Source organism: Mesorhizobium sp. M0047 (assembly GCF_040323315.1).
Lineage (GTDB): Bacteria > Pseudomonadota > Alphaproteobacteria > Rhizobiales > Rhizobiaceae > Mesorhizobium.
Genome location: NZ_JAMYUW010000045.1, coordinates 1 through 55540 on the forward strand (window position 1 = coordinate 1; position 55540 = coordinate 55540).

General features: G+C 62.8%; 60 protein-coding genes (1 of these 60 cut by a window edge). 29 read left to right on the plus strand and 31 right to left on the minus strand.

All coding sequences use genetic code 11. From position 1 onward, the window contains the following. The 9 genes from NKJ89_RS29665 to lhgD all read left to right on the plus strand — a co-directional run. Positions 1-260, plus strand: a 260-nt coding sequence (locus NKJ89_RS29665) for an ISAs1 family transposase (RefSeq protein WP_352607722.1), incomplete at its 5' end; no start/stop codon positions are given. A 117-nt stretch (positions 261-377) separates the two neighbouring features. Next, complete coding sequence (locus NKJ89_RS29670) at positions 378-1502, plus strand: Ldh family oxidoreductase (RefSeq protein WP_352607724.1); 1125 nt, start codon at positions 378-380, stop codon at positions 1500-1502. Then, a complete protein-coding gene (locus NKJ89_RS29675) occupies positions 1499-1789 on the plus strand; it encodes a GntR family transcriptional regulator (protein ID WP_352607725.1) in 291 nt (96 codons plus the stop codon). Before NKJ89_RS29670 ends, NKJ89_RS29675 begins: the two co-directional genes overlap by 4 nt. Continuing rightward, complete coding sequence (locus tag NKJ89_RS29680; protein ID WP_352607727.1) at positions 1765-2175, plus strand: GntR family transcriptional regulator; 411 nt, start codon at positions 1765-1767, stop codon at positions 2173-2175. The genes NKJ89_RS29675 and NKJ89_RS29680 overlap by 25 nt, the downstream gene beginning before the upstream one ends. Positions 2176-2200: 25 nt before the next feature. After that, positions 2201-3373 carry a mandelate racemase/muconate lactonizing enzyme family protein gene (locus NKJ89_RS29685; RefSeq protein WP_352607730.1) on the plus strand — a complete coding sequence of 391 codons (1173 nt, stop codon included), beginning with the start codon at positions 2201-2203 and terminating at the stop codon, positions 3371-3373. Positions 3374-3454: 81 nt separating this feature from the next. Beyond that, entirely contained in the window at positions 3455-4432 is a 978-nt protein-coding gene (locus tag NKJ89_RS29690; protein ID WP_352607731.1) for a tripartite tricarboxylate transporter substrate binding protein, read from the plus strand. 58 nt (positions 4433-4490) lie between these two features. Continuing rightward, positions 4491-4958, plus strand: coding sequence for a tripartite tricarboxylate transporter TctB family protein (locus NKJ89_RS29695; protein ID WP_352607734.1), 468 nt, complete (start codon positions 4491-4493; stop codon positions 4956-4958). Positions 4959-4983: 25 nt separating this feature from the next. Beyond that, positions 4984-6492, plus strand: a complete 1509-nt coding sequence (locus NKJ89_RS29700; protein ID WP_352607736.1) for a tripartite tricarboxylate transporter permease — start codon at positions 4984-4986, stop codon at positions 6490-6492. A gap of 14 nt (positions 6493-6506) precedes the next feature. Next, positions 6507-7706 (plus strand): L-2-hydroxyglutarate dehydrogenase, encoded by a 1200-nt coding sequence (gene lhgD / locus NKJ89_RS29705; RefSeq protein WP_352607739.1) that lies wholly within the window; start codon positions 6507-6509, stop codon positions 7704-7706. A 62-nt stretch (positions 7707-7768) separates the two neighbouring features. Here the strand turns inward: lhgD and NKJ89_RS29710 are convergent, their stop codons facing one another. From NKJ89_RS29710 to NKJ89_RS29720, 3 genes are read right to left on the minus strand one after another with little or no spacing between them, the layout of a single operon-like run. After that, complete coding sequence (locus tag NKJ89_RS29710) at positions 7769-8695, minus strand: dihydrodipicolinate synthase family protein (RefSeq protein ID WP_352607742.1); 927 nt, start codon at positions 8693-8695, stop codon at positions 7769-7771. Further along, positions 8692-9396: a ribonuclease activity regulator RraA gene (locus tag NKJ89_RS29715; RefSeq protein WP_352607745.1), complete on the minus strand. Its 705-nt coding sequence runs from the start codon at positions 9394-9396 to the stop codon at positions 8692-8694. Before NKJ89_RS29715 ends, NKJ89_RS29710 begins: the two co-directional genes overlap by 4 nt. 10 nt (positions 9397-9406) lie before the next feature. Beyond that, complete coding sequence (locus NKJ89_RS29720) at positions 9407-10192, minus strand: SDR family oxidoreductase (RefSeq protein ID WP_352607747.1); 786 nt, start codon at positions 10190-10192, stop codon at positions 9407-9409. 91 nt (positions 10193-10283) lie between these two features. Between NKJ89_RS29720 and NKJ89_RS29725 the strand changes: the two genes are divergently transcribed. The 3 genes from NKJ89_RS29725 (at position 10284) to NKJ89_RS29735 (ending at position 13469) form a co-directional block, all read left to right on the plus strand. Beyond that, positions 10284-11177, plus strand: coding sequence for a LysR family transcriptional regulator (locus tag NKJ89_RS29725; RefSeq protein WP_352607750.1), 894 nt, complete (start codon positions 10284-10286; stop codon positions 11175-11177). 69 nt (positions 11178-11246) lie between these two features. Next, positions 11247-12182 (plus strand): LysR family transcriptional regulator, encoded by a 936-nt coding sequence (locus tag NKJ89_RS29730; protein ID WP_352607752.1) that lies wholly within the window; start codon positions 11247-11249, stop codon positions 12180-12182. A 129-nt stretch (positions 12183-12311) separates the two neighbouring features. Beyond that, a complete protein-coding gene (locus NKJ89_RS29735; protein ID WP_352607755.1) occupies positions 12312-13469 on the plus strand; it encodes a mandelate racemase/muconate lactonizing enzyme family protein in 1158 nt (385 codons plus the stop codon). Positions 13470-13703: 234 nt separating this feature from the next. On the opposite strand, the gene NKJ89_RS29740 is transcribed toward NKJ89_RS29735, so the two are convergent. The 10 genes from NKJ89_RS29740 to NKJ89_RS29785 form a co-directional block, all read right to left on the minus strand. Next, entirely contained in the window at positions 13704-13991 is a 288-nt protein-coding gene (locus tag NKJ89_RS29740; RefSeq protein ID WP_352607757.1) for a HigA family addiction module antitoxin, read from the minus strand. Beyond that, positions 13988-14278: a type II toxin-antitoxin system RelE/ParE family toxin gene (locus NKJ89_RS29745; RefSeq protein WP_352607759.1), complete on the minus strand. Its 291-nt coding sequence runs from the start codon at positions 14276-14278 to the stop codon at positions 13988-13990. The genes NKJ89_RS29740 and NKJ89_RS29745 overlap by 4 nt, the downstream gene beginning before the upstream one ends. 1313 nt (positions 14279-15591) lie before the next feature. Next, complete coding sequence (gene soxA, locus NKJ89_RS29750) at positions 15592-16371, minus strand: sulfur oxidation c-type cytochrome SoxA (RefSeq protein ID WP_352607761.1); 780 nt, start codon at positions 16369-16371, stop codon at positions 15592-15594. Then, complete coding sequence (gene soxZ / locus NKJ89_RS29755) at positions 16371-16691, minus strand: thiosulfate oxidation carrier complex protein SoxZ (protein WP_352607763.1); 321 nt, start codon at positions 16689-16691, stop codon at positions 16371-16373. The genes soxA and soxZ overlap by 1 nt, the downstream gene beginning before the upstream one ends. Further along, positions 16691-17173 (minus strand): SoxY-related AACIE arm protein, encoded by a 483-nt coding sequence (locus NKJ89_RS29760; RefSeq protein ID WP_352607765.1) that lies wholly within the window; start codon positions 17171-17173, stop codon positions 16691-16693. The genes soxZ and NKJ89_RS29760 overlap by 1 nt, the downstream gene beginning before the upstream one ends. 2 nt (positions 17174-17175) lie before the next feature. Then, complete coding sequence (gene soxX / locus NKJ89_RS29765; protein WP_352607767.1) at positions 17176-17631, minus strand: sulfur oxidation c-type cytochrome SoxX; 456 nt, start codon at positions 17629-17631, stop codon at positions 17176-17178. Next, positions 17628-18890: an FCSD flavin-binding domain-containing protein gene (locus tag NKJ89_RS29770; RefSeq protein WP_352607769.1), complete on the minus strand. Its 1263-nt coding sequence runs from the start codon at positions 18888-18890 to the stop codon at positions 17628-17630. The genes soxX and NKJ89_RS29770 overlap by 4 nt, the downstream gene beginning before the upstream one ends. Further along, positions 18877-19221, minus strand: coding sequence for a c-type cytochrome (locus NKJ89_RS29775; RefSeq protein WP_352607771.1), 345 nt, complete (start codon positions 19219-19221; stop codon positions 18877-18879). Before NKJ89_RS29775 ends, NKJ89_RS29770 begins: the two co-directional genes overlap by 14 nt. Then, positions 19208-21382, minus strand: coding sequence for a xanthine dehydrogenase family protein molybdopterin-binding subunit (locus NKJ89_RS29780; protein ID WP_352607774.1), 2175 nt, complete (start codon positions 21380-21382; stop codon positions 19208-19210). Before NKJ89_RS29780 ends, NKJ89_RS29775 begins: the two co-directional genes overlap by 14 nt. 11 nt (positions 21383-21393) lie before the next feature. Beyond that, entirely contained in the window at positions 21394-21864 is a 471-nt protein-coding gene (locus NKJ89_RS29785; RefSeq protein WP_352607776.1) for a (2Fe-2S)-binding protein, read from the minus strand. 321 nt (positions 21865-22185) lie between these two features. On the opposite strand from NKJ89_RS29785, the gene NKJ89_RS29790 reads away from it, so the two are divergent. The 3 genes from NKJ89_RS29790 (at position 22186) to NKJ89_RS29800 (ending at position 25030) form a co-directional block, all read left to right on the plus strand. Beyond that, positions 22186-22905: a response regulator gene (locus tag NKJ89_RS29790; protein WP_352607778.1), complete on the plus strand. Its 720-nt coding sequence runs from the start codon at positions 22186-22188 to the stop codon at positions 22903-22905. Next, positions 22902-24383 carry an ATP-binding protein gene (locus NKJ89_RS29795; protein ID WP_352607780.1) on the plus strand — a complete coding sequence of 494 codons (1482 nt, stop codon included), beginning with the start codon at positions 22902-22904 and terminating at the stop codon, positions 24381-24383. Before NKJ89_RS29790 ends, NKJ89_RS29795 begins: the two co-directional genes overlap by 4 nt. Before the next feature lie 272 nt (positions 24384-24655). Continuing rightward, positions 24656-25030, plus strand: a complete 375-nt coding sequence (locus NKJ89_RS29800) for a c-type cytochrome (protein WP_352607782.1) — start codon at positions 24656-24658, stop codon at positions 25028-25030. Positions 25031-25453: 423 nt separating this feature from the next. On the opposite strand, the gene NKJ89_RS29805 is transcribed toward NKJ89_RS29800, so the two are convergent. Together NKJ89_RS29805 and NKJ89_RS29810 are read right to left on the minus strand one after the other, a co-directional pair. After that, positions 25454-26044, minus strand: a complete 591-nt coding sequence (locus tag NKJ89_RS29805) for a hypothetical protein (protein WP_352607784.1) — start codon at positions 26042-26044, stop codon at positions 25454-25456. Between the two features lie 56 nt (positions 26045-26100). Further along, complete coding sequence (locus NKJ89_RS29810; protein WP_352607786.1) at positions 26101-26304, minus strand: hypothetical protein; 204 nt, start codon at positions 26302-26304, stop codon at positions 26101-26103. Between the two features lie 21 nt (positions 26305-26325). Between NKJ89_RS29810 and NKJ89_RS29815 the strand changes: the two genes are divergently transcribed. Beyond that, complete coding sequence (locus NKJ89_RS29815) at positions 26326-26541, plus strand: hypothetical protein (protein WP_352607788.1); 216 nt, start codon at positions 26326-26328, stop codon at positions 26539-26541. A gap of 149 nt (positions 26542-26690) precedes the next feature. On the opposite strand, the gene NKJ89_RS29820 is transcribed toward NKJ89_RS29815, so the two are convergent. From NKJ89_RS29820 to NKJ89_RS29830, 3 genes are all read right to left on the minus strand, one after another. After that, entirely contained in the window at positions 26691-26894 is a 204-nt protein-coding gene (locus NKJ89_RS29820; protein WP_352607790.1) for a hypothetical protein, read from the minus strand. 398 nt (positions 26895-27292) lie between these two features. Further along, complete coding sequence (locus NKJ89_RS29825) at positions 27293-29881, minus strand: EAL domain-containing protein (RefSeq protein ID WP_352607792.1); 2589 nt, start codon at positions 29879-29881, stop codon at positions 27293-27295. Between the two features lie 225 nt (positions 29882-30106). Next, complete coding sequence (locus tag NKJ89_RS29830) at positions 30107-30241, minus strand: hypothetical protein (protein ID WP_352607794.1); 135 nt, start codon at positions 30239-30241, stop codon at positions 30107-30109. 224 nt (positions 30242-30465) lie between these two features. On the opposite strand from NKJ89_RS29830, the gene NKJ89_RS29835 reads away from it, so the two are divergent. From NKJ89_RS29835 to NKJ89_RS29870, 8 genes are all read left to right on the plus strand, one after another. Then, entirely contained in the window at positions 30466-31209 is a 744-nt protein-coding gene (locus tag NKJ89_RS29835; RefSeq protein WP_352607796.1) for a FadR/GntR family transcriptional regulator, read from the plus strand. After that, entirely contained in the window at positions 31206-32933 is a 1728-nt protein-coding gene (locus NKJ89_RS29840; protein WP_352607798.1) for an IlvD/Edd family dehydratase, read from the plus strand. The genes NKJ89_RS29835 and NKJ89_RS29840 overlap by 4 nt, the downstream gene beginning before the upstream one ends. Before the next feature lie 11 nt (positions 32934-32944). Continuing rightward, positions 32945-33721 carry an SDR family NAD(P)-dependent oxidoreductase gene (locus NKJ89_RS29845; RefSeq protein WP_352607800.1) on the plus strand — a complete coding sequence of 259 codons (777 nt, stop codon included), beginning with the start codon at positions 32945-32947 and terminating at the stop codon, positions 33719-33721. Positions 33722-33753: 32 nt separating this feature from the next. Further along, positions 33754-34749: an AraD1 family protein gene (gene araD1, locus NKJ89_RS29850; protein ID WP_352607802.1), complete on the plus strand. Its 996-nt coding sequence runs from the start codon at positions 33754-33756 to the stop codon at positions 34747-34749. 52 nt (positions 34750-34801) lie between these two features. Next, positions 34802-35827: an ABC transporter substrate-binding protein gene (locus NKJ89_RS29855; protein ID WP_352607804.1), complete on the plus strand. Its 1026-nt coding sequence runs from the start codon at positions 34802-34804 to the stop codon at positions 35825-35827. A gap of 75 nt (positions 35828-35902) precedes the next feature. After that, entirely contained in the window at positions 35903-37006 is a 1104-nt protein-coding gene (locus NKJ89_RS29860) for an ABC transporter ATP-binding protein (RefSeq protein WP_352607806.1), read from the plus strand. Then, positions 37003-37875 (plus strand): ABC transporter permease, encoded by an 873-nt coding sequence (locus NKJ89_RS29865; protein WP_352607808.1) that lies wholly within the window; start codon positions 37003-37005, stop codon positions 37873-37875. The genes NKJ89_RS29860 and NKJ89_RS29865 overlap by 4 nt, the downstream gene beginning before the upstream one ends. Next, a complete protein-coding gene (locus NKJ89_RS29870) occupies positions 37872-38672 on the plus strand; it encodes an ABC transporter permease (RefSeq protein WP_352607811.1) in 801 nt (266 codons plus the stop codon). Before NKJ89_RS29865 ends, NKJ89_RS29870 begins: the two co-directional genes overlap by 4 nt. Before the next feature lie 21 nt (positions 38673-38693). On the opposite strand, the gene NKJ89_RS29875 is transcribed toward NKJ89_RS29870, so the two are convergent. The 7 genes from NKJ89_RS29875 to NKJ89_RS29905 form a co-directional block, all read right to left on the minus strand. Continuing rightward, on the minus strand, positions 38694-40091 hold the full coding sequence (locus NKJ89_RS29875; RefSeq protein ID WP_352607814.1) for an FAD-binding oxidoreductase: 1398 nt from the start codon (positions 40089-40091) through the stop codon (positions 38694-38696). Between the two features lie 144 nt (positions 40092-40235). After that, positions 40236-41495 (minus strand): ABC transporter substrate-binding protein, encoded by a 1260-nt coding sequence (locus NKJ89_RS29880; RefSeq protein WP_352607816.1) that lies wholly within the window; start codon positions 41493-41495, stop codon positions 40236-40238. 48 nt (positions 41496-41543) lie between these two features. Further along, complete coding sequence (locus tag NKJ89_RS29885; protein ID WP_352607818.1) at positions 41544-41972, minus strand: DUF4440 domain-containing protein; 429 nt, start codon at positions 41970-41972, stop codon at positions 41544-41546. Then, on the minus strand, positions 41969-43024 hold the full coding sequence (locus tag NKJ89_RS29890; protein ID WP_023762416.1) for an aldo/keto reductase: 1056 nt from the start codon (positions 43022-43024) through the stop codon (positions 41969-41971). The genes NKJ89_RS29885 and NKJ89_RS29890 overlap by 4 nt, the downstream gene beginning before the upstream one ends. Beyond that, the gene (locus NKJ89_RS29895) at positions 43021-43374 is read right to left on the minus strand and encodes a TIGR04076 family protein (RefSeq protein ID WP_352607821.1); all 354 of its coding nucleotides are present in this window, start codon (positions 43372-43374) and stop codon (positions 43021-43023) included. The genes NKJ89_RS29890 and NKJ89_RS29895 overlap by 4 nt, the downstream gene beginning before the upstream one ends. A 1-nt stretch (position 43375) precedes the next feature. Further along, positions 43376-43858 (minus strand): DUF3830 family protein, encoded by a 483-nt coding sequence (locus NKJ89_RS29900; RefSeq protein WP_352607823.1) that lies wholly within the window; start codon positions 43856-43858, stop codon positions 43376-43378. Next, positions 43855-44589, minus strand: coding sequence for a GntR family transcriptional regulator (locus tag NKJ89_RS29905; protein ID WP_352607825.1), 735 nt, complete (start codon positions 44587-44589; stop codon positions 43855-43857). Before NKJ89_RS29905 ends, NKJ89_RS29900 begins: the two co-directional genes overlap by 4 nt. 126 nt (positions 44590-44715) lie before the next feature. Here NKJ89_RS29905 and NKJ89_RS29910 point away from each other — a divergent pair, with 126 nt between their 5' ends. From NKJ89_RS29910 to NKJ89_RS29930, 5 genes are read left to right on the plus strand one after another with little or no spacing between them, the layout of a single operon-like run. Next, on the plus strand, positions 44716-45513 hold the full coding sequence (locus tag NKJ89_RS29910) for an ABC transporter ATP-binding protein (protein ID WP_352607827.1): 798 nt from the start codon (positions 44716-44718) through the stop codon (positions 45511-45513). Then, the gene (locus NKJ89_RS29915) at positions 45510-46259 is read left to right on the plus strand and encodes a branched-chain amino acid ABC transporter ATP-binding protein (RefSeq protein ID WP_352607830.1); all 750 of its coding nucleotides are present in this window, start codon (positions 45510-45512) and stop codon (positions 46257-46259) included. The genes NKJ89_RS29910 and NKJ89_RS29915 overlap by 4 nt, the downstream gene beginning before the upstream one ends. Further along, complete coding sequence (locus NKJ89_RS29920) at positions 46256-47164, plus strand: branched-chain amino acid ABC transporter permease (protein WP_352607833.1); 909 nt, start codon at positions 46256-46258, stop codon at positions 47162-47164. The genes NKJ89_RS29915 and NKJ89_RS29920 overlap by 4 nt, the downstream gene beginning before the upstream one ends. Further along, a complete protein-coding gene (locus NKJ89_RS29925) occupies positions 47161-48144 on the plus strand; it encodes a branched-chain amino acid ABC transporter permease (protein ID WP_352607848.1) in 984 nt (327 codons plus the stop codon). The genes NKJ89_RS29920 and NKJ89_RS29925 overlap by 4 nt, the downstream gene beginning before the upstream one ends. Then, the gene (locus tag NKJ89_RS29930) at positions 48141-49460 is read left to right on the plus strand and encodes an NAD(P)/FAD-dependent oxidoreductase (protein ID WP_352607836.1); all 1320 of its coding nucleotides are present in this window, start codon (positions 48141-48143) and stop codon (positions 49458-49460) included. Before NKJ89_RS29925 ends, NKJ89_RS29930 begins: the two co-directional genes overlap by 4 nt. 509 nt (positions 49461-49969) lie before the next feature. Here NKJ89_RS29930 and NKJ89_RS29935 read toward each other — a convergent pair. The 6 genes from NKJ89_RS29935 to NKJ89_RS29960 all read right to left on the minus strand — a co-directional run. Next, positions 49970-50602 (minus strand): ATP-dependent DNA ligase, encoded by a 633-nt coding sequence (locus tag NKJ89_RS29935; RefSeq protein WP_502904178.1) that lies wholly within the window; start codon positions 50600-50602, stop codon positions 49970-49972. A gap of 231 nt (positions 50603-50833) precedes the next feature. Continuing rightward, positions 50834-51172 carry a slr1659 superfamily regulator gene (locus NKJ89_RS29940; RefSeq protein ID WP_352487069.1) on the minus strand — a complete coding sequence of 113 codons (339 nt, stop codon included), beginning with the start codon at positions 51170-51172 and terminating at the stop codon, positions 50834-50836. A 17-nt stretch (positions 51173-51189) separates the two neighbouring features. Beyond that, on the minus strand, positions 51190-51750 hold the full coding sequence (locus NKJ89_RS29945) for a slr1658 superfamily regulator (protein ID WP_352487070.1): 561 nt from the start codon (positions 51748-51750) through the stop codon (positions 51190-51192). Between the two features lie 2 nt (positions 51751-51752). Continuing rightward, on the minus strand, positions 51753-54119 hold the full coding sequence (locus NKJ89_RS29950; protein WP_352607842.1) for a SpoIIE family protein phosphatase: 2367 nt from the start codon (positions 54117-54119) through the stop codon (positions 51753-51755). After that, on the minus strand, positions 54116-55294 hold the full coding sequence (locus NKJ89_RS29955; protein WP_352487072.1) for a methyltransferase domain-containing protein: 1179 nt from the start codon (positions 55292-55294) through the stop codon (positions 54116-54118). Before NKJ89_RS29955 ends, NKJ89_RS29950 begins: the two co-directional genes overlap by 4 nt. After that, positions 55291-55540: the final stretch of a ubiquinone biosynthesis methyltransferase UbiE gene (locus NKJ89_RS29960; RefSeq protein WP_352487089.1), read on the minus strand. Its footprint extends 275 nt past the window's final position; the window shows 250 of its 525 coding nt (coding positions 276-525); its start codon lies off the right edge, out of view — the gene reads right to left on this strand; the stop codon is at positions 55291-55293. The genes NKJ89_RS29955 and NKJ89_RS29960 overlap by 4 nt, the downstream gene beginning before the upstream one ends.

The following is a 55540-nucleotide window of genomic DNA, read 5'->3' on the forward strand; positions in this document are numbered from 1 at the left end:
TTCCCGAGCTTCTCGACATGCTCGCCCTCGAAGGCGCGATCGTCACCATCGACGCGATGGGAACGCAAAGGCAGATCGCCGCCAAGATCGTCTCCAAGAAGGCCGATTATGTCCTGGCGCTCAAAGGCAATCAGGGAACTCTCGAGGAGGATGTCGCGCTGTTCTTCAACGATCCCGTGCTCGCGGCCGATTGTTCGTGTCATGAAGAAGAGCCGCAAGCCGGCCACGGCCGGATCGAGGAGCGTCTCCCTTATTCCTGAAGAAAAACTATCGTTAGAAGCAATCGAAGCTGCCGTTGTTTTTCGACTGGGCACATTCCTATTCTTGCTCGTCGGATGGATGTCGGTCATGTCGAGCGGCCCGCCCGGGAGATCACGATGAGACATGATTTCGAGACACATCGCCGTCAGGCCGCAAACATTTTCCGCGCCTGGGGCATGCCCGCCGAGAAGGCCGAGAAGTCGGCAGGCGTGCTTGCATGGGCCGATCTCCATGGCCTCGAAAGCCACGGTATCGCGCTGTTGGTCGAATATAACGAACGACGTCTGACACGGCCGATCAATTTGCAGTCGAAGCCCACCATCGTCCAGGAAACGACGGTCAGTGCCCTGCTCGACGGCGATGGCGGCCTCGGCCATGACCCCGCTATATACGCTATGGAAACCGCGATCGCCAAGGCGACCGCAGCCGGCGTCGGCGTGGTGTCGGTTCGCAATTCCGGCCATTTCGGCGCGCTGGGTTATTTCACCACCATGGCTACCGATCATGAGTTGATCGGCATGGCTGCCACCAGCGTGTTCGGCATCCGTGTCCCCCCGACCGGTGGTGCGGCGGCGCGCTTCGGCACCGACCCGTGGTCCTTCGCGGCCCCCGCGGAACCCGGCCGACCGTTCGTGCTGGACATGGCCACAACGACCGTGGCGTCCGGCAAGGTTCGAAATAAGATCGTCGAAGGTCAACTCATGCCTCCGGGCTGGGGCATGGACAGCAAGGGCGTGCCCACGCTGGACCCGGCGGCGGTCATGGGAGGAGGCTTCCTGTCGCCGCTGGGCGGGTCGGCGGACAGTGCCGGCTACAAGGGTTACGGGCTGGCTGCGATGGTCAATATCCTCGCCTCATGCCTGTCCGGCTCTACGCTGATCACCGATCCCAACCATTCGAAACAGCCCTGGGGCCTCGATGTCGGCCACTTCTTCATGGCCATCAACCCCGCCTTGTTCCGTCCGATAGCGGACTTCCGCGCCGACGTTTCCCGCTTCTGCAACGATCTGCGCGCAACGCCCCCGGTGGACCCGCTGAAGCCTGTCCAGGTGGCGGGCGACCCTGAGCGCAGGGTCCGCGCCGAGCGCGAGAAGACCGGCATTCCCATCGGGCCTGGCCTCCATCGACGCCTATATCAAATTGCACAGGAATCCGGCGCGGACTGGGTGCTTTCTCCCCTCGATTTTACTGTCGACAGTTTTCAGTTTACTGACGGCAGGGAAACGAGGGGCAAGGCATGACTTTTGCAGCAAGGCCGATCGAGCGAACCGCAAGTCTTGCCGTTCGCGTCTACGCCGAAATCGAACGGATGATCCTCACGGGGGACATACAGCCCGGCAGCAGGATCAAGGAGGCGGTGCTTGCCGAGCAGATGGCGGTAAGCCGTGCGCCGGTGCGTGAGGCGACGCGTGCGCTGGTCGAGGCGGGGCTTCTTGTGTCGGTCCCGGCGCGTGGTGTTTTCGTACGTGAAATGTCCCAGCGCGAGATCGCGAAAACTACGACGTGCGCTCGTTGCTCACCGGATTGATGTGCGCGCAGGCCGCGGAACGGCGTACCGCCTCCGACGTGGCAAAGCTCAAGCGCCTGATCGCCGACATGGACATAGCGATCGCCGCCGGCAGGATCGCGCACTACTACGAGATCAACCTCGAGTTTCATCAACTGATCGGCCGCATAGCCGACCACTCCTGCGCGCATCGCGTCTACAACGACCTGATCCGGGAGACCCATTCCTTGCGGCGCTCTTTGTCATCGCCCGGCCAGACAAATCTGGAGCATCGCTCAATCGTCGAGGCGATCGAATGCGGTGACGCCGAACTCGCGCGGCGCCGCGGGAGCGAGCACGTCCTTAACGGCAAGGCGCGTTGGAAAGCGTCCATCGAAACGACGGCGCCCGCCGCGGCCGCCATATGACCCATTTATCCCAAGGAGACCTCACTTGAAAATTGCAAACATCACAGCCAGCCTGCATCGCCACGAGATCGATTTGCCTGGCATTGGCGAATCCATCGAATCTCGCATGTTCGTCTTTGTCGAGGTCGAGACCGACACGGGTCTCAAGGGGCTCGGCTGCACCGGCCAGTTCCTGCCCTGGTCGACCATGCCGTGCATCGAGGATCATATCTATCCGTTGATCAGGGGCATGGATGTCTTCCACACCGAGGCGATCCACTCCAAAGTATGGAAGCAACTCAACAACCGCGCCTATACGGGTGTCATTTCCAACGCTCTCTCGGCGATCGACATCGCGCTGTGGGACCTCCAGGGCAAGATTGTCGGCAAGTCGGTCTCGGAGCTGCTGGGCGGCTATTCCCGCGAGGCCTACACCTATGCGACGTTTGGCTACCCGTTCTTCGACGAGCAGCAGATCGCCGACTACGCCAAGAAGTTTCTGGCCGACGGGCACACCATGCTGAAGATGGTCGTCGGCGGCGAGCCGACGCGTACCTGGAAGGACGATGTGCGTCGCGTCTATGCCGCACGCGAGGCAATCGGCCCCGACGTCGACCTCATGATCGACGCCAACTGCTACTTCAACCCGCATGACGCCTTCATGCTGGCGAAGGCGGTGGAAGACGCGAACCTGAAATGGTTCGAGGAACCGATCCAGCAGAACGACGCGCGTGCGCTTGCCGACCTGCGCAGCCGGGTCAAGATTCCAATCGCCGCCGGCCAGATGGAAGGCAACCGCTGGCGCTTCCGCGAACTCGTCGTCCATCACGCGGTAGACGTGCTGCAGCCGAACGTTCTCTACAATGGCGGCTACACCGAGGCGCTCAAAGTGGCGCACCTCGCCCAGGCCTTCAATCTGCCGATGGCCAATGGCGGCGGTTGGCCGATCTTCAACATGCACATTCTGGCTGGCGTGATGAATGGCGGCCCAGTCGAATTCCACTATGGCATGTGGATGACCGGAAAGCATTTCTTCAACGGCACGCCCGACCCCGTGAACGGCAAGATGACAATCCCGGACGCGCCGGGCCTTGGCTTCACGCCGAATTACGAAGCGCTCAAGGATGGCCGGGTCAAGGATCCCAAAGGCAGCCAGTTCACCGGTCGTGATGCACACGGCTACCTGCTGCGTGAAACCATCGAAAAGAAGCGCGCCTGACAATCGCTGCCCCGGGACCGCCAAGAAAATGGTTCGATCGGTTCCGGCGCTGTTCCAAGTTCTAACTGGGAGGAAACGACTATGACCTACGCACTCTCGAACTTCGTCAACCACGGCCGCGCCGTCGGCCTCGGTTTGTTCACAGCCGCGGCCATCGCGGTCAGCCCGGCGGCAGCAGAATATCCGGACAAGGACATCAAAATGATCATCCCGTTCGGCGCCGGCGGCGGCAGCGACACGCTCGCCCGCACCATCGCCGGCGTGATCGAGGAGATGAAGCTGATCCCTGTGAAGATCCTGCCTGAGAACCGTACAGGCGGCTCGGGCGCGGTCGGCTACAGCGCAGTCGCCAAAGAAAAGGGAGATCCCTATCATCTGGCGACCGTCAGCGTCAGCTTTTTCACCACGCCACTCCTGGGTGGCTCGCCGGTGAGCTACAAGGACTTCACTCCGCTCGCTGCGATCGCGCAGTCACCGTACATCATGGTTGTCCCCACCTCTAGCGAATACCAGAAGCTTGACGACCTGAAGAAGACGCCGCGCTTCACCACCGGTACGACTGGGGTCGTCTCCGACGCGGCACTGCTGGCCAAGATGACGTCCAACGCGCTCGGCATCCAGATTGACTCCGTGCCGTTCGACGGTGAGGGCGAGGTGATGGCGGCGCTGCTCGGCGGGCATGTAAACGTCGGCTTTCTCAATCCATCCGAGGCGATGGCGCAGATGAAGGCCGGCAAGCTGCGGCCACTGGCGATCACATCGGCAGAGCGTTCGCCAGCCTTCCCTGACATCCCAACCTTCAAGGAACTCGGCTACGGCGACATTTTGCATACCCAGCTTCGCGGACTGGTCATGCCTGCGGGCGTTCCACCGGAAGTCGTCACCTACTGGGAGGGCGTGCTGCAAAAGGTTGCGACCAGCGAGCAGTGGAAGAAGCAGTATATCGACCGCTTCCACGACATCCCGGACTATGTCGACGCGGAAGGCTTCAAGGAAGTGCTCGAGCGCACCAACGCGCGCTACGAGACGATGATGAAGGAACTCGGCATCATCAAATAGTGACATTGCTGGGAGCCACCCGCCGTGGTGGCTCCTATCCGTCGGGAGGAGGAAAGCGATGAGCGTTCAACGGCTCGACCTACTGGTCGCCGCACTGCTGATAATCTTCGGTCTTTGGCTTATCTACACGGGCATCGGTTATGGCGTGATGCAGGGCACCACGCCCGGGGCCGGTCTCTTCCCCATCATCATCGGTTCGTCGATCGCTCTGCTCAGCACAATAAATCTCTACCGGGCGCTTGGCGGGATCGAGAAACTTGGTCCGGGCATATCGGGCCGCGAGGCGGCAAAGGCTGGGGTCGTGATCGCGGCGCTGCTCATCGCCGTCTGGCTGACCCCGTATCTCGGCATGATGATCGCCACCATGCTGGCCATGGCGGCGATCGGCCTGGCTCTGCGGACCGAACCGGGGCCAGTTTTCTTCATCAAGCTTGCGGCGGTGTCGGTGATCACGCCGATCATCCTTCTGCTGCTGTTCCAAAACCTCCTGGGCGTGCCGACCCCCAGGGGACCGCTCGGCTTCTAATCGGCCACCCAAGAGAGGTATCGCGATGGAAACGCTTGCGCTGCTGTGGGACGGGATTCTCGCCGCCACCGATCCGGCAATCTTCGCCTGCACCATACTGGGCGCCGTGATCGGCTTGCTGATCGGTGCGCTCCCTGGCCTCGGACCGACCGCCGGTGTTGCGATCATGCTGCCCGTGGCGGCAGGCTTCGGCGGCGTCGCGGCAATCGCGTGCCTCGGTGGTGTCTACTATGGCTCGATGTTCGGCGGCGCTATCACGTCGATCCTGCTCGGCATTCCCGGCGACGCGCCTTCCGTGATGACGGTCATCGATGGCTATCCAATGGCCCAGAAAGGAGAGGCCGGGCGCGCGCTGGGGACGAGCGTCTTCGCCTCCTTCGTCGGCGGTTTTCTCGGCATCGCCGGGCTGGTGGCTCTTTCGGTGCCGGTATCGCGCTATGCACTTGCCTTTGGTCCGACCGAGATGACGGCGATGATGTTTTTTGCGCTTTCGCTGCTCAGCGTATTGGGCGGCCGCAACGCCTTCAAGGGTTTCATCGCGTTGGCGCTGGGCTTGTGGCTGGGCATGGTGGGACTCGACCCCATTTCCGGCTTGCCGCGCTATACCGGCGGATCGATGAACCTGTTCGACGGGCTCGACTTCTCCATCGTCGCCGTCGGCCTGTTCGGACTTACCGCGATCTTCACCTCCCTGGAGGCGAATGTAGATAAGCCGGTGGCCAAATACACTTTCGCCTCACTGCTGCCGAGGATGAGCGACGCTGTTCAGACACGCTGGCAGCTGCTGCAGGGATCGGTGCTCGGTTTCTTCGTGGGCGTCCTTCCCGGCGTCGGCGCCTCGGCGGCGACCATGCTCTCGTACGCACTCGCCAAGCGCCTCTCGCCGACCCCCGAAAGGTATGGCACCGGCATCGTCGAGGGCGTGGCAGCGCCTGAGGCCGCCAACAATTCAGCGTCCTACGGCTCGATGATCCCGCTGTTCACGCTGGGCATCCCGGGCTCGGCGACCACGGCGGTTATGATGGGCGGATTGATCATGATCGGCCTGCAGCCGGGCCCGCTGCTGTTCACCGAGAATCCGCAGTTTGTCTGGTCGGTGTTTGGTTCTTTCGCCATCGGCAACCTGGCACTTGTATTCCTGACGCTGTTGCTGACTCCGCTCCTGGCGGCGGCGCTTTTCGTTCCGACCGCCTATCTCTATCCGATCGTCATTGCGATCGTCGTCTACGGTGTCTTTGCCATCGACAATTCGACGTTCAACGTAATGCTGACCATCCTGGCAGGCGGTGCCGGAATCATCCTTGCCAGGCTCGACTATCCAGCCGTGCCGCTGATCCTCGGCCTGGTGCTGGGGCCACTGCTGGAGCGAAACATCCGCCGCACGCTGATCCAATCGCAGGGCGATTTGCTCGTCTTCATCGAGCGGCCCATTGCGCTGGGGCTGTTCATCGCCACAGTTCTCGTGCTCTTGATCCCACTCTTCCTCCAGCTGGCCGGGCGCAAGAAGATCGCCGCGGACGAGGCTGAGGTCTGACAGGACTGCAGCATATGACATTTCAATATTGCATAGTTGGCGGCGGCATCGTCGGGCTCGCCACCGCCTCCGATATGCTGGCCCGCGATCCGGCGGCTCGCATCCTGGTCATCGAAAAGGAGGCCGGTTTCGGCGAGCACCAGACCGGCCACAATAGTGGTGTCATTCACGCCGGCATCTACTACGCCCCCGGCTCCCTGAAGGCGAAGCTCTGCCGCGAGGGGGCGAAGGCCACGAAAGCCTTCGCGCGCGACAATAACATTCCGTTCGAGGTGTGCGGGAAGCTGCTTGTCGGCACCAGCCCGGTCGAGATGGAGCGCATGGAAGCGCTGAAGCTTCGCGCTTTGGAGAATGGCATTGGCTTCGAGGAGGTAAGCGCGGCGCGTCTGCATGAGATCGAGCCAAACATCGCTGGCCTGGGCGCGTTGCTCGTGCCATCGACCGGCATTATCAACTACAAGCTGATCTGCGACGCTCTGGCCGAGGGCCTCAGAGCGAAAGGTGCCAAACTGATGACCGGCACCCGCGTCAAAGGTATCTCGGAAGACGACACCGGCGTGGTGGTGACCACCGATCATGGCGAAACGATCCGCGCCGAGCAGCTTGTTGCCTGCGCCGGCCTGCAGTCGGATCGCCTGGCGAGGCTCGCAGGGCTTAATCCCACCCACCAGATCGTGCCGTTCCGTGGCGAATATTACACATTGCCCGACGCGAAATCGACGATCGTCAAGCACTTGATCTACCCGATCCCCGATCCGGATCTGCCTTTCCTCGGCATCCACCTGACGCGCATGATCGACGGACGGGTGACAGTTGGGCCCAACGCCGTGCTGGGCTTCCATCGCGAAGGCTATCCAAAGGGCAGCATCGACCTGGGCGATGTCACCCAGATGCTCACCTTCGGCGGCTTCTGGAAAATGGCCCGCAAGAATCTCACGTCAGGCATCGACGAGTTCCGCAACTCGATTTTCCGCCGCGGCTACCTGGAGCAGTGCCGCAAATACTGCCCCTCGCTCGAGCTCCCGGACCTCGGACAACCAGGCGCCGGCATCCGTGCGCAGGCGGTTCTGGCCGATGGCACGCTGGTGCACGATTTCCTATTCCTCGACAGCCCGCGCCAGCTGCATGTCTGCAACGCGCCGTCGCCTGCGGCGACGTCCGCTATGCCGATCGCGAAGATGATCGTCGATCGGATCGAGGATCGATCGCAATGATCCGGGCCCCGATACAATCTATCGCCCTACATATATCCGCGGCGGGCGGGCGGCACGCATCGTCACAGCCTTGCTCGCGGGTCCTTTCGAGCCAACCGCTCCAGTAGGTAGTCGACTTCGGATCGACCGGTCGGCGTCAGCGACGAGCGCGGGCTGCGCTGCACGTCCGAGGTCATGGCGCCGCGCCGCATCAGCACGTATTTGCGCACCGCCAGCCCAACCCCCTGTTGCTGCTCGAACCGGATCAACGGCAGGTGGGCGTCGAAAAGATCGTGCGCTGCGTCGCGCTCGCCTTCCCGGTGCAGCCGATCGAGTTCGACCAACATGTCCGGAAAGGCATAGCCCGTCATCGCGCCATCCGAACCGCGTTCCGGCTCGAAGTCCAGGAACAGCCCGCCATTGGCGGTCAGGATCGAGAATTTCCGCAGATCGCCCGCAGCTTGCAGCTTGCGGATCATCGAGATTTTCTCAAGCCCCGGCCAGTCCTCTGCCTTCAGCATGACGCAGGAGGGATGTTCCTTCATAATGCGCGAGATCATCGGCACCGACAGGATCACCGACAGCGTCAGCGGAAAATCCTGCAGGGCCCAAGGCACGTCCGGACCGATTGCTTCTACGCAGTGATGGAAATAGGCGGCGATCTGTTCGTCGCTGCGCAGGTGCGAGGCCGGAGCCAGCATCACGCCGGCTGCGCCGGCATCCATCACCTCGCGCGCCAGCCTGCGCATGGCGACAAAGCTCGGGTTGGACACCCCAACCACGACAGGGACACGCGAGCGTGCGATCACGCGTCTTGCGATTGTCAGCGATTCCTCGGGCTCCAGTTTCTGGGCTTCGCCCAGAATGCCGAGGATCGTCATGCCGGTGGCGCCGGCATCCTGGTAGAATTCCGTCAGCCGGTCGACGGAACCGTAGTCGACCGACATGTCCGCATTGAACGGCGTCGCCGCGATCGGGTAGACGCCCTTGGCATCGACGCCAAAGGTCACGTCTTCTTCGCGAAAGCGGCATAGCGCGCCTTCGTCTCCTCGTTCATCGGATAGAGACCGGGCAGCGGCACGCCGCGATCGACCTCGGTCATGATCCACGCTTCCATGGCCTCCTGCTCCGGCGCTTCGACCAGCACCTGGTCGAGAAATGCCGCGGGGATCAGCACCGCGCCGTCATCGTCCACCACCACGATATCGTCAGGAAAGGTCGCCACGCCGCCGCATGCGATCGGCTCCTGCCAGCCGACGAACGTGAGACCGGCCACTGACGGCGGCGCGGAAATGCCGTTGCACCATACGTTGAAGCCGGTACCGAGCACGCCCGCGGCGTCGCGCATCACGCCGTCGGTGACCAATGCGGCGACATTGCGTTTGGCCATGCGCGCGCAGAGGATATCACCGAAAATACCGGCGTCGAGCACGCCCATCGCGTCAGCCACCGCCACGCAACCTTCGGGCATCGCCTCAATCGCCGCACGGGTCGAAATAGGCGAGGCCCAGCTTGCCGGAGTGGCGAGGTCTTCACGCGCCGGCACGAAGCGTAGAGTGAAAGCCGGCCCTACCACGCGCGGCTGGCCTGGACGAATTGGCTTGGTCCCACGCATCCAAACGTTGCGCAGGCCCTTCTTCAGGAGGACTGTGGTGAGGGTCGCGGTGGAGACGCCCTGCAGGGTTTCTACGACTTTCGGGTCAAGAGTCATCGGGTTCTCCTTAGATGCTGGGGATCAAGCCGCCGTCGATGCGAATGACGGAGCCGGTGATATAGGATGCGCGCGGGCTCGCCAGGAAGGTGACCGCGTCGCCATATTCCTGCGGCCGGCCATAGCGCCCGACCGGAATGGACGCCGTGCTTTGGGCGGCTACTTCCTCGACCGAGCGCCCCTCGCGCTTGGCTTTCTGTTCGTCGAGAAAGGTTATGCGTCCCGTGGCGATGCGCCCGGGCAGCACGACATTGGCGGTGATGCCGTCGCGGCCGACTTCGGCCGCCAACGTCTTGGACCACCCGACCAGTGCCATTCTGAGCGCGTTCGACATGCCGAGGTTTGGGATCGGCGTCACCACGCCCGACGAGGTCGATGTGATGATGCGGCCCCATTTGCGCCGGCGCATGTCGGGCAGCACCGCATCGGTGACGGCGATCACCGAACGCACCATGCTGTCGAAGAACTTCGACCAGTCCTCTGAAGACTGGCCGGCGGCCGGCGTCGGCGGCGGGCCGCCCGTATTGTTCACCAGAATGTCGACGGAGCCGAAGGCCTTCTCGATCGAGGCCAAGCGTCCGTCGATCGAGGACAGGTCGCCGATATCCCAGCCCATTGTCAGCGCCTCATTGCCGGCGCCCTTGATGCCCGAGGTGGTGTTTTCCGCAGCCGCTTCGTCGATGTCGGCGACGACCACGCGCACGCCTTCGCCGGCCAGCGACCGCGCGATCGCCCCGCCCAATCCGCCGCCGGCTCCAAAGACGAGCGCGACCTTACTCTTCAGTTCAAGATCCACGGAAAACCCTCCAGTTCAAGGCGGATTATCATCAACGATGCACAGAAGAAAACATGGCTTGCCGTATAATTTAATGATAGTTTTTCTATCGATGGAAACACGCTTTCTCGAAACCTTCCTCCTCGTGGCCGAACTCGGTTCTCTGGCCGAGGCGGCCCGGCGTCTAGCAATCACGCCGGCCGCCGTGGCCCAACGCATGCAGGCGTTGGAGGACGAATTCGGCAAACGGCTGCTGGTACGCGCGGGCCGCGTGGTGCAGCCGACCGATGCCGGCCATGCAATTCTAGAACAAAGCCGCAGAATCCTCGGCGACATCCGCCACCTAAAAACCCTTGCACAGACCGATTCGCCAGCAGGTGAGATGAGACTCGGCGCCATATCGACCGCGCTGACCGGCATCCTTGCGCCCGCCCTGCGGCACCTTGTCGACGCGGTTCCTTCAGTCGAGGTCTTCGTTCTCCCTGGCACTTCCACTGATCTCTATCAGGCGCTCGGCGACGGAAGCATCGACGCGGCCATATTGGTGCGGCCGCCTTTTCCGATTCCCAAATCGCTGCATTGGAGCGTGCTTCGGACCGAGCCTTTGATCCTTCTTGCGCCGAGCGCACTCGCCGCGAGCGATCCAGAACAGTTGCTCGCAACGCGGCCCTTCATCCGGTATGACCGCAACAATTGGGGTGGCCGGCTGGCCGACGAGTGGCTGCGCCGCCAGAAGCTTCGGCCCCGGGAGTGGCTGGAGTTGGATTCATTGGAAGCCATAACGGTGATGGTCAGCAACGGTCTCGGCGTTTCCGTTCTGCCGGACTGGGCGCCACCATGGCCGGAGGGACTGTCGGTCGCGCGCCTACCACTGCCCGGCCCGCCGCTGGTGCGCGAGATCGGCATGTTGTGGCCGCGCAGCGCGCCTTCAGGACGGCTGGTGCGTGTCCTTCTAGATGCCTTTGAGGCAGTCTCGTCAGCCCGGAAGAGGGCCGGCGATGCTTGATCCGCCGAGCTGCAGCCATGATCCCAGCCGCGCTGGCGTGGCCGGGGATTATCTCGGGGTGCGCCACCAATGAGCGAACCGAAACCACCGCAGGACGCGAATGCGGCCGCTTTGGCGCGAGTCAACCTCAAGCTGTTGCAAACTTTTATGCTGGTCGCCGAAAACCGCAGCTTCAAGGCGGCCGCCGACCGGGCACATCGTTCGCAGTCCGCCATCAGCATGCAGATAAAGCAACTCGAGGATCAACTCGGCGCCAAGCTGTTCAACCGCACCACGCGCGACGTCAAGCTCACGCCTGAGGGGAGCAAATTGTTCACCAGTACGCAGCGCGGCCTGCAAGAGGTCGGCATCGGCTTGCGCAACATCCAGGAGGCACTGGCCATCCGGCGCGGCCAGGTCGCGCTGGCCTGCGCGCCCACCATCGCCTCGACCCATCTGCCGCGTATCCTCGCCGAGTTCGAACGCGACTATCCGGGAATCAAGATGCTTTTGTCGGAACTCAAGTCCGCCGATCTCTATCGGGTGATAGAAGCCGATACTGTCGATTTCGGCATAGGCCCGATCTCCGGCGATCCGGACCTCGATTTCGAGCCGCTGCTTGACGATCCGCTGCACGCGCTGATCCCCAGGCAGATGTGTCCGCACAATCGTCGCACCATCACGCTGGCGGAATTGTCCAGCCTGCCCCTACTCCATTATCACACCACCACCCTGATGGGAGCGATGTTCGAGCGCGAGGCTGCCGCTCGCGGCATCGCGCTGAACGTTCGGTACCGCTGCATCCAGACGGAGACACTCGTCGCGATGGCCGAGGCCGGCATCGGCGCGGCAATCCTCACCCAGTCGATCGTCCGTTTCGCAGAGGCGAGCCAGTCGCGCGTATACAAGATCGTCGAGCCCGAGCTCGTTCACCGCTACGGCATCGTGCGCAAGCGCGGCAAGGAGCTGTCGCCGGCCGCCGAACGGCTCGCGCACTTGATCCGGGTGTCGCTGCGCCAGACCTGAGGGCCGGCGCGATCCAGGCGACTTCAGATTTTCAGAATAATCGTTGGGATTTTTGAATTTTTTCTGAAGTTGGGCTTCCGCTAGAGAGGGCCTTCCCGGCACACGGAACGTCGGGAAAGGAGGGACGTCGTGCTTCAGGATGTTTATGTCCAACAGGACAACAATGTCGTCGAGACCAGGATCAAGATCGCTCGTATCCAAGCGCACAAGCTCGCCAACATCCCGATCACGCCGCCTCCCTACCGCGATAAGCCGAACAAGGAGGGCGCGCTGCTTCTCCAGGTCGAGACCAACGACGGCCTCGTCGGTTGGGCGACCAGCGGCTACACCCACCATGTCGCCATCGAGCTGATCAACAAATACATCGCGCCGAAAATCGTCGGTGAGAACCCGATGCGCACCGAACGCATTCCCCTGCTGTTCGACCGCGCCAGCTTCGAACGGCCGCTGGGGAGGACTCTGATCTCCGCGCTAGCGATGATCGACATCGCGCTCTGGGACATCAAGGGCAAGATGCTCGGCCAGCCAGTGCATCACCTGCTGGGCGGCGCGCGCGACAAGGTGCCGGTCTACGTCACGCACGGCGCGGCCTACGACAACGCGCCGGTCTATTCGCCGGAGGAACTGGCTGCGGAGGCGACCCACCTCGTCAACCTCGGCAATAACCATCTCAAGAACACCGTCGGCCGTCAGCCCATCCCCGATCCGAAGGATGACTACATCCGCATGAAGGCGATGCGCGAGGCCGTCGGCCCGGACGTCAAGCTCGCCATGGACGGTAATCTGCGCATGACCCTGGCCCAGGCGGTGGAACTTTGCAAGCGATGCGAGGAGCTCGACATCAGCTTCGTCGAGGAGCCGCTTTACTACAACGATCCGAGGCTGCTGCGCGAACTGCGTTCGAAAACGATCATTCCGGTCGCTGCGGCAGAAAACGAGAAGTTCTCCGCACGCGACCTGATCCTGGCCGACGCGGTCGACTACATACAGCCCAATGTCAACAATGACGGCGGCTACTCGGCGGCGATACGCACCGCCGCCCTTGCCAAGCTCTTCCATATCCCGCTCTCGCACGGCAACGGCAATGGCCCGCACAACATCGCGCTGCATGCCGGCCTGTCGAACGGCGGATTGGTCGAATACCACTTCCACAAGTGGATGGCCTACAACGCGATCTTTGAGAGCGTCCCGCAGCCCGAGAACGGGTATCTTACTGTGTCGCAGAAGCCGGGGCTGGGCCTCGAGCCGAAGGATGGCCTGATCAAGGAATTCTCGGTGCAGTTGTAGCACGGCCCCGCGGATCGGCAGCCTGTTCTGGCCGTGCTATGGCCGCGCCACATCCTGAAAGCCGCCATCGCTTATTGCAGCCCTTGGAGGCCGCTCAGACAAGAAGCAGACCTCCCGAACTGGCGCAAACAGACGGCGGGCACTTAGAGGGTGGTAACGCCCAGTGACTGTCGCGCGGGCATTGCGTCATTCCATGCGTTCGAATATGCGGTCCACGGGTCGCCGGGTTCCATTTTAGGCCGCCGCCTTTTGGAGCGGCCGCACCGGCGGCTGCTCATGCTGCATCGCCACCCATAGATCGTAGTTCGCCTGGAGATTAATCCAGAAGCGCGCCGTACTGACACCGGCCTTCTCCAAGCGCAGTGCCAGGTCCGGGCTGATGCCGGCCTTGCCGTTCAGCACCCGCGACAGGGCCACCCGCGACATGGCCAGCCGCTTGGCGGTCTCCGTTACGGACAGTTCCAACGGCTCGAACACCGTTTCCTTGAGGATTTCGCCCGGATGAGGATGGGTATGGATCATGGTTCGTGTCCTTGGTGGTAATTCTGATAATCGACCAGTTCGACGTCGGCCCCGTCAAAGCGAAAGGTGATGCGCCAATTCCCGTTCACCCACACCGACCAATGCCCTTTCAGGTCGCCTTTCAGGGCATGCCGCAAGCCCGGTTGATTCAGGTCCTGCGGTTCCTTGGCCACATCGAGCATGGCCAAGATCACCCCGAGTTTTCGGGCATGGGCCGCTTGGATGCCTTTCGTCGCGCCAGTGCGGTAGAAGGCTTCGAGGCCCTTGTGCCGAAAGCTGGCGATCATAGGTTCGTGTATCGTGTATCGCTACAAGATGCACCCCAAAAATGGGGGCGGCACCTGACCGCCGCTTTCCCGTGCCACCACCGAGTGCCCGCCAAAATAGGTCGACACCCTTGTGATGGAAGAAGATGAGCGGAAACTGCGGGTGAGGCTTGTCAATCGGAGCGGCGACGCCGATACCCGCATCGAAAGACCGTCTCGTCGGGTCCTGCCTAGAGCCTGGCGTGTCGGTGTTGAGCTGGGAACACATCAATCTGACAGGCATCTATACCTGGGATGCAGAACATCAGATGCCCGAAGCCTTCCGGTCGCTCAGACTTCCGGCTCGGTTACGCCACGCCGCACGACGTGCATGCTCCGTGCGCCTCGCTGGGAATAGCGAGGGGCTGCCGGTTTGCTGTGCCCCGATGTTTGGTCGCCCGTTGCTGCGAGTCGAATTTAGCGTCGGTCTCTGAGAGTATACTCTAGCGTAGCGGTTCCCTGTGAAGGCTCTGCGATTGCGCGCTGGGCGCAACGCCAAGCCGGGTTTGCTCAATCACTTCGCAGCGCCGGCTTCAGCGTCACCAGCAAGTAATTGAAGACGTTCAATCCAACCGTAGATGGGCAAGTTTTTCGTGCGCCGCCTGTCCAACCACCCTCGTTGCATGGCGGGTGATTGGACATTCTTGCGGGAGACAAGCTCAGTATATTAACGGCCCGCCCATGGCGCACGCTCGTTAGGAACCTTGCCGGAGGACTGTGGTTGTCCTTCCTCCGTGGCTATCGCGGGCAGAGGCAAGGAAGCCGTGTGATTGGCATCCAAGGTCATTTCGCTGTTCTCGATACCAGTAGCGAATCCGCGGGTTGGGTCACGGTCCGGGTTTTGATTGGCGGCGAGAGAGGCTCCTGTCGACAAGGTGAGGAGGGCGAAAGCTGCTACGAGTTTGTTCATCGTATCCTTCCTTTCTTAAAATGAGCAGACCGCCAATCGGCGTCTCGCGCCGCATTGAATCCTGCTTGCGAGACCGCTGTCGGCTTTCTGTCTCGTCACCATGACGAGGCTCCTGCTCACGATTGAACCTTATGCTGAGCCTGTCGCAGGAGTTTGCCCGAGTAGCATCGAGATGTATTCGAATGTACGCGAGAGCCTCGCAGTCCTTGGAATCCGCGCGTTTCGACAATTTTGGATACGATTTTCCTCGGCCGCCTATCCGTGTGGGCGGCCACGGATGGGGACTGTCATCAGGTCCGCTAGGCGAGCGCCGCCCAAGGTGCGAAACTGTCGCAGTCCCAAAAGGACGCCGCTTCCCAAGGTTGCGCGGAGTCCCCGGCCGGCGTCACGGCCGCACGGCCGGCGTCTCGACCGGCAGGCCGCGCGCCCGCTCGATTAGGTAGAGTTCCAGGTCGACGAATTCGGGCGCGCCGAAGGCGAAGGGCTCGGCCCTCACGCCGATCATGCAGTTGCGCAAGCGCCGCTGCAGTGAACCGATCGTCTGCCACTCCAGTCGGTAGAGCGGATAGCCGGTCGGGTGCGCCTGTGGGATGGCACTGCCGCCGAGCCGTTTGCCCCAATTTTCGTCGTGGCAGGAAGCGCAGGAAAGATCGAGTTGGCCGATGCGGCTCCGGAACAGACGCCGGCCGTTGTCGCGGAACGGCGCGAGCCGGGCGTCGGTTGCCGGTGTTATTGGCATGCCGCGCGACTGATGCGCCACATAGGTTGTCAGGGCAAGCAATGCGTCAGACTCCAGCGCCAGCGGCTTGGTCTGCTGCCGCTCCGCTCGGCAGGAGTTGATACGCCCGGCAAGGTCGATCGGCCGTCCCGTCGCTTCGTCAAAAGCCGGGTAGCGCGTGGCAACGCCGCGCATCGTCCGGGACGCGTCGCCATGGCAGCCGGAGCAAGCGACATCCGCCTTGCCCTCCGACTGCTGCCAGAGCTGCTCGCCCTGCAGCACCCACAGCATGCCGGGGTTGTTCATGTCGTCGGCCTGCAGCGCCTGCGTCTCCGGCGTCATGAAATCGAAGCCGGAGCGCTTCTCGCTGTCTTCGATGCCGGCAGCGATGGCCAAGCTGCAGACGCCCGCCGCAGTGATCCCCACTAGACCCCAAAGGGCGCGCATCAGCGCACCGTGATTTCGGCCGATGCCGTTTGAGTCTTTCCGGCGTCGTCGGTCCAGGCGAACTCGATCGTCCCACTCGTAGTGGCGACGAGCGTGAAGGCAAGGAACGGATTGGCCGACACTGCCGGATGGAGATCTGCCCAAAACACCTCCTCGCCATTATAGGTGCAGGCGAACCTGCGGATGATGTCGCGGGGGATGTTGATGCCGTTCGGGCCGACACGATAGCCGGTTTCCATCGGATGGGCGATCATCGCTCGGATCTCGACGACCTCCCCCTGTTTGGCCGTTTTCGGCACGTTGACAAGCGCGCGCGCCATTATGAGAGGTCCTCGATACAGGCGGCCAGCGTGACGATCGCGCTCGCCTTGCTCGACCAGAAGCTGCCGTCACTCATCTCAGCCACCGCGACAACGACCTGGGAGGTCGCGAGCCGGACCCGCGTCGAGACGGCGGCGCGGCCCGAGCGCGGACCGAGATGGAAAACCGCGACATTCGCCTCCGGGTTCTTTTCGTTGAAGACCGCAATGCGCCGGACATGATCGTCCGTGGTCATCATGCTCTCGGCGGTAACCGTGATCGCGACCGCGTTGCCGTTTTCGACCAGAGGCGGCAGATCGAGCCGGACGCGGCCGTCGAGGATTTCGGCTCCGCCGGTGAAGGTACTGATTGCCTCATCGAGGCTCGGACGAGCAACGGCCCAGCGCGGCAGACTGATCACCAGAAGCCCGGCCATTCCGGCCCGAAGAAACTGCCGCCGCCCGACCAGGCCCGTGTGAACTCGAAGCGGATCTTCGCGCATCATCACCCTTTCAGCGTCGTGAGATAGGCGACGATGTCCTCGATGTCGGCGCCGGTCAGGATCGGCTTGCTGCGCCAGACAGTGGCGACGCGCCGGTCTTCCTCTTTCGCGACACGGTAGTAGGAAGGCATGATCGTATCCTGCGCGAGGCGCTTCATGTCGACCACGCGCAGCCGGATCTGGCCTTCCGAAAGCCTTGTCCCGACGCCGGTCAGGTCGGGCGCCAGCGTGCCATGCAGGTGCGCATCGGGGAACGGCCCGCTATGGCAGAGCGTGCAGAGGCTGTGCTGCCGGTCCGAGATCAGCGCGGCGCCGCGAGCCGTATCCCCTCTGCTGTCGACCAGAGGCTCCATGATCGCATCGCCGGTCACGACGTAGGATCCCACCTCCTCGCTGCTACCGGGCGAAGCGGCAAGCAGCAATCCCGTGAGAGTGAGGCAAGTCGTCGTCCTCATCATCCGAACACTTCGCTGGTGATCGTCCGGAACCAGTCCTCCGCATAGGCCGCTTCCAGTGCGCGGACGGAGGACGGCGCTTCGAGCGGGCTAGTGCCGCCCGCACCCTCCACCTCGGCAAGCAGGCCGTCGCGCGGCTGGTAGACGCCGGCGATCGAAATGCCGTAGCCGGGCGCGACCAGACTGTAGCAGGTGTTGATGAGCTTCGGCTGCGCCGGCTGCCGCTCCCTGACCAGGGCGGCTACCGCCGCAGCGCAGGCTTTTGCCTGGGCGTTGGCGCTGAAGGCGGATTTCGGCATCGCTCCGCCGATCGCCGCATCGCCGACGACGTGTATCGCCGGCTGCAGGCGGGACTCGAAGGTGACCGGATCGATCGGGCACCAGCCCGTCTGATCCGTGACACCGGCCGACTGCGCGATCCTGCCCGCGCGTTGCGGCGGGATCACGTTGGCTACATCGGCCTCATGGCTGCCGAACTCGGTCACCAGCATTCTTGTCGCCGGGTCGACTTCCGTCACCCTGCCGCCCGAGGACAGCGGCACCCATTCGATGAGGCCAGGATAGAGCTCTGGCCAGGCCGCCTCGAACAGCCGTTGCTTCGAAAAGGCGTCCTTGGCGTCGAGGATGATCAGCTTGGAGCGTGGCTTGCTGGTTTTGAGGTAATGCGCGATCAGGCTTGCCCGCTCGTAGGGACCGGGCGGGCAGCGGAACGGATTGGCGGGCGCGGAAAGAATGACCGTCCCACCGTCCGGCATGGCGGCGAGCTGATCGCGCAACAGCAGCGTCTGCGGCCCCGCCTTCCAGGCATGAGGCATGATCTGCGCCGCCGCCTCATCGTAGCCCGGCAACGCGTCGAAGCGCAGGTCTATGCCGGGCGCCAGCACCAGCCTGACGTAGCCGATATCCGTACCGTCATCCAGGCGAACGAGCCGGCGCTCGGCATCGACGGCGACAGCGCGCTTTCGGATGAGCTCGATGTCGCCGAACCGGTCATAACCGAAGGTCTGCACCTCGAGGCCGCGCAGACCCGCAAGCACGGCATTGCTGAACGGACAGGCCACATAGGCTGTCTCTGGCTCGATCAGCGTCACGGCAACGTCGCGATCCAGCTGTTTTAGTGCGCGTGCGCAGCTTGCGCCTGCAAAGCCGCCGCCTACCACGACGACCCGGGGCTGCGCCTGTGCCCGCACCTGCGGCGCGGCAAGAACGGCCGCGGCGACGCTTGCCGCCGCACCGCCGATCACGACTCTACGGCTGGGCACGGCGTGCCGCCTCCGGTTTGGCGAGCCACTCGGCGATGGCGCGCGTCTCTTCCTCGGTATATCCGCTGGCGATGCGGCCCATGACCGTCGCCTCGCGCTCCCCGGATCGGAAGGCTTGCATCTGGGCGACGATGTCGTCGGCGGCGTGGCCGTCGAGCGAAGGGATGGCTGAGCCGAGCGCCGCCCGTCCGTGGCAGCCGGTGCACGCCGTCGCACCGGGCGCCGCCTCGGCCCATGCCGACGCGCTGGCCATGAGCCCTGCAAGCAGAACGGGCGCGAACGATCGTCCACCGCGCCTGTTCTTCGAGCGCCTCATGTCATGCGAGATCATGGTTCTTCAGCGGCAGCGTGCGGATGCGTTTTCCGGTGGCGGCGAAGATCGCATTGAGGACGGCCGGCGCAGCGACTGCGATAGTCGGCTCGCCGACGCCGCCCCAGAAGCCCCCGGACGGCAGTATGATCGTCTCCACCTCCGGCATCTCGGCCATGCGCAAGACCTCGTAGCTGTCGAAATTCTCCTGCTCCATACGGCCGCCATTGACGGTGCATTCGCCGTAGATGCAGGCGGACAGGCCGTAGACGAAAGAGCCTTCGACCTGCCGCTCCACCTGTGCGGGATTGACGACATGACCCGGATCGGTCGCCGCCACCATGCGGTGAATTCTAAGCTGCCCGTCGGTGACCGAAACCTCCGCTGCGGCTGCGACATAACTTCCGAAGCCCATGATCTGCGCCAGGCCGCGGTGGACGCCGGCGGCGGGCGGGGTGTCCCAGCCGACCCGTTCGGCAACCGCCTCCAGTACCGCGAGGTGTTTTGGATGTCTGGCCATCAGCTTGCGTCGGAAGGCGAGCGGGTCAACGCCGGCCGCATGGGCGAGTTCGTCCATGAAACACTCGACGTAGAGCGCATTCTGGTTGAGGTTCACGCCACGCCAGAAGCCTGGCGGGATCGGCGGGTTGCGCATGGCATGGTCGACAAGCAGATTGTCCACCGTATAGCCAAGCGTGCCTTCCGTGCCGGCGAGGACGAGGCCCTGGAAAACGACAGGGTCCATGCCGTTCTGCATGCCTTCCGGCCGCACCGCCGCAAGGATGGACTGGCCGGATATGCGCATGTGCAGAGCGGTCAGGTTGCCGTCCGCGTCGAGCGCGCCCGTCAGCCGGCATCGCGTGGTCGGGTGATATGCGCCGTGCAGCATGTCCTCTTCACGCGACCAGATGAGCTTCACGGGCGCTCCTGGCACCTGCTTGGCTATGCTGACCGCCTGGCGCACATAGTCCTGGAAGTTGCCGCGCCGGCCGAAACCGCCGCCGAGATGGATCTTGTGCACCTCGCATTGCTGCACCGGCAGGCCAGCGGCCTCAGCCGCTGCGGCCAGGCTCGCCTCGCCATTCTGGGTCGGCACCCAGACCTCGCAGCGCTCCGGCGTGTAGAGTGCCGTCGCGTTCATCGGCTCCATGGTCGCGTGGTTCTGATAGGGATAAGCATAAGTCGCAGTAACCGTCCGACCAGCGGCGGACAGGGCAGCACGAGCATCGCCTTGCGCGGCTCCGATGAAGGCGTCATTGGCGCCGAGCCCCTCTTCGAGCATCGCCGCTATCGAGGCGCTGGTGACCTGCCGGTTGGGACCTTCGTCCCAGACGACCGGCAGGGCATCGAGAGCGGTCCTCGCCCGCCACCACGTGTCGGCGACAACCGCAACGGCGGTCTCGTCGACCTGAACGACGGTACGCACGCCGGGCATTTCAGCCACCGCCGCCGCGTCGAAGCTCTTCACCTTGCCGCCGAAATACGGGCAGGCCCGGATCGCCGCGTTGAGCATGTTCGGCAGTTTGAGATCGACGCCGTAGACCTGGCTGCCATTGAGCTTGTCGGCCGTGTCGAGCCGCGGCAGCGGCTTGCCGGCTATGGTCCAGTCCTTCGGGTCCTTAAGCGTGACGTGGGCGGGCGGCGTCATTTGCGCGGCGGCGGCGGCCAACTGTCCATAAAAGATGGCGCGATCCGATGCCGCATGCGTGACGACGCCCATCCTCGCGATGCATTCGCTGGCCGGCACGCCCCATTCGGCGGCCGCAGCGGCAATCAGCATCTCGCGCGCTACGGCGCCGCCAATGCGCACGTATTCGTGCGATTCGCGGATGCCGCGGCTGCCACTGGTCGAGAAATTGCCCCACACGCGGTCCCGCGCGAGGTTCTGGGCCGGCGACGGATATTCGGTCGTGACCTTGGACCAGTCACAATTCAACTCCTCGGCGACGAGTTGCGCCAGGCCGGTCAGCGTCCCCTGCCCCATCTCGGATCGGGCGATGCGGATGACCACCGTGTCGTCCGGTCTGATCACTACCCAGGCATTGATCTCCGGCGCCGTCTCGGCGCCCTCGGCAAGTGCAGGCTTGATGAACGGCACATTGAACCCGAGGGACAGGCCACCGGCGGTGGAGGCCACGCCTATCATGAAGCTGCGGCGGGAGACGGAAATTACGGCGTTCATGATTGTTCTCCTCAACCGCGTTGCGTGGCTTGGCCGTCATTGGCGGCAAGCTTGATCGCGGCGCGCACCCGGTTGTAGGTGCCGCAGCGGCAGATGTTGGTGATCTCGCCGTTGATGTCCTCGTCCGTGGGGTTCGAGTTCTGCATGAGCAACCCCGCCGCAGCCATGATCATGCCGGCCTGGCAATAGCCGCATTGCGGCACATCGAGCGCCAGCCATGCCTGCTGGACCGGATGCGAACTGTCAGGTGAAAGCCCCTCGATAGTGGTGATTTGCTGATCCGGCCCGACCGCGCTCACCGGAAGCACGCAGGAGCGCGTGGCGACGCCGTCTATATGGACGGTGCAGGCTCCACAGGCGGCAACCCCGCAGCCGTACTTCGTCCCGGTAAGTCCGATCTGCTCGCGAATCACCCACAGCAACGGCGTTTCCGGATCGACCTCGATGTCCCTTGGCGTGCCGTTGACGATCAATCTGGCCATTGTGCAATCCTTTCGATCAAAGGCTGGCGAGGACTGCCGTCCGAATGCCACGCGGCATGACCCGGCGGCAGAGACTGGAAGTCCCGGCTAGCGACGAGGCCAAAATTAGCCAGGACCTGTCGCAGAACCTTGTCCCGTTGAACGGCAGTTCATAGCAAGCTGTCGCAGGCGAGGCATTCTGTTACACTTCGTTACACTTCTCACGGTTTGTTGATGTCGCGCGAGTTGCCGCCATGATGCGAAAGGTGATCATCCGTGTAGACGCAAACTAGATATCGTCGATACTGACCGACTATTTGGTAGCGGCTTTTGGAGCATTGCATGGAAGGGGCGCAGCACATCGCGGTCGTCGACGACCACAGGGACATCCGCGACCTTGTCGGGAAATACCTCACCCAGCAGGGTTATCGCGTTAGCGTCGCCGACAGCACGGCCGCGCTCAAGCGGCTGCTCGACCGCAGCCTGCCCGATCTCATCGTCCTCGACGTCATGATGCCTGGCGAGGATGGCATTGCCGCCTGCCGTCACGTGCGCGGGACGGTCGACGTTCCGATCATCTTCCTCACCGCCATGGCCGAGGAGATCGACCGGATCGTGGGCCTTGAGATCGGGGCCGACGATTACGTGACCAAGCCGTTCAATCCGCGGGAACTGCTGGCGCGGATCAAAGCCGTACTCAGGCGCGTCAACAGCCTGCCGCCGCAGCGCGGCCGGCTCAAGTCGAACGCACTTCGGTTCGACCGCTGGACGCTGAATGCCGGCCGCCGCGAGCTGGTTGGGCTCGACGGCGTGGCGGTCGCGCTCAGCACGGCTGAATTCCGCCTTCTCACCGCCTTCATCGAGCACGTCGGAATCGTGCTTAGCCGGGATCAGCTGCTTGACCTCACGGTCGGGCGCACCGCCGACGGCTTCGATCGGGCCGTCGACAACCAGGTGAGCCGGCTGCGCAAGAAGATCGAGGCGGATCCGAAGAGTCCGATGCTGATCAAGACCCACTGGGGCGGCGGCTACTGCTTCACCGCCGAGGTGGCCCAGGCATGACGCTGTTGTGGAGACGCAGCCTGGCGGCCCGCTTCCTCATCCTAGTACTGCTTGCGCTCGCCTTGTCGCAGGCGATCACCTTCCTGATCTCATGGGACGAGCGCGGCCAGGCCCTGCACGCGGCGGCCAAGGGCGAGTTCGTTAGCCGCACGTCCTCGCTTGCGCTTCTGCTTGACACGACGCCGCCCTCGCTTCGGCCCGATATACTCAACGTCAGCGGCACCGCCTATACGCGTTTCTGGACCTCGGACGACGGACCGAACAATCCCCTCGCCTGGCAACAGGAGGCCCTGACAGAGCTCGCCAAGCCGTTGCCCGGGATTGCCGGCAAGTATGCCGCCTACATGAACGGACAGGCCTCGACCGCCGTCGATGCCGCCGATCCTTCCGTCCCGCCGCGCATGGTGGATTTGTCCGGCAGTGGCCAACCCTTCTCGCGGCCGGCCAAGTTTATTTATATGGACGCCGCCCCAAACGGCATGGGCCTTTCGGTCCGCCTCGATGACAGCACTTGGCTGAATGCGGCCTACGCCAAGGCAATGCCGAACGCCTTCTGGATGACGCAATCGGCGATATCGCTGGCGCTCACCGCGCTCATCCTGTCCGCCATAGCGATTTTCGGGGCACAGGCAATCGCCCGTCCGCTGCGACGGCTCGCCAATGCCGCTGAACTGTTCGGCCGCGGCGAGGCCGTGCCGCGGCTACCGGAATCAGGGCCGGATGATATCCGCCAGACCGCCGAGGCGTTCAATCGCATGCAGGAGCGCCTGCAGCGCTTCGTCGAGGACCGCACGCGCATGCTGGCGGCGATCAGCCACGACCTGCGTACGCCGCTGACCTCGCTCCGGCTGCGCGCGGAGTTTGTCCAGGATCACGAACTTCAGGAAAAGATGCTGAAGACCATCGAGGAGATCCAGACGATGACGGAAGCGGCGCTCGCATTCGCGCGCGAGGACGCCACGGTAGAGGAGACGCGAACCGTCGATCTTTCGGCGCTGGTCGGCAGCCTCTGCGACGATCTCGCTGAGCTCGGCCAAGACATCACCGTCGCCGATGGACCCAAGGTGCTGTACCGCGGCCGGCCAGACTCCCTGCGCAGGGCGATCCGCAACCTCGTCGAGAATGCCGTCCGCTACGGCGAACAGGCAAGGGTGAGCCTGGTCCGGAGTGCCGACAGTCTGGACATCGTCGTCGAGGACGCAGGACCCGGCATTCCGCCAGGCAACATGGAACAGGTGTTCGCTCCCTTCTTCCGCATGGAGCAGTCGCGCAACCGGGAGACCGGCGGCGTCGGGCTCGGCCTATCAATCGCCCGCGCCATCGCCCGTCACCACGGCGGCGATATCGTGCTGGAGAACCGGAGCGGGGGCCTTCGCGCTGTCATCAGGCTACCGCTCATCGACATGGCCAAGCACCTTGCCCCGGCGCCGGTGCCTGAGACGAACCCTCCGACCGGACTACGATCCTTGCCGGCTTGACCGAAACCCGTCCCGCGATCAGGACTGCCGCGCTACCGCGCCACGATTGGATCATCCCCGTCGAAACAAAGGACAAGTTACCGCCTGCATCCTCTCCTTCCCTGCCCAGCCACCGCTGTTGCTGTCGAGCGGCTGGTCCTGCCGGAAGCCTCCGGCCCGCAGCAAAACTCCTCCCCTCAACATTTCGCAGAGGCCATCCGATGAACCAATCACAAGCCAAGACACACAGCCCCCCTATGTCCGCTGGCGTTGCAACTGTGGCGACGTCCATCATGCGAGCGCGCGCATCCCTGGCTACGCTGTTGGCCGCCGGCCTGCTGTTGCCTGCCGCCGCTTCCGCGCAGCAGGCCGACGGCGAGCGGCTGTTCCGGCAGCGCTGCGGGGCGTGCCACAGTATGGAGCCTGGCCAGAACAGGGCCGGTCCGCATCTGTCTGGCGTCATCGGCCGCCTGGCCGGCAGCATCGAGGGAGCACGCTATTCAGCCGCGTTGCGAGAGTCGAACATCGTCTGGGACAGTTCGTCGCTCGACACCTTCCTCACAGCGCCGCGTCAGATGGTGCCTGGCACCCAAATGACTGTCGGCGTTTCCAATGCCGCCCAGCGCGCGGCGATCATCACCTATTTGGAAGGCGCCGGTGTGAAATGACATAGCGTGCCGCCCAACGCCATACGAGCGGCGGCCCAGCTCATGCATACCGATCGAGCCCGGCGAGGCGCGCATCTCAAGGCACTACCATGATCTTCAGTGTCTCATTGGGGGTGATGTCGGGCGCAAGGCGATCCGGCAGAACCACAGCGTCCAGGTCGTCACGGCGGCCACGCTCGTTGCGATGCTGGCCAAGGCCCATAATGACGGTTCACTCGAAAAGCAGCTGACGACCCTGTCGCGGGCGATGGCGAACTGAAGCCGGATACCGGCGCCGAGACGTTGTGCGATTACGACGCCACGCTGATGCCGCGCCCTTTCCGTCCAAGGCCGTGATGGCGTGCCGAAAAAGCGGAACGATCTTGTCATGCAGGCACTGGACGCAAGCCTATCGAAAGCGTCCTGGGGTTCGGGCTGTAACCTTTACTTGCCGGATTTCTCGTCGGCTTTCTTGGGAGTGACCGTCGCAGTCGGCGGGTCAGGCGGTCGGGTGAGGACAGCTTTCGGCGGCTCCGGGTCGGTTGCTGGCGCTTCCGGTCCCGCCTTGCCGAGCGCGACCGACATGCCGAACACCTTCCATTGCCGGTCGACGGGCGCAAACAGCAGCTCGAAATTGACCTGCATCGGCACCGAGGGAAAGAAACCGGCCATGTGCAACATGCCGTTGGGCTCGATTTGCGGCAACAATGTCAGTTGCGGCTCCAGCACCGCGACGCCGCCGAGGTCGATACCGTCTTTGCGGTGGCCTGCGAAGATCTCGGCCAGCTTGGCCGCATTGTTGGCCTGGAAGCCCGGCGCGCCGAGATCGCGCAGCACCGTGTAATTCCCGGTTTTGTTGGCGTGGTCGAGCGCCAGCAGCGAGCCGCGCACCAGGATCAGCACGCCATTGCGATCGACGTTGGCTTGCTTCGACGCTTGCGGCCTGACGGATTTCTGGGTCTTCGACGTTTGCGCCAGGGCAGGCAGGCCAAGCGCCGGAACGGCCGTCGTCAGCACCAAGGCTGCCAGCAACATTCTTCCCGCCGGCCGCATTCTCGCACCCCAACCTTTCCTGTCACGCCGGGCGACCGTCAGAACTCACCCTGCAAGCCGAAACGCAGCGCGTGGCTGTCGCTGCCGCCGTAGGAATATCCAAGGCTGACCGCGAACGGCTCGTCGAACAGGTCAAGCCGGTGCGTGAGCGAGCCGCCGAATGCCGTCTCGCCCTTGAAATGACCTAAATTCGTCGCCCAACTCGTGCGGCCCGGCGCCGACGGCATCGGCGCGTTCGCCATGGCAATCGCGGCGGCGATGCCTTGACGCGCTTCCTTGCGTGTTTCGCCAAGCTCGCTGCTCAGATCGCCGAGGCCGCCCTCCAGCGCGTCGACGCGGCCATCGAGCGAGGCGATGTTGGTCTCGTTGATCGTGGTGCGGCTGTCGAGACTGGAGATCTGCGCAGTGTGCAGGTTGAGCTAAAATGTTTCCCGACCCTGCTCACCTCGGCGAGTTCAGGGAGAACAGCGATTAATTAAGCGATTGCTAACTTTTATTCAAAGCCATTTGGCCAGATGGTCGTTCGCAAAGCCGCGGCCCGATTCGAAAGACGGCACCTAAGATGCCAGTGAGGGCGCCGCCCATCACGTCGGTGACATGGAACCAACAGGGAGCAATAGGGGAAAGGTCAGGGGGTTTCGGATGTTTCGGACGGTTCGTCTTGTCCTTTCTGATCAAGCACAGCAAGGAGTGCCCCAATGGCGCCAGGTAGGTGCGCCTCGACCTTCAAATCTAACACCTTGTGGAGGAAATGACGGGTCTCATCGGACGCAATCATGCGCCGAACAGCGTGCGCAGCCGACATCTGCCCTGATTGATAACGCTCGGCCATGATTGGAACTATCCCACTCCAGAGCGCCAAACTCGTTCAGGACAGAATGGTTCCAATCAAGGGTCACCTCGGGCGCCCTTCGCTTCAGATCAATGGCGTTCAACTCACCCCTGCTCAGTGTAGCTTCTCGATTGGTCATAGCACTTCCCTTCCACGGGATCCGGTGATTGCGCCATGGCCGCTTTCGCCTCAGCGGTTGGTTCAGCCAGCCTTACTTTGGTCAAAACGGTCGCAGCCATTAGGCGATCGAGGTTCGCTCTGGTCCGCTGAGCTATCGGCTGAATGTGTGCGGATATGAAAGGCGCGGCCAAGAAGTGATTGGCTTCACGGCGTGTCGCTTTGCGGCAGCCATCCGGGAGACGGCCGGGACTGCATCATGGCGATCAATTCGCTTCCGGCTAAGCGGAGGAAGGCGCATTCCTGAAACGCCGGCCAGCGGAGGACTGCGCTCTGTTGCGCCCGCCGGTCGCGTCGGGTGCAGTCTCGATGATCTCGCCCGCCACCACAGCGCGCACCCGCTCCAGCATCCTGGGAATATCCCGGGCAGGCAGCGGGCGGCTGAGCAGGAAGCCCTGCGCCTCCGTGCAGCCTTCTCGTCGGACGCGGTCGAGCTGCTCCACCGTCTCAACCCCTTCGGCGGTGGTCCGCATTCCGAGGCTGTTGCCTAGACCCGTGATGGCTCGGATGATGGCAACAGAACTGTCGATGCCCCCCACGTCCGTGATTAAGGATTGGTCGATCTTGATCTTGTCGAACGGGAACGAGCGCAGGTAGCTCAAGCTCGAATATCCGGTACCGAAATCGTCCATCGCGATGTGCACGCCCAGCATATGAATCTGCTGCAGCATCGCCAGCGTCGCCTGGGTGTTGGCCAGCAGCACCGTTTCGGTAATTTCAAGCTCGAGCTGGTTCGGGGGCAGTCCCGAGACATCGAGCGCCTCGACAATTGCCGAGAGCAGGCGCGAGTTGCGAAACTGCATGGGCGACAGATTGACGGCGACCTTGATGCCATCGGGCCAGCGTGCCGCATCCAGACAGGCTTGCTTGACCACCCATTCCCCGACCGGGACGATCAGGCCAATCTCCTCGGCCAGGGGAATGAACTCGGCTGGGGAGACAATGCCGCGTCTCGGGTGATGCCAGCGAAGCAGCGCCTCGAAGCAGCTAACCTCGCCACGGCCGATATTGAGGAGCGGTTGGTAGTAGATCTCGAATTGCCCGCGATCCAGCGCTTCGCGCAGATCGAGTTCGAGAAATCGCCGCGCCTGCATGCGGGCATCCATTTGCGACTCGAAGAACCTATACGTCCTGCGTCCCTCGGCCTTTGCCCGATAGAGCGCCATGTCGCCGTTCTTGAGCAACTGGTCGGTGTTCCTGCTGTCGTTGGGCGCAATCGATATGCCGACGCTGACGCTGATCACGACCCCATGACCGTCGACTACATAAGGCGCGCTGAGCGCATCGATGACCCGTTGCGCGAGGGCGGTTGCCTCGACCGGTTGACCTGCCTCCCTTTGAATGATCACGAACTCGTCGCCCCCAAGCCTGGCCACTGTGTCATCATCGCGGACCAGCCGCCTCAGCCTGGAGGCAACCTCCTTCAGAAGGGCGTCGCCGGCCGAATGCCCCAGCGTGTCGTTGACCATCTTGAAATGATCGAGATCAAGGCAAAGGAAGGCGACTTTGCCATCTCTGCGTCCCATCTCGGCGAGGGCTTCCTCGGCGCGTTCGCGGAACAATATGCGGTTTGGAAGGTCGGTAAGCCCGTCATGGCGTGCCATGTGAGAGATGCGGGCCTCGTTGCGGCGCAAGTCGGTCACGTCGTGATGGGTGGCGAGCCACCCGCCGCCCGGCAGTGGTTGGTGGATGAGGTCGATGGTCCGTCCATCATTGAACTCCACCAAGCTCTCCACGCGCTCAGCGCGGTCGATGGTCTCAGAGAGTTGTTGCAGATACTTTCCCGGGTCTTGGCCAACGTACAGCCCCGCCGAAATTCGGTACTGCATCAGATCGGCCCATTGCGTGCCTGGACGAGTCAGGGCCTCCGGTAGGTTGTAGAGATCAGCGTAACTCTGGTTGCAAAGAACCAGCTGTCGCCCGGCATCGAACATGCATAGGCCCACGGGCATGTTGGCGGCGGCGGCTGCCAGGTGCTGCCGTTCCTGTTCGGCCTCGCGGGCCAAGGCGTCACTGCGCTCCAGGCTGGCACGGTAGCCGGCAAACGCCGAGAACAATAGCCCAACCTCGTCGCGCCGATCGCTTTTCAGCGCAACGAGGGTTGAGCGGCGGTCGCCTTGCGTCAACCGGTGCATCGCCTCGCTCGCGGCGAGGATCGGCTTGCTGACATTGTGGTGAATCCAGGCGACAAGCCCGCCAAGACACGCGGCCGCAAAAACAATCGCTATCCAGGTCAGCCGCTGTGCGACGCTGTAGCTGCGATCGGCCATCGCTGCGACAGCAGTGCTGCGCTGGTTGGTGAGGGCCAGCAGGCCGTCCAGTCGCTGAGCCGCCTCGGCAACAATTGGAAGCGACACTGTCTCGAATTCTTTAAAGGCCCTCGATCGCTCTCCTGTTTCCAGGAGCGGGAAAATCGACGTCAGGGAATCTTCATAGGCCGTCCACAGATAGACAAACTGGTCGAACAGGTCCTGCTCGGCCAGCGATCCGGCACTCCTGCGGTAGGCTCGCCGACCTCGGAGTATCTCATCGCTCTCCTTCGCCATCTTGTCATTGATGCCGAGCAATTGTTGAGTATCGTCAGTGCGCATGCGCAGGGTCGCATAGAGCTGGTGTTCCGCCAGGTTGCGCTTCATCTCCTCCACGACCTGGACCTGCGGCAACCAAACCGCGGTGATCTCGCTTGTGACTTCGTTGAGAGATCGCAGCTGCGCGACTCCAAATAGCCCTACTGCCACAATGCACAGCAACGCCAAACCAAAGCCCAGCGAAAGCTTGGTCCTAACGCTAACGCCCTTCAGGTGGTTCATGTAAAACACTGGCACAATACGGCCAATCCCGCCCCACGTACGCCAATTCAACGAGAATTTAGGAGTGAATTCCTTTAATGTCGCACATGACGTATTAATTCGGGCTTAAGACGGTACTTTGTGCAATTTGCAGCCTCCTCTTAGGTGGCGGCGGGAAGACCTGCCGGCGGCCGCAACTTCTCACGCTCGGCGTGGCACTGCGGCAGGCGAGTTTCGACGCGGGCATCACGCCCGCCAACTTTCAATGCCCGTATCATCGCGCTTCGCTTTTTCTTTGGCACCGACCTGCGGCCGCGAGGACATGAAGCGGCATATGCAATTCCGTCGGCAACCGCGGAAGTTGCCGGTGGTCTTGAGCATCGAGGAGGTTTCCAACCTGCTGATGGCGGCCCCGGGCCCGGGCCTGAAGTATCGCGCGGCACTCAGCATCTCTTATTGGGTCGGCTAAGGGCTTCAGAGAATGGATTCTTTGTCATCGGCCCTCCTCGCCCCTTGACTCCAATTCTCACGCCTATAAGACATATCTTATGAATAGTATGAAGAATAAGAAATCTTTCAGCACCGCGCGCACGTCAAGAGTCACGGTGGCGGTTTCCAGCGGCTCGACGGCGCTGCATGCGACGGTCGTCGAGCAGATCGGGCTGCGCATCGTGCAGGGCGACTTCCTGCCCGGCGAGGCACTGCCCAACGCCGACGATTCCAGCCAGATGCTGGGGGTCAGCCGCACCGTGCTGCGCGAGGCGATCAAGGTGCTGGCCGGCAAGGGGCTTGTCGAATCGCGGCCGAAGACCGGCACAAGGGTGCGTCCCCGCGCCGACTGGAATTTTCTCGATCCGGACGTTCTGTCGTGGCGCTATGCCAGCGGCGTCAGTGCCGAGGACGTCCGGGCGCTGTTTGAGCTTCGGCGAGCCATCGAGCCGATGTCGGCCGCGCTTGCCGCCAAGCGCGCCACACCGGCGCAGCTTGCCGAGATCAATGCCGCGCTGGCCGAAATGGAAGCCGTGGTCGAAGACGGCGACCGCTTCGCCAAACCTGATCTTTTGTTCCATCAGACCATTCTGCGCATGACCGGCAACGAGTTGATCGGCTCGCTGGCGGCCCTGGTCGAAACCGCATTGGTGATGAGCTTTCGCCTCTCCAACGACAATCCGGAAGGGCAGCGCCATTCTTTACCGCTGCACCGGGAAGTGGCCGAAAAGATCGCATCCGGAGATGCGGCCGGCGCGCAAAATGCGCTGCTGGTGCTCATCGACAATGCCGAGGAAGACGTGCGCCGCAGCGTCGAGAACCGCAACAGGCGCCGTCAGGATCGGGAACAGACATCGTGACCGAGACCAAGCGCAAGCTGCGATCCGAGGCCTGGTTCGGCGGTGAGGGCAAGAACGCCTTCATGCACCGCAGCTGGATGAAGAACCAGGGCATCCCCGCCGACGCTTTTGACGGCCGCCCAGTGATCGGCATCTGCAACACCTGGTCGGAGCTGACCCCCTGCAATGCCCATCTCCGCGGCCTGGCAGATCACGTCAAGCGTGGGGTCTATGAAGCCGGCGGCCTGCCGCTGGAGTTCCCGGTGATGTCGCTGGGCGAGAGCAACATGCGCCCCACCGCCATGCTGTTTCGCAATCTGGTCAGTATGGATGTCGAGGAATCCATCCGCGGCAATCCGATCGACGGCGTCATCCTGCTGGTCGGTTGCGACAAGACCACGCCCGCACTGCTGATGGGCGCTGCGTCGTGCAATCTGCCGACCATCGCCGTTTCCGGCGGGCCGATGCTCAACGGCAAGTTCCGCGGACAGGATATCGGCTCGGGCACCCATGTCTGGAAATTCGCCGAGGAAGTGAAGGCCGGCCGCATGCCGGTCGCCGACTTCCTCGCCGCGGAGCAGGGACAAAGCCGGTCGGCGGGCAGTTGCATGACGATGGGCACGGCTTCGACCATGGCCAGCATGGTCGAAGCGCTCGGCATCGGCATGCCGGACAATGCCGCGATCCCGGCGGTGGATTCGCGTCGCGGCGTGCTCGCGCAGATGGCCGGACGCCAGATCGTTGATCTGGTTCGCAGGGATGTGACGATTGCGCAGATCCTCACCAGGCAAGCGTTCGAGAACGCCATTCGCGTCAACGGCGCGATCGGTGGCTCGACCAATGCGGTGTTGCATCTGATCGCCATCGCCAACCGGGTCGGTGTCGATCTCAGTCTCGATGACTGGGACCGCCTTGGTCGCGGCGTTCCGACCATTGTCGACCTGATGCCGTCGGGCCGGTTCCTGATGGAAGACTTCTACTACGCCGGGGGGCTGGCTGCGGTCATGGCGTCGCTTGATCAGGTGGGGCTTCTTAATCGCGACGCCACGACCGTCTGCGACAAGACGATCGGCGAGTTGATCGACGGCGCGCCCAACTACAACCGCGAGGTGATCCGGCCTCTGAGCCAGCCGCTGACCAAGGAGGGCGGCATCTCCATTCTGCGCGGCAATCTGGCGCCCAATGGCGCGGTCATCAAGCCGTCGGCGGCAACGCCCGAGCTGATGCAGCATCGCGGCAAGGCGGTGGTGTTCGAGAATATCGAGCACTACTACGCCCGCATCGACGATCCGGAGCTGGATATCGACGCCTCCTCGGTGATGGTGCTGAAGAATTGCGGGCCGCGCGGTTATCCCGGAATGGCCGAGGTCGGCAACATGCCCCTGCCGGCGAAGCTGCTCAAGCTGGGCATCTCCGACATGGTGCGCATTTCGGACGCGCGCATGAGCGGCACGGCCTACGGCACCGTGGTGCTGCATGTGGCGCCGGAAGCAGCCGCAGGTGGCGCGCTGGCGCTAGTGCGCGACGGTGACCTCATCGAGCTCGATGTCGCCGGCCGCCGGCTGGAGCTTTTGGTATCGGACGAAGAGCTCGCAATCCGCCGGCGTGATTGGAAGCCGCCGGCGCCGCCGGAAGGCGGCTACCAGAGCCTCTATGTCGAGCGCGTCCTACAAGCAGACAAGGGCTGCGATTTCGACTTTCTCGTCGGCCGGCGCGATGCCGGCATTCCTCGGCATTCGCACTAGAGAGGCGCGCGATGACGGATGAAATCGGCTACGCGGTCTATCCAAGCCTTAAGGGCCGCAGTGTCTTCATAACCGGCGGCGGCAGCGGCATCGGCGAAAGCCTGGTGCGCCATTTCTGCGCGCAAGGCAGCCGTGTTGCCTTTGTCGATCTGGCCGAGGAACCGTCCCGGAGCCTGGTCGACGCGATCGCAGCCGAGGGACATCGCGCGCCACTGTTCATTCCCTGCGACTTGCGCAACGTCGAAGAGTTGCAGGCAGCCACGGTGCAGGCGATGCGGCACAACGGCCCCATCCAGGCGCTGTGCAACAATGCCGGCAATGACGACCGTCACCAGACCAAGGACGTGACGGTTGCCTATTGGGACGACCGCATGGCGGTCAATCTGCGCCACCAGTTCTTCGCCGCGCAGGCTGTGCGTGCACAGATGAGCACGCTTGGCGGCGGCTCGATCATCAATTTCGGCTCCATCACCTGGATGGTCGGCGATCCGGATTGCCCGGCCTATGTCACCGCCAAAGCCGCCGTTTACGGCATGACGCGGGCGCTGGCCCGCGAACTCGGCCCCGAGCGCATCCGCGTCAACTGCATGGTGCCGGGCTGGGTGATGACAGAGCGCCAGATGCGGCTGTGGCTGAACCCGGCCGGCGAACGGCAGATCGCTGAAAGGCAGTGCCTGCCCGATCGGCTGCAGCCGTCCGATATCGCGCGCATGGCGCTGTTCCTCGCCGCCGACGACAGCCGCATGTGCACAAGCCAGCAGTTCATCGTCGATGCGGGCTGGGTGTGACCGGTACCGCTTCAAAGGAAGAAGGTTAGTTCATGCGTCTTGTTCAGTTCAAAATGGCCGACGGCAGCAGACGGGTTGGCCGTGTCTCCGATGACGGCAATCATCTGCACCCGCTGGAAAAGACCAGCACCATGCTGGAACTGGCCGAAGCGGCGATCGCCGAGGGCGCGTCCATCGCCTCGCTGGTCGAGAAGCGGACCGGCACGGTGAAAATCGATTACGACCAGCTGTTGCGCGATGGCCAGGTGCTGGCCCCGGTCGACCATCCGGAGCCGGCGCGCTTCCTGGTCACCGGCACGGGCCTGACCCATACGGGAAGTGCGGCCGCACGCGACAAGATGCATGTGCTGACCCATGGCGAGGATGCGGAGGAATCGGATTCGCTGAAGATCTTTCGCATGGGCCTGGACGGCGGCAAGCCCGCCGCCGGGCAGATCGGAATCCAGCCCGAATGGTTCTTCAAGGGCGTCGGCACCTGTGTCGTGCCGCCAGGTGCGCCGCTGCCGATGCCGGCCTTCGCGCGCGCCGGGGCCGAAGAAGCCGAAATCGTCGGCCTCTATCTCAATGGGCCGGATGGCCGCCCCTACCGCATCGGCTATGCGCTCGGAAACGAATATTCCGACCATGTCACGGAAGCCGAGAATTACCTCTATCTCGCCCATTCCAAGCTGCGCTCCTGCTCGATCGGGCCGGAGCTGCTGATCGGCGACCTGCCCGACGAAGTGCGCGGCCATTCCCGCATCCTGCGCGACGGCACCGTCATCTGGGAGCAGTTCCTGTCGGGCGAGGCGCACATGTCGCATTCGATCGCCAATCTAGAACACTTCCATTTCCGCTACCCGATGCACCGCAGGGCGGGCGACCTGCATGCCTATTTCTTCGGCGCGGCGGTGATGAGCTACGCCTCCGGCGTCGAGACGGCTTCCGGCGACGAATATGAAATCCAGGCACAGACATTCGGCAAGCCACTGCGCAACCGGATGGTGTCGGTGCCGGACGAGGGACTGGTCGCGGTCACCCAGCTGTGACGGCGAAAGTCCGGAAATAGCGGTCCACCAGAACGACAATGGGAGATTGAAAATGGGACTGAAAAAACTGTTTCTAAGACTAGCGACAATCGGGGTCGGCATCGGCCTGATGACATCGGCGGCGCTTGCCGCGAACCTGCGGGTTCTGGCCTGGGACGGCTATGCCGATCCCGATTGGGTCAAGGACTTCACCGCCGCGACCGGCATCGGCGTCGATGTCGTCTTCATCGGCAGCGATGATGAGATCTGGGCCAAGATCAAGGGCAGCGAAGGCCAGGATTTTGACGTCTTCGCCGTCAACACCGCCCAGTTGCAGCGTTACATCAAGGCCGACCTGGTGTCGCCAATCGACGTGACGAAGCTGCCTAACCAGAAGGAAGTGTTGCCGCGCTTCCGTGATCTGTCTCAAGTCAGCGGCGACACCAAGGACGGCAAGGTCTACGGCATTCCGTTCTGCTTCGATTCCATCGGGCTGATCTACGACACCGACAAGGTCAAGCCGGCGCCGACCTCGATGTCGGTTCTGTGGGACCCGGCCTACAAGGGCAAGGTGCTGGCCTACGACAATGGCGAGCACAATTTCTCGTTCACCGCACTGACGCTCGGCTACAAGGATCCGTTCAATCTCAATGAGGAGCAGATGGCGGCGGTCAAGGCCAAGCTGGTTGAGCTCAAGCGCAACGTGCTTAGCTTCTATACCACCGCCGACGAGGCGCAGCAGATCTACCAGAACAATGACGTGGCCCTGATCTGGGCCAATTACGGCCAGCAGCAGGTCAAGGCGCTGCAGAAGATCGGCGCCCATGTCGCCTACGTCAATCCAAGCGAGGGCGCGCTCGCCTGGCTCGACAACTGGGTCATTTCCAAGGGCGTCCGCGACAATGCGGCGGCCGAGAAATGGATCGATTTCATGCTGAGCAAGAAGGTCAGCGGCGCGCTTTCCGAGCGCACCGGCTTCGGCAACACCGTGGTCGAGTCGAGCAGCGCCGGCGGCAACGATAAGCTGGTCTGGCTCAACAATGTCGAGGACCCGCTCAAGCGGTCGGACATGTGGAATGAGGTCAAGGCGACGCCTTGATCTTCTCCAGCAATACTTCGAAGGATCCGGCGGTCCGGAGGTTCCGGACCGCCGAAGCGTATGCGAGAGTATTTCATGAACCAGAACGCCGACCTGCTGACGCTGCGGTCCGTCTCGAAATCCTACGGCACGGTCCCCGTGCTGCACGACATCGACCTATCGATCCGCGACGGTGAGTTCCTCACCGTGCTCGGGCCTTCGGGCTCCGGCAAGACCACGGTGTTGCGGCTGATCGGCGGGCTGGAGCCGCTAACATCTGGCGAGATCCGTCTGGACGGCCAAGACATCAGCCGCATGCCGATCAACCAGCGACCGTTCAACACCGTATTTCAGGACTATGCGCTGTTTCCGCACCTGACCGTTTCCGGCAATGTCGGCTACGGGCTTTCGGTTCGCCATATCCAACGCAAGGAGATTGCGCGTCGGGTCGCGGAGGCGCTTGACCTGGTCCAGCTCGGGCGTTTCACTGACCGCTTTCCCGCACAGCTCTCCGGCGGCCAGCGCCAGCGCGTCGCGCTCGCCCGTGCACTGATCTGCCAGCCGCGCCTGATCCTGCTCGACGAGCCACTGGCCGCACTCGACCTCGAACTGCGCCGGCAGATGCAGGTGTTCCTGAAATCCATCCAGCGCGAAATCAAGACCACCTTCCTGTTCGTCACTCACGACCAGGAAGAAGCCATCGGCATGGCCGATCGGATCTGCGTCATGGAAGCCGGCCATATCCGCCAGCTCGGCACACCGCATGAGCTTTACTACAAGCCGAATTGCGAGTTCGTCGCGCGCTTCTTCGGCGAGAACAATCTGGTGGCCGGAAAACTTGGGGCCGTCCAGGGCGAGCTGCGGTCGATCGAGACGGCGCTTGGCCGACTGGTTTGTTCGATCAGGAACCAGCCTTATTTGAAAGCAGCAGCGGATGGTGCCAGCGCCTACGCGGCATTCCGTCCCGAGGCCTTGCATCTTGCGGACGCGAAGGACACCGACAACCGCTTTTCCGGCACGACCTCCGACATGGCCTTCGCCGGCTCATCCACGGTCGTCACCATCGCGGCCGGCGCCGACGATGCTGCGCAACACTTGCGGCTGCGCGTGCCGAGTCGGGTCGACGGCAGCACCCTGAAACCCGGCGAGGTTGTATCGCTTTCGTTTGCGCCGCTTGAAGGCCATCTGGTGCTGGCATGAGCGAAGCCGGCTCGACACAGCCTGCCGAAAGGCGATGGTCACTGCTGGTGACAGTGCTGGCATTTGCCTTGCCCGTGGTCTTCGTCCTGGTGCCGCTGGCAATCTTCCTCGGCTACAGCTTCTTCAGCGTCGACCAGGGCACGATCGTCTACGGGTTGTCACTTGGCAACTATGTCAGGTTCTTCACCGATCCGATCTTTCTCCCGGTGTTCTGGAATACCATCGTTCTGTGCGTCTCGGTGGCCGTCATCTGCATCCTGCTCGCCTATCCCGCCGCCTATTTCCTGACGACGCTGAAGGGGCGCTGGCGCTATGCCTTGCTGATGCTGCTGCTGGTGCCGCTGCTGATGAGCTACGTCATCAAGATCTATGCGATCCGCAGCATCCTCGGCCTCAACGGTTTTCTCAATAAGGCGCTGGTGGCGCTCGGCATCCTGCAGGAACCGTCGACGCTTTTCGTGTTCAACATGAATGCCATCCTGCTGACGCTGACACTTCTTCTGATTCCCTTCGCCATCCTGCCGATCTTCCTGTCGCTGGAACGGATTCCGCAGGTCCTGTTGCGCGCGTCCGACGATCTCGGCGCGAGCGGCCTGCAGACATTCCTGCGCATCACCTTGCCGCTGAGCCTGCCCGGCGTCGCTTCGGCGGCGAGCTTCGTCTTCGTGCTGGCGATCGGCGATTTCCTGACGCCGCAGATGGTCGGCGGGATCAGCGGCTTCACCTTCGGCCGCATCCTCTACAGCCAGTTCGGCACGGCTTATAACTGGCCGTTCGGCGCCGCACTGTCGGTGGCGCTGGCAGTCGTGGTGATCGCGGCAATCCTCGTCGGCGAACGCTTCGGGCGCCACCGGGGGATTTCGATATGAGCGCCCTGCCCCGGTTGTCCACCATGTTTCTGGCTGCGATCACGACACTGGTTGCGGTGTTGCTCTACAGCCCCCTGTTCGTGCCAATCGTGTCTTCATTCTTCACCATTGCGCACGGCAATGTCGACTGGTCGTCGCCAACCCTCTCGACCTATGTCGCGCTGGCCGAAAATCACGACATATTGGCCGCCTTGCGCACCACGCTGATTGTCGGTGTCTGCACTGTCATCCTGTCGGTGGTCAGCGGAACGCTGCTGGCGCTCTACTATCACGGCCGGCGTTCCGGGCGTTCGATCCTGCAGTTCATAATCTTCCTGCCATTCCTGATGCCGCCGATCATCAGCGGTCTGGCGCTGCTGATTTTCTTCCGCGAAATCGGCCTCGAACGGTCCCTTTTTACGGTCGTCATCGGGCACACGGTCTTCGTGCTGGCGATCGTCTACCGCACGGTGCTGATGCGGCTGCAGTCGATGAGCCGCACGCTGGTCGAAGCGTCCTACGATCTCGGCGCCACGGGCTGGCAGACGTTCTGGCGCATCATCCTGCCGAACCTATCGAGCGCCATGGTCGGCGGCGCCATCCTGGCCTTCGCGCTGTCGTTCGACGAGACGATGATCACCATCCTGGTCACCGGCACGCAGAGCACGCTGCCGGTGAGGCTTTGGGCGATGATGCGGCTTGGCTTCTCACCCGACATCAATGCGCTGGTGGCGCTGATCCTGATGTTCACCGTGCTGCTCTGCGTGCTTGCCGCCCGCTTTCTTATTCCGAGGCAGGTCGCGACGGAACGGACTTGAGTTACAGGGCAATTGTCATCGTTAGAAGGCAGTGGGGTTGAGGTCGAAGGCCCGTCCCGGATTGAGGATGTTTCTGGGGTCAAGTGCCGTCTTCAGCCGCCGCATCGTCGCGATCTCGGCGTCGCTGCGGACCAGATGCAGCCACTTCTTCTTGTCGAGGCCGATACCATGTTCGGCCGAAACGCCGCCGCCGGCCGCCGCGACGCCGCGATAGACGATGTCATACGCCGCCGCAGGATCGACCGTGCGTACCTGATAGTGCAGATTGCCGTCTCCGAAATGGCCGAAGACATAGATGTCGGCGCCGGGGTCGACGGCATGGATGGCGGCGTCCGCCGCTTGCAGGAACGCTCCCATGCGCGCGAGCGGAATGCTGATGTCGACGCCGATCAGACCCTTGATCGAAAACAGGATGCGATTGGCGTCTTCGCGCACGTCCCAAAGGGCTCGGAATTCGCGCGACGACTGCGAGACGACGACATCGTCGATGACGCCGTCCTCGACCGCTTGCATCAGCACTTCGGCGAAGCGCTCGCCGTCGCGCTCGGGCTCGCTGCCCTGCATCTCGGCCAGCACATAAACAGGCGAGCCCGCGGGCAGCGGCGCCCGCATGGCCATGCTGGCGACCATGACGTCATAGAGCGGCGCGAAATTGACCTCATAGGCGGACAGCAGTGGGCCGAGCTTTTGCCGCAGCAGCCCAAGCAGCGCGATCCCCGCATCGAGCGAGGAGAGCGCGCAGAAGGCGTTCACCTCGGACGCGGGCTTCGGATGCAGCCTGAGCGCGGCGCGGGTGACAACACCGAGAGTTCCTTCCGTGCCGATGAAGAGCTGGCTGAGGTCGTAGCCGGAATTGTCCTTGGGCAGACCTTTCAGCGAAGTCAGCACGCTGCCATCGGCAAGGACGGCTTCCAGCCCCAGAACCTGCGCCCGGTACATGCCATAGCGCAGCACGCGGATGCCGCCGGCATTGGTGGCGACATTGCCGCCGATCGTTGCGGAGCCCCGCGCACCGATATCGACGCCGAACATCAGCCCGGCGCTATCGGCTGCCTCCTGCAGCGCCTGCAGCGTCGCGCCCGCTTCGGCGACGATGCTGGCAGCCTGGCGATCCGGCACTGCGAGCCCGGTCATGCGCTCCAGCGAGAGCACGATTTCGCCTGGCTGGACACGCGCCGCGCCCGTCAGCCCCGTGAGCCCGCCCTGCACGACAACCGGCTGGCCGAGATCGTTGCATGCGGCGAGTGCCGTCGCGCCCCCCAAGGTGTAGCGCGGGCGCAGCACCGCTTCAGGAAGCGCGCCGAGCTTGCCGTCGGGATCATCGCGATAGCGCTGGTTCACATCTGCGCCGGCGAGCACGCCGCCCGCACCCAGCCGATTGTCGATAGCGGATAGAAGCTGTTGGGTTTCGGGCGACATCGGCCAATCCTAACCCATGATCGCTGGCCGGTCGAACCCTTGTCCGTGCATGCGCCGCTTGACCATCCGTGGACAATGCGGACAGGGCCGACCGTCCGGCATCGATCGCGATGAGGTCGGATCGACGCCGGACGAAAAGTCATTCTACTGAAGCTTGGCCTGCAGCGCGTTGACATCGTCGGTGGTCATTTCGCCATCGGTGGTCACCTTGCCGTCGACGATCTTCCACAGCCGGAACGGACCGGTGATGTCGCCAAATTTGTCAAAGGCGACCGGGCCGATGACACCCTCATAGCGGATCGGCTTGCCGTCCTTGATCAGGCCGAGCGCCTTGGCGAACTCTTCCTTGCCGGCAAAGATCGGCGCGCCGGCCGGATCGACGGCCTTGTACATCGCGTCCTTGATCTTGGCCGGATCCTCGGAGCCAGCAATGGCGATGGCGAGACCAACGATGGCGCCGGCATCGTAGGAGCGGTCGGCCGCCGGGTTGGACGGTTCGATGCCGGAAAATTCCTTGTAGTTCTTGGTGAAATACTCCGTCGAGGCGGTCGGGCTGGTGCCGGAGGATGTGCCGTAAGCTTCCTTCAGGTAATCGGCGCCGACGGACTCGATGAAGTCCGGGCTGTTCATGCCGTCATTGAGCAGGAATTTCTGCACCCCGCCTTGCGAAATCCAGGTCCGGGCAACCGTTGCGCCGTCGACCGGCGTGCTGACTAGATAAAGGCCGTCCGGTTCACCAGCCATTGCCGCCGTGACTTCCGAGGCATAACTCGACTGCTTTTCATTGTAGGGCGTGTCGGAAACGATGGTGCCGCCGAGCGCTTTATAGGCGCGCGAGAACTCGGCCACCATGTTGACGCCGAAGTCGTTGTTGACGTGGATGACCGACAGCTTCTTGAAGCCCTTGTCTATGGCGTATTTGGCGGCGGCGACGCCCTGCAGCGCATCCGAGGTGATGGTGCGGAAGAAGATGCCGTTGGTCTTGCCGTCGCGGCCGAGCGCAGTCAGCGTCGGCGAGGATGACGCCGGCGACACCTGGACGATCTTGGCCGGTGCGGTGACCGAGGTCAGGATCGGGATCGACACCGAGGAAATGATGCCGCCGATGATGACCGGCACCTTCTTGACCTGAACCAGCTGGGTGGCGGCGTCGACCGCGATGTTGCCCTGGCTCTGGCTGTCGCGCGTGTCGGTTGCCAGATCGCAGCCGCGCACGCCGCCGGCGTCGTTGATGTCGCGGAAGGCCATCTCCACCGACTTGGCGCCGGCTTGGCCGTATTCGCCGGCCGGGCCGGTCAGTTCCATGACAAGGCCAACGGTGATCTTGCAGTCGGCGGCCTGTGCCGCACCCGCCATCGTCACAAGAGCAAGTGCTGTGGTGAGTTGGAGTATCGTCTTTGTCATTGTTGTTCCCCTTTCGTTACTCAACTGTATTTGATCTCTGGAGCCTGTTCAGCGTTCCGGCACCTGCAGCCAGGTTTCATGCAGATGCCGCCATTCGACGCCGTTGGGCGCCGATGAACTGGTGGTGAAGACGGCGCTCGACTGGCGGCGGCTGTGCTTGCCGCCGCGCAGCTGGGCCTCGACGTAAAGGACGACGATGGTATCGGCGTCCTGCCAGCCGGGCCGGATGTCGTCGATCGAAATGGCAAAACCGTCGTCGCAAGAGGCGCGGCTTGTACGGACATGATCGACGACCGCGTCCCGATCCAGGACCTGGCCGTCCGGCGCCACCATGCTGAAGTCTTCGCCCATGGCGCGTTCGAAGCGGCCGAAGTCTGCCGTGTTGGCTCGCGCGGCAACGAACCAGTCGACGAAGAAGCGATGCAGGTCGATAACCTCGGCGCTGGCGCGTGAAAATAGGGAGCGCTCGCCGCTCATTTCTTCCCCGCATTGAGGTTGTAGTGCATGATCGAGCCGTGACGGCCGTGACGGTCGCGCTCCAGCGTGTAGACATCACCCTCAAGGCCAGTGCCTTGCGCGATGACGGCTGCAATCCGCGCCCGATCCTCGGCATCGAGCGCGATATCCATGATTTTGGCGTTGGCGAGCGCATGCGCCTGGTTACGAGCGCCGACGATGACAGCGGCGACTTGCGGCTGTTCGAGCACCCAGGCGCTGGCGATGGTGGCGATGTCGACGCCGCGGCGATCGCCAACGGCCTTCAGCGCCTGAAGCAGCTCCTGTAACAGGTCCCAGCCGCCGAAATCATCGATGATGAGTTTGTATTTGACCAGGGAACGGTTTTCGAGCGGCGTGGCGGGCTCGGCCACGCCAAGCCATTTGTCGCTGAGGAAACCACCAGCGACTGAGCCATAGCAGAGGAAGCTGACGCCGTTCTTCGAAGCGACTGCCGCCAGGCTCTTGCTCGGCCGCTGGTCGAGCACCGAGTATTGCAGTTGCTGGCTGACCAGCGGGATGCCGGCGGCGAGGATTTCGGCCAGCCGCGGCGTGTCGAAATTGGTGGTGCCGAGATTGCGCACCTTGCCTTCCAACCGGAGTTCATCGAGCCAGCCCATCGCATCGACATAGCGAGGTTGCGCATAGTCCCACCAGTGGAACTGCACGAGGTCGAGCCGCTCGGTCTTCAGCCGCCGCAGCGACTGGTCGACGATGCCCCTGATATAGTCGCGGCTTATGCTGGCCAGTCGTTCAAGGTCGGGCACCAGCTTGGTGTGCACCTTCATCCTGGCGGCAACATCGAGACCGCGCTCGCTGGCCAGCCGCAGGCGCGCGGCACCGATCAGCTCTTCGACGCCGGTGTAGATGTCGGCGCAATCATAGGTCCAGATGCCGGCGTCGAAGGTTGCGATCAGATCGGCCACCGCTTGGCTGCGGTCGACAGCGCCGTGGCCGCCGGCCAGCTGCCAGCCGCCACGAATGACGCGCGATATCATGTAGCCGGGGCCGAGTTCGAAGGTTTTGGTGGTCATGTCAGGTCATTCTCTTTCGGCAGCGGCACGGCCGTGGTTTCGGCATGGTTGAACCGCCGCTTGCCCATCCTGACGATCCGCAATCGGCTGGCGCAATTGGGATCGGGACAAGCGATCTCGGCGTCCGAGGTCATCCAGTCGTTCCTGTCCGTCGGGCGCTGCTTCGCCGCCAGCAGCGGCAGCACGGCGGCGAGCGAATAAATCGAGAAACTTTGCCCTGCCGGCATCGACAGCATCTCGCCCTTGAGCTCGAAATAGTCGCCAGCCTTGGCACCGCAGTAGATCGGTTTTCCCTCGGGGATGACCGCCTCGACGCGAAGATCGAACAGCTCGAAACTGTCGTCAGCCATTTCAGGCCTCCACCAGGCTGAAAGTGATGTCACAGGCGCCATTGCGGCGGATAACACCGCATGCGGCGGCGAACTGTTCGCGCTCCTTAGGCGGCACCTGCGCCACCACGCTGCCGGCCAGCCAGCCGATCGGAAACAGCAGCCGCGCCCCCTGCCCGTAATAGAGGCCGATATCGAAGATCGCATTGGGGTTGCCGCCCCACATGCGTGGCGGCACATAGGACAGGACGATATCACCCGGCTGCGGGTTCAGCGTCGCGTTCTCGGCCGGCAACGACCTGGCATAGGCCTGGCCCTCGAGATCGGCTGCTGGAACCGGACAGGAGATTTCCGGCCCCGTCCACATCGCATGGATGCCCGGAACGACGCGTGGCATGCCTAGATATTCCGATAGGAAGGCGGCGTTTTCCGGTGCCTTCTCGGGCAGCAGCAGCGCCGTGACGGAAAGCTGCGAGCGCGGCTCGGTGATTCTGATGGCGGTCATGTCTGGTCTTTCGCGGCGGCAGCTTGCAGCTTGCTGCACAGGAACGTGAAGGGTCGACTGATGTCGGCGACCAGCGACTCGCGCGCCGCTTGCGCGTCCTGCGTGGTCAGCGCCGTGACGATGCGGCGGTGATACTGGGCGGTGTCGACCTCGCCGGCCTCCGAGAAGGCGTAGATTGCGACACGGATGCAGGGGCCAGATTGCAGCCACAGGCTCTCGATCATCGGGATCAGCACGGCCGAGCCGCAGGAGCGGTAGATCTCGAAATGAAAGCTCTGGTTGAGCGTCACTTCGCGATCGACGTCCTTCTTGTGTTTCAATGCCCGCATCTCGTCCCATTCACCGAGAATGGTTTCGATGGTGGCGATCTGGCGCGGGCCCATGCGGGGCGCGGCCAGCGCGATCGCCTCGCCCTCGATCAGGATGCGGGCACGCAAGAGATCGTCGAGGCGTTCCAGGGTGATCGGCGGCACGCGCACCGAACGGTTGGGCAGCGCCTCCAGCGCCTTTTCCGTGATCAGCCGGCCGAGCGCCTCGCGCACCGGCATGGTCGAGGTGACCAGCGCATCGGCCAGGCCACGGATGGTCAACACCTGGCTCGGCTCGAACAGGCCGCCGATCAGGGCGCGGCGCAATTCGGAGTAGACGCGGTCCTGCACGGTCTCGCGGCCGACCGGCGCAAGCTGGGCCGCGATCGCCTCGTTGCTCTTTTCGATGGCAGCCTTTTGCATGGAATTCCGTTCTCGGCCGGTTTTCGGCTTGCGGACGAAATTAAAGCCGAATAGCGTGATCAAAGCAAGTGTGATCACAAATCATAATCAGGAGACGGCAACGATCGTCTTCGGCCAGAGGGTTTGATGAGCGAGGCAGCCAAACGGCAAGGGGAAACCCGCGCGCCGGTTCTGACGGCAAGGAATGTCGTCAGGCGGTTCGGCGGCCTTGTCGCCGTCAACGATGTCTCGTTCGACGTCCGGGCTGGAGAAATCCTCGGCCTGATCGGCCCCAACGGCGCCGGCAAGACGACGATGTTCGATCTGCTCGCCGGCAGCATATTGCCGACCAGCGGCGAGATCCTTCTCAATGGCACGCCTGTCTCGGGCGAAGCCGCACATCTGCGCATCGGTCGTGGCCTTGGCCGCACCTTCCAGATCCCGCGCCCGCTGCCCAATCTGACACTGATCGAAAACATCATGCTGGCGGCACAGGGTCAGGCCGGCGAAAGGCTGCTCGCCAATTTCGTGACGCCATGGCGCGTCGCCGCGCAGGAAAGAGCCGCCAGGACAAAGGCGCTCGAACTGCTGGAACTGGTCACCCTCACCCATCTCGCGCATGAGCCGGCGCGCGTGCTTTCCGGCGGCCAGCGCAAGCTACTCGAACTCGCCCGCGTCATGATGGCAGACCCGGCGATCATCCTGCTCGACGAGCCGGCAGCCGGCGTCAATGCAACGCTGCTCGAAGTCATCATCGACCGCATCCGCGACATCAATGCGCGAGGCATCACCTTCCTGCTGATCGAGCACAACATCGACATGGTGACGCGGCTCTGCCATCGCGTTCTCGTCATGGCGAGCGGCCAATTGCTCAGCGAAGGCACGGCCGAACAGGTCGCACGCGACCCGCGCGTCGTCGAGGCCTATCTCGGAGGCGCGGCATGAGCGAGACCGTCCTTGATGTCCGTGATCTCGAAGCCGGCTATGAACCCGGCGTGCCGATCGTGCGTGGCGCCTCGATCACCGTCGGCAAGGGCGAGATCGTCGTCGTGCTCGGCCCCAACGGAGCCGGCAAGTCGAGCTTCATCAAGGCTATCGCCGGCCTCGTCCCGATCAGCCGTGGCACGGTGCTTCTGGACGGCAATGACATCACTGCCGCGCCCGCGCACACCATGGTGCGGCTAGGCCTAGCCTTCGTGCCGCAGACCGAAAACATCTTTCCTCTCATGTCGGTCGAGGGCAATCTGAAAGTCGCATGCGGCATCCTCGAACGGCGCGAGATTCCTGCGCGCATCGAGGAGATGTATGTGGCGTTTCCCGACCTCGTCCGCCAGCGGCGAACCGCCGCCGGCAACCTGTCGGGCGGGCAACGGCAGATGCTGGCCGTCGCACGGGCGCTGATCGTCCACCCCAAGGTGCTGGTGCTCGACGAACCGTCGGCCGGCCTGTCGCCGAAATTCGTCTCGATGGTGTTCGAGATGCTGGCCGGCATCCGCAAATCCGGCGTCACCATCCTGCTGGTCGAACAGAATGCAAAGGCAGCGCTTGCCATCGGCGACCGCGCCTATGTGCTGGTCGAAGGCAAGGATCGGCACGAGGGCGTCGCCGCCGAACTGTGGAACGATCCGGTCGTCGCCGAACTCTATCTCGGCCAGCGCCCCCGTAAGCCCGATACGGGAGGTGGGGCATGAGCCTGCAATTCATCGTCGATGGGCTGCTGACAGGTTCGATGATCGGCCTTGGCGCCATCGGCGTGACGCTCACCTATTCGATCCTGCGCTTCTCGAACTTCGCCCATGGCGACTTCATGGCCTGGGGCACCTATGCGACGCTGGCCGTCGTCAGCGCCATCGGCGCGATGGCCGGTAAGGTGGCACCCATTGCTCCCCTCTCCTTCGGCTGGCCGCTGATTGTCGCATTGGTCGTCGGCATGGCCTTCACCGCCCTGTTGGCGCTGCTGCTCGACAAGGTGCTGTTCGCGCGGCTGCGCTCACAAGGCCAGGCGATCATCGTGGTGATGGCGAGCTTCGGCGCGTCGATGGCGCTGCGCAGCCTACTCGAATTCACCTTCACCTCGCGGCCGACCTATTTCAGCCGCGCCATTCAGATCGCCATGCCGATCGGCTTCGGCATCCGCATCACGCCCGACCAGATCGCCTTGCTGCTGCTGACCGCCGTGCTGGTGCTCGGCGTGCATCTGTTGATGACGCGCACGCAGACCGGCCGCTCGATGCAGGCCCTGAGCCAGAACGCAGCGCTGGCCCGCATCGTCGGCATCGACGTCGCCAGCGTGGTGCGCGTCACCTGGGTCATCGGCGGGGCGCTCGCCTGCGTGGCCGGCGTGATGATCGGCATTCTGGTGCAGATCCGCCCGTTCATGGGCTTCGACATGCTGCTGCCGATGTTCGCCGCCGCCATTCTCGGCGGCATCGGCAGCATCCCCGGCGCCGTGCTCGGCGGCCTGATCATCGGGCTCGCCGAAGCCGGTGCCGTGCAATTGATCGGCGCCGAGTGGCGCGCCGCGGTCTCCTTCATCATCCTGATGGCGGTGCTGTTCGTGCGGCCGATCGGCCTGTTTGGTGTGAGGGAACGCTGATGGACCTGCTTGGCTACGGCGCCTTCTTCCTGACCACCGCGCTGATCTTCTCGCTGGTCACGCTGGGGCTCAATTTGCAGTGGGGCCTGACCGGCCTGTTCAATGTCGGCCTCGCCGGCTTCGTCGCCATCGGCGCCTATACATCCGCGCTGCTCACGACACCTGATGACGCTGCGCGGCTCGGCGGCTTCGGCCTGCCTATTCTTGTCGGCTGGCTCGGCGCCATGGTCGTCGGCGGCATCGCCGCGGCCCTTACCGGCATGGCGACGCTGCGGCTGCGATCCGACTATCTGGCGATCACCACGTTCGGCGTCGCCGTGGTGGTGCAACTGGTCGCGCTCAACGCGCAGAAGCTGACCGGCGGACCGTTCGGCATCGGTTTCATCCCGCGTCCTTTCGGCAGCCTCGCGGAGACGCCTCTGCTATTCAACCTGTCGAACCTTGCCGTCGTTTCGGTGGTGACGCTGATCGCCTATCTCGCTCTGGAGCATCTGTCGCGCAGCCCCTGGGGGCGCGTGCTGAAAGCGCTGCGCGAGGACGAACGGGCAGCGATTTCGTTGGGCAAGAGCGCGCGTTTCTACCGCGTCCAGGCCTTTGCCGTCGGCGGCGCCATCATGGCGTTGGCCGGCGCGCTGCAGGCGCACTTCACCGGCTTCATCGCGCCGGACAATTACCTGCCGATCCTGACTTTCCAGGTCTGGGTGATGCTGATCGTCGGCGGCTCGGGCAGCAATCTCGGCGCCGTCATCGGCAGCATCCTGGTGTGGGCGATATGGGCCGGATCGGGCACGTTGACCAGCATCCTGTTCCCGCCGGAACAGCAGGCGCGCGCCGCCGCACTGCAGATCGCCGCCATCGGCGTCATGCTCTGCGTCATCCTGCTGATCCGGCCGAACGGCCTGTTCGGCGACAGGCCGCGGCGGCGATGGTTCGGCAAGTGGGTGAAGATCGCTCAAGCCAAGAACAGTTCCGGGTCATGAACGCCGTGCCTCGGCAGGAAACGCATAGCGCTTCGCTCTGGCATGCGGTCAGCCGCAATCGCCGCGAGCGGCCCGCGCTGCAAGGCGGGCTCGATGTCCACCTCGCCATTGTCGGCGGCGGTTTTTCCGGTCTATCGACCGCGTTGCACGCGGCCGGGAAAGGGCTTTCCGTCGCCGTTCTCGAAGCCGAATTCATCGCCTGGGGCGCGACCGGCAGGAATGCAGGCTTCGTCGTGCCGAACTTCGCCAAGATGGACCCGACCGACATACTGGCCCATCTCGGGCCTTCACGTGGCGAAAGGCTGATCGATTTCGCTGCCGGCAGCGCCGACCTCGTCTTCGATCTGATTCGGCGGCACGGCATAAACTGCGACGCCTTGCAGAACGGATGGATTCAGCCGGCGCATTCGCTCGCCGCGTTCGAGAAGGTCAAATCACGCGCCGGGCAATGGGCTCAACGTGGCCGGCCGGCAGTCACATTGGATCGGCAGGAGGTCGAGGCGCTGACGGGCGTGCCAGGCTATGTCGGCGGCTGGATGGATCGTTCTGGCGGCGTACTCAATCCGGTCGAATACGCGCACGGGCTCGCCGATGCGGCGGAGAAAGCCGGCGCGAAGATCTTCGAGCGGACGCGCGTCACCTCGGTTGATGGCATAGCCGATGATTGGATGCTGAAAACGCCTTCGGGATCGGTACGCGCTGCCAAGGTGTTGATCGCCACCAACGCCTATGGCTGGTCCCTCAATCCGTCATTGCAGCGAACCTATTTCCCGCTGAAAGTCTTCCAGGTCGCCACGGCGCCGCTGTCGCGCGAAGTCCGCAGCCGGTTGCTTCCCGGCGGGCAAGGTGTCGGCGACACCAGGCGCAATCTGTTCACCTTCCGCTTCGACGCCGAAAACCGGCTAATCAGCGGCGGTATGCATATTCTTGGCGCCGGCGCCGAGAGCCGCGTGCCGCAGACGATCTGGCGGCGGCTTGGCCGGCATCTCGACTTGCCTGACCTGCCGCCACTTGCCTACAGCTGGTCCGGAATGGCTGCCGTCGAACCGGATTTCCTGCCGCATCTGATCGACCTCGGGTCGGGCCTGATCGCCGGTCGTGCCTGCAACGGCCGCGGCATCGCCATGACCACGACGATGGGCAAGGCGCTGGCAGATTGGGCCGCGGGAACCCACGCCCGCGACCTGCCGCTGCCCTTTGTGGCGCCAGCACCGATCCCGTTCCATGCGATACTGCGGCATGCGCCGAATATTTTGCTCGGCTGGAGCATGCTGCGCGACCGGTTGGACAATGCGAATCTGGTTCTTCGAGCGTGAGCGCTTCGAGGAGGAATATGCCCGCCGCGCAACGAGTGGTTATCGGTAAGTCGGAGGATCGTCAGTTTAATTTGTTTGCTGCGGTCATCAGCGTCCGGAGGACTGGGGACGGCGAGCGACTCTGCCCACATTAGATTCTGAACAGGCGCCTCATCGCCGCAATATCGGACGGCGATCTCGCACTTCCAATGTAGGAGCGGCGTCATTTTGGCACGTGACCAGTTGATGGCCTCGCACTAGCTCGTAACCGCACCGGGCTCAATCGAATTGCTCGTTGTGCTGCGGACAACGGCGTCATCACCCAATGAGTCAATCGCCTTCGTGTTCTCGCATCTTGCGTTCCACACCGCCTTTTTTGCGACTTTCGAAGCACAAGTCATGAATACGGGATGACGGGGTATTCGGTTCAAATTCGCCGCTAACGTCAGCTTTGCGCCTTATGTCGTCATTCCGGCCGACTTGACCGCGTATCAAAGGCGGACATTGCTGGCGCCATCCTGAGGTCGTCGTTACGCCAGAAGCGGTCGTCGAAGCTCAGAATCGGGTCCCTCGGAATATCTGGCCTTCAGCCATGTATTCGACAGTCCGCTCCTGTAGCGGCTGTCGGCGCGCTTCGAGATAATGCTTTCAAGCCCCACCTTTTCGAGGGCGCGGAAAATCGCTAGCGCACTGCCCTCGAAATGCTCGCTGTACTGGATCTTGCCGGGGCCGTGCTCAACCAGTTGCCACAGCGCCTGCTTGCGCTGTAGCAGCGGCAAGGAGCCTAGATTGCGACCGTCGAGATGTAGGATGTCGAACGCGACGAACACCAGCCGGCCCGGTTCGTTCCAGATCGCGGCTTCCAGCGCAGGGCGATCGAGAGTGCCCTGCTCGCCAGGCACAACGACCTCGCCGTCGATAATGGCAGCCCGGCATGGCAGCTCGACAGCCAGCGCGATAGGCCAGTATTTCGTGGTCCAGTCGCGACCGTTCTTGCTGTAAAGACGCACGCCGCCATTATCGATGATGATCTGCGTTCGGTAGCCGTCAAGATTTACCTCGTGAAGCCATCCCTCATCTTCGGGCGGCTCCTCGACCCGAGTCGGGATCAGCGGTGGAATGAACTCCAGCCGGCCGCCGTTCACCTTGGCATGCTTACTCAATGACGCCACCTTTGATCGCGCAGCGGCGGCTGATCGGCACAGGCAGCCCGACATCCCCCCAACCTGGACGCCTGCCGCCTGTGCCGAGCCCCGCCCAGCCATCGCGAGCATCTGCGCACCAGGCCGGATTGTCGTTAGCTTCGCATCCACATACTTGTCCTGGCGTACATATCTCGCTCGTTGCGGCGGTCTTGCACCAGGCAGTCTTTTGGCCAATTTCGACCGACCTGATTAGTCCATCAAAAGCACCACAGCAGGATGCAGCTTCTTCAGATTCGGCAATGATTTCGATTGCCAGGGTATGTCGGGCGTTCCACGCACGACGAGTCGAACACCGGGATGCTTGCGCACCTCGATGGTAAATTTCGCCAGCAGGTTGATGCCGGAAGAGTTGAGAAAGTGAAGGTCCTTCAGATTGAGCGTAATGGAAGCGGGATTCGAGGCAAGCACACTGGTCGCCAACGCCGTGACAGGCGCACCGGCGTCGGAACTGGCAAGCCGCATTGCACCGTCGAAGAAAATTTCGCTTCCTTCATTCCATACGCGGTAGTCGTCTGTCTTGATTTCCATAGCTAGCTTCGTTTCATTTAGTTGTGAATTTGCGAGATCGGAATGGAGGCATATGTCTCCACGCAAATCCGATCGCTTTCGTCGGCGGCGCTGAATATCCAAGCCAGGCGCGCGCCGTAGTCGCTCATCAACGTCAGCAATCCAACTCCGGAGCCTCCTACGTCGGGGTTCGCGGCATTGGCCTCAATTCGCTGTATCAGCAGGTCCATGGGGTCGCCAACCGTGATGTCCGCCAGGAGACTTTGGAACTCGGACGCATCTTCACCATCGACGTCATTCGACACTTTGAGCTTGAAGCATTCCGAATCCATCGACGCCTCGATCAAGATCTCACCCGGTGCGCGAAACTTGACGGCATTTTCGATGAGTTCGTTGACCAGATATCCAATGCTGTGCCGCACTTCCATGTAGTCATTGCGGGACGACCGGAAGCGCAACGCGAAAAGATCGGCGATGAAGTCCGAGGTCGTGGCACAATGACGCCAACTCAAGTCGAGAGGTCCGTCGAACAGCCGCACGCGACTGACGCTCTCCTTCATCCCAGTTGCAACGTCAGGGGTCCCGAACAGCGTTGTCATGGCTATGTGTGCCTTATGATCACGAGGGTGATGTCGTCGTGGATCTTTTGGATCCCGATATGGGCCATCAGATCGTCGATGATGCCGGTCTTGATGTCCTCGGCGCTGCTGCCGCGACGCTTTTGTGCGCTCTCGCAGAGGCGCTCGAATCCGAACAATTTTCTGTCTTGGTCTTCCGCCTCGGTCACTCCGTCCGTGTGCAGCACGATCACGTCGCCGCTCCCGAACACGATGTCGCGCGTGGCAATGAACTTCGAGATGTCATTCTCCAGGCCAACCGGCAGACCCAGATCCATCGTGTCGATACGTTCGACGTTCCCGTCCGCACGCACGACGAGAACGTCCTCATGCTGGCCGGATAGCGTTACCCGCTCATCCTCGAAGTCAAGGAAGGCCAGCGAGAGATGCTTGCCGGTGTTCGTCCGCTCGATGTTCTTGTAGATCGCTCTGTTCAGCCGATCCAGAAACTGGTGCGGATCCCTTTCGTTAGTCTCCTGCAGCGCGCGTGCAACGGATTGGACCATGAGCATCAGCACGCCGCTCTCGAGACCATGACCGGTCACATCGCCGATGCCGATTTTGACCCATGACCCGTTCTGCAGGACGTCATAATAGTCACCGCCGACCTCGTCGGCCGGCCGCATGTAGGCCGCGATCTCCAGCCCTGGAATCGCTTCGAGTTCGAATTGTTTCGGCAGGACCATCATCTGTATCTGCCTAGCGACCGCGAGTTCGGCGCCAAGGCGGACGTTCTCATCCTGCAGCTTTTCGTTGAGTGCGGAAATCTCCTGATTGGCATCCCCGAGTTCCCGAGTTCGTTCGTCGACGATTTGCTCGAGGTTTTCCGTGTGAAAGCTGATCTGCTCGGCCATCCGGTTGAAAGCGATCCCTGCCGCTCCAACCTCGTCGCGCGTTGGAATGCTCACGCGGACCGAATAATCTTTGGACTGTAGCCGCTGGGCGGCGCTGGCGAGCGCCCTGAGACCTGCGGTGATCCGCTTCGAAATTCCGAGCACGGCGGCAAAAACTATCAGAAGCGAAACGACGATCGCAGCGATCTGAAAAAGCAGGACACGGTTGGTCGCGCGGGAAATACTGTCCTGCGCGGCGAACAGGGACGCATAGATCTCCCGTTCGGGAACGACGATCCCGACCGACATCGTTTCGGACTTGATCGGTCCTGAACTCCACAGATTGGTTGGCTTCAATCTTTTGAGGACAACAATGTAGGGTACGTGTTCGCCCCTATCGTCGAGCATGATATGCTGAATCACGCCGTCATTGTTCTGGTCGAGAGGCAGCACTGCGATAGCCGGCTGCGTGCTTCCCCGCAGTGACCTCTCCAGGCCAGTGACGCCTTGGCTGCCCGCATCGCTCGATGACGTCAGGCCGATGATTGCCTGGCCCGACGGATTGATCGCCACCACGTTGCCAGTCGACATCGTGAGAAAGCCGAACCCGGTTTCAGCGATCTTCACACGTTCGACGACTTCCGCGAGTTGGTCGAGAGTGATGTCTGCTCCCGCTGTACCGGCAATACCGGTGTGATCACGCGTCCACAGCGGATGGAAAAAGCTGACGATCAGCTTTCCCGTGATTGCATCGGTGTAGGGCGCCGTCTGGGTAATGTCATCGGGCACCGGCCGAGAGGCCGGATCCCTAGCCCATTGCTGCCACGACCCGTAGATACCCGGAAAGAAGAACTCCCAGAATTCCGCCTTGTTGTGGCCCGGATAGAGCTTGTCGAAGGTCTGTGCCTGGTCCGTATACGGTACGGTCCTAAATATCGGCCGTTCTTTTGGACCAATATAATACATCTGCAGTTTGGATGACCCGCTGGCCATTAGCGTCGGCGCAACGAGGTCTAGGACGGTGCTGTCTTCTATTGCCTGCTGGACGCTTGGCAGCGGACTGTGGTCGGCGCCCAGCAGGTAGCCCCAGACGCTGACCACGGACGGCGCGCCCGGCAGGTTCTGTGCCCAATCGCCCTGCGCGTCATAGACCACCTTTACCGAGCCGGGCGCTTGCTGCGAAAGCGTGGCTCCGACCTGTTGCTGCCTGCTTGGATCGTCGATCTGGGCCTGCAGCACGCCGGCCAACGCCTTGACGTCCCCATGAACTCGATCGAGCAGCAGGTCGACGCTCAGCGCTGTCGATTGGGCATAGGAACGAATGTATTCCTGGTTTGCGGTCGTCAGGCCCTCACCGACTTCCGATGTGGCATCGCGCGACAGCTTTTGAACGTTCCAAAGCGCTAGGCCACCGCTCAAAAGGAGGTCGAACAGCACGGCGCCGCCAACGACCAACACGAATTTCGCTCGAAACGAGCGCAAGCCGAAGCGCGGCGTTCCCTCATCGGCGGCTTTCATTGCGGCCGTCGCCCCGATGCGACCCAGATCGGCCAACCCGCATAACCCTTGGGGTGGAGCGCAGCGAAAATGTGGTCCTCGAAGCCCTGCCGAAAGCGCGTGACGAACTCCGGCCCATCGCCGCGTCTGGTCGCCATCTCGCCCGCATAGACATCCGCCCAGGCTGCAATGACATCGGCGAAGTCCTGCGGATCGCCGTCCAGGTTAGTGACCATGAAGGTCTCCACAAGGATGTCTTCGAATCCAGCTTCCACCAGGTATCGCCGACTCTTGGGCCCAAGCTCGACGTCCATCTCGAAATGCCCGAACAGCTTCGCCACCTCGTCGTAGGTCCAGCGAATGCTTTCGCCGCGCGGCTCGCCGAGGCAATGCGAATTCTTTTCGTTCGTGATATAGACCCGACCGCCTGGCTTGCAGATGCGGTAGAGCTCCTTGAGGATGAGTTCAGGTCGATTGAAGATTTGCAGGGAATGTCGGCAGGTGACCAAGTCGAACTGCGCTTCGTCGAGCAGCATCTCCGACGCATCGCCATACGTATATTCGATGCCTCGGATGTCGAACTCCCGCATCACTCGTCGAGCATAGTTCAGGCTTGATCTGGAGTGGTCGAGGGCGACGATGCGTGATGGCTGGAACTCCTTCTGCGCGAGCACAGCGAAATCGCCGATCCCGCAACAGATGTCGGCCATGACGATCCCGGGCCTCATCCCGTGTCGCGGCAAGATTGCCCGCTCGTGGCGCCATGTCATCTTTGTCTGAGTACGCAGGATCGGCACGAACCCGCCTTCCTCAAGAAAGCCCTGCCCCGGATAGAATTCGGTATCATATTCCTCGACGGTGATGTTCGGTTCAATTCCGCTCAGGCGACCGAATTTTCGCGAGGTCCATCCGACGACGCTTGACGTGATGACGACGAATTTGAGATCGGGTCGAGCGCGACAGGCGTCGATGATGATCCTCGAAAAGATGTGAAACGCGGCGTTGTTCATCTGCGTCAGGCGCCTGACATTGACGTAGAGAACGCCGCGCACACGGCCGATCGCATCGCGAAGCAATGCTATGCTGGGCCCAAGCTCATCGATCGCCTGAGGCCGGACCACTCCCGATATGGAGAACTCCTGGTTGTTCGCGTCATATTGCGCCTTAAAGCGCGGGAGAAGGTCGTATGGGCTCAATTTTGCAAGCCCTCGAGCGGAAGATCCAGGACAAGCTTGATTGCATCGCCGTCGGCCTCCTCGATCCAGAGTGTCGCGTTGTAGTCGACAGCCAGTTCCACGAGTATGACCCCGCGGCTCGGCGCGAGATCCCCAGACACCGAATTGAGGTATCGCTCTCTGGCCTCCATTCCTGCAAGTTGCGACACGGCTTCTTCGTAAAATTGGCGCTCCGCCGGCAAGCAAGGAAATGTCAACTCGATCCTA

Bases quoted from the DNA above. Each gene is read 5' to 3' on its own strand.
- NKJ89_RS29745 (WP_352607759.1), bottom strand. From the start codon at position 14,278: ATGATCGCCAGCTTTCGGCACAAGGGCCTCGAAGCCTTCTACCGCACT.
- NKJ89_RS29895 (WP_352607821.1), bottom strand. From the start codon at position 43,374: ATGGCTGACGACAGTTTCGAGCTGTTCGATCTTCGCGTCGAGGCGGTC.
- NKJ89_RS29920 (WP_352607833.1), top strand. From the start codon at position 46,256: ATGAGCCTGCAATTCATCGTCGATGGGCTGCTGACAGGTTCGATGATC.
- araD1 (WP_352607802.1), top strand. From the start codon at position 33,754: ATGCGTCTTGTTCAGTTCAAAATGGCCGACGGCAGCAGACGGGTTGGC.
- NKJ89_RS29670 (WP_352607724.1), top strand. From the start codon at position 378: ATGAGACATGATTTCGAGACACATCGCCGTCAGGCCGCAAACATTTTC.
- lhgD (WP_352607739.1), top strand. From the start codon at position 6,507: ATGACATTTCAATATTGCATAGTTGGCGGCGGCATCGTCGGGCTCGCC.
- NKJ89_RS29810 (WP_352607786.1), bottom strand. From the start codon at position 26,304: ATGGCGAACGCGCCGATGCCGTCGGCGCCGGGCCGCACGAGTTGGGCG.
- NKJ89_RS29900 (WP_352607823.1), bottom strand. From the start codon at position 43,858: ATGACCGCCATCAGAATCACCGAGCCGCGCTCGCAGCTTTCCGTCACG.
- NKJ89_RS29950 (WP_352607842.1), bottom strand. From the start codon at position 54,119: ATGAAAGCCGCCGATGAGGGAACGCCGCGCTTCGGCTTGCGCTCGTTT.
- NKJ89_RS29700 (WP_352607736.1), top strand. From the start codon at position 4,984: ATGGAAACGCTTGCGCTGCTGTGGGACGGGATTCTCGCCGCCACCGAT.
- NKJ89_RS29725 (WP_352607750.1), top strand. From the start codon at position 10,284: ATGGAAACACGCTTTCTCGAAACCTTCCTCCTCGTGGCCGAACTCGGT.
- NKJ89_RS29940 (WP_352487069.1), bottom strand. From the start codon at position 51,172: ATGGAAATCAAGACAGACGACTACCGCGTATGGAATGAAGGAAGCGAA.
- NKJ89_RS29760 (WP_352607765.1), bottom strand. From the start codon at position 17,173: ATGCGCGAAGATCCGCTTCGAGTTCACACGGGCCTGGTCGGGCGGCGG.
- NKJ89_RS29715 (WP_352607745.1), bottom strand. From the start codon at position 9,396: ATGACTCTTGACCCGAAAGTCGTAGAAACCCTGCAGGGCGTCTCCACC.
- NKJ89_RS29855 (WP_352607804.1), top strand. From the start codon at position 34,802: ATGGGACTGAAAAAACTGTTTCTAAGACTAGCGACAATCGGGGTCGGC.
- NKJ89_RS29880 (WP_352607816.1), bottom strand. From the start codon at position 41,495: ATGACAAAGACGATACTCCAACTCACCACAGCACTTGCTCTTGTGACG.
- NKJ89_RS29675 (WP_352607725.1), top strand. From the start codon at position 1,499: ATGACTTTTGCAGCAAGGCCGATCGAGCGAACCGCAAGTCTTGCCGTT.
- NKJ89_RS29730 (WP_352607752.1), top strand. From the start codon at position 11,247: ATGAGCGAACCGAAACCACCGCAGGACGCGAATGCGGCCGCTTTGGCG.
- NKJ89_RS29695 (WP_352607734.1), top strand. From the start codon at position 4,491: ATGAGCGTTCAACGGCTCGACCTACTGGTCGCCGCACTGCTGATAATC.
- NKJ89_RS29795 (WP_352607780.1), top strand. From the start codon at position 22,902: ATGACGCTGTTGTGGAGACGCAGCCTGGCGGCCCGCTTCCTCATCCTA.
- NKJ89_RS29890 (WP_023762416.1), bottom strand. From the start codon at position 43,024: ATGACCACCAAAACCTTCGAACTCGGCCCCGGCTACATGATATCGCGC.
- NKJ89_RS29825 (WP_352607792.1), bottom strand. From the start codon at position 29,881: ATGAACCACCTGAAGGGCGTTAGCGTTAGGACCAAGCTTTCGCTGGGC.
- NKJ89_RS29690 (WP_352607731.1), top strand. From the start codon at position 3,455: ATGACCTACGCACTCTCGAACTTCGTCAACCACGGCCGCGCCGTCGGC.
- NKJ89_RS29780 (WP_352607774.1), bottom strand. From the start codon at position 21,382: ATGAACGCCGTAATTTCCGTCTCCCGCCGCAGCTTCATGATAGGCGTG.
- NKJ89_RS29910 (WP_352607827.1), top strand. From the start codon at position 44,716: ATGAGCGAGGCAGCCAAACGGCAAGGGGAAACCCGCGCGCCGGTTCTG.
- soxZ (WP_352607763.1), bottom strand. From the start codon at position 16,691: ATGGCGCGCGCGCTTGTCAACGTGCCGAAAACGGCCAAACAGGGGGAG.
- NKJ89_RS29905 (WP_352607825.1), bottom strand. From the start codon at position 44,589: ATGCAAAAGGCTGCCATCGAAAAGAGCAACGAGGCGATCGCGGCCCAG.
- NKJ89_RS29785 (WP_352607776.1), bottom strand. From the start codon at position 21,864: ATGGCCAGATTGATCGTCAACGGCACGCCAAGGGACATCGAGGTCGAT.
- NKJ89_RS29775 (WP_352607771.1), bottom strand. From the start codon at position 19,221: ATGATCTCGCATGACATGAGGCGCTCGAAGAACAGGCGCGGTGGACGA.
- NKJ89_RS29915 (WP_352607830.1), top strand. From the start codon at position 45,510: ATGAGCGAGACCGTCCTTGATGTCCGTGATCTCGAAGCCGGCTATGAA.
- NKJ89_RS29870 (WP_352607811.1), top strand. From the start codon at position 37,872: ATGAGCGCCCTGCCCCGGTTGTCCACCATGTTTCTGGCTGCGATCACG.
- NKJ89_RS29790 (WP_352607778.1), top strand. From the start codon at position 22,186: ATGGAAGGGGCGCAGCACATCGCGGTCGTCGACGACCACAGGGACATC.
- NKJ89_RS29740 (WP_352607757.1), bottom strand. From the start codon at position 13,991: ATGATCCATACCCATCCTCATCCGGGCGAAATCCTCAAGGAAACGGTG.
- NKJ89_RS29830 (WP_352607794.1), bottom strand. From the start codon at position 30,241: ATGCTCAAGACCACCGGCAACTTCCGCGGTTGCCGACGGAATTGCATA.
- NKJ89_RS29805 (WP_352607784.1), bottom strand. From the start codon at position 26,044: ATGTTGCTGGCAGCCTTGGTGCTGACGACGGCCGTTCCGGCGCTTGGC.
- soxA (WP_352607761.1), bottom strand. From the start codon at position 16,371: ATGCGCGCCCTTTGGGGTCTAGTGGGGATCACTGCGGCGGGCGTCTGC.
- NKJ89_RS29860 (WP_352607806.1), top strand. From the start codon at position 35,903: ATGAACCAGAACGCCGACCTGCTGACGCTGCGGTCCGTCTCGAAATCC.
- NKJ89_RS29885 (WP_352607818.1), bottom strand. From the start codon at position 41,972: ATGAGCGGCGAGCGCTCCCTATTTTCACGCGCCAGCGCCGAGGTTATC.
- NKJ89_RS29945 (WP_352487070.1), bottom strand. From the start codon at position 51,750: ATGACAACGCTGTTCGGGACCCCTGACGTTGCAACTGGGATGAAGGAG.
- NKJ89_RS29865 (WP_352607808.1), top strand. From the start codon at position 37,003: ATGAGCGAAGCCGGCTCGACACAGCCTGCCGAAAGGCGATGGTCACTG.
- NKJ89_RS29820 (WP_352607790.1), bottom strand. From the start codon at position 26,894: ATGGCCGAGCGTTATCAATCAGGGCAGATGTCGGCTGCGCACGCTGTT.
- soxX (WP_352607767.1), bottom strand. From the start codon at position 17,631: ATGATGAGGACGACGACTTGCCTCACTCTCACGGGATTGCTGCTTGCC.
- NKJ89_RS29845 (WP_352607800.1), top strand. From the start codon at position 32,945: ATGACGGATGAAATCGGCTACGCGGTCTATCCAAGCCTTAAGGGCCGC.
- NKJ89_RS29800 (WP_352607782.1), top strand. From the start codon at position 24,656: ATGCGAGCGCGCGCATCCCTGGCTACGCTGTTGGCCGCCGGCCTGCTG.
- NKJ89_RS29930 (WP_352607836.1), top strand. From the start codon at position 48,141: ATGAACGCCGTGCCTCGGCAGGAAACGCATAGCGCTTCGCTCTGGCAT.
- NKJ89_RS29875 (WP_352607814.1), bottom strand. From the start codon at position 40,091: ATGTCGCCCGAAACCCAACAGCTTCTATCCGCTATCGACAATCGGCTG.